The sequence below is a fragment of the Marinobacter daepoensis DSM 16072 genome (genome assembly GCF_000421165.1).
Lineage (GTDB): Bacteria > Pseudomonadota > Gammaproteobacteria > Pseudomonadales > Oleiphilaceae > Marinobacter > Marinobacter daepoensis.
In genome coordinates, this window is record NZ_ATWI01000010.1 from 1 (window position 1) to 57,671 (window position 57,671).

49 protein-coding genes, 1 tRNA gene and 1 pseudogene (1 of these 51 running past the window's edge) are annotated in these 57,671 nt (G+C 58.2%); 30 read left to right on the top strand and 21 right to left on the bottom strand.

From position 1 onward, the window contains the following. The 3 genes from K325_RS0109855 to K325_RS0109865 form a co-directional block, all read right to left on the bottom strand. On the bottom strand, positions 1-267 hold a 267-nt coding region (locus tag K325_RS0109855), incomplete at its 3' end, for a transposase (protein WP_169441781.1). A 13-nt stretch (positions 268-280) separates the two neighbouring features. After that, positions 281-1,495, bottom strand: a complete 1,215-nt coding sequence (locus K325_RS0109860) for a hypothetical protein (protein ID WP_029654098.1) — start codon at positions 1,493-1,495, stop codon at positions 281-283. Next, positions 1,479-3,647, bottom strand: a complete 2,169-nt coding sequence (locus tag K325_RS0109865; RefSeq protein ID WP_156836586.1) for a hypothetical protein — start codon at positions 3,645-3,647, stop codon at positions 1,479-1,481. The genes K325_RS0109860 and K325_RS0109865 overlap by 17 nt, the downstream gene beginning before the upstream one ends. A gap of 232 nt (positions 3,648-3,879) precedes the next feature. On the opposite strand from K325_RS0109865, the pseudogene hrpB reads away from it, so the two are divergent. Next, positions 3,880-5,979 (top strand): annotated as a pseudogene (hrpB, locus tag K325_RS0109870) (ATP-dependent helicase HrpB); the annotation flags it as partial. Here hrpB and K325_RS0109875 read toward each other — a convergent pair. Next, the gene (locus tag K325_RS0109875; RefSeq protein WP_029654101.1) at positions 5,973-6,344 is read right to left on the bottom strand and encodes a DUF6746 family protein; all 372 of its coding nucleotides are present in this window, start codon (positions 6,342-6,344) and stop codon (positions 5,973-5,975) included. The pseudogene hrpB and the gene K325_RS0109875 overlap by 7 nt on opposite strands. A gap of 251 nt (positions 6,345-6,595) precedes the next feature. Here K325_RS0109875 and K325_RS0109880 point away from each other — a divergent pair, with 251 nt between their 5' ends. Then, positions 6,596-7,771 carry a type III PLP-dependent enzyme gene (locus K325_RS0109880; RefSeq protein WP_029654102.1) on the top strand — a complete coding sequence of 392 codons (1,176 nt, stop codon included), beginning with the start codon at positions 6,596-6,598 and terminating at the stop codon, positions 7,769-7,771. 27 nt (positions 7,772-7,798) lie between these two features. On the opposite strand, the gene K325_RS0109885 is transcribed toward K325_RS0109880, so the two are convergent. The 4 genes from K325_RS0109885 to K325_RS0109900 form a co-directional block, all read right to left on the bottom strand. Next, the gene (locus tag K325_RS0109885) at positions 7,799-8,947 is read right to left on the bottom strand and encodes an MFS transporter (RefSeq protein ID WP_420835447.1); all 1,149 of its coding nucleotides are present in this window, start codon (positions 8,945-8,947) and stop codon (positions 7,799-7,801) included. Between the two features lie 65 nt (positions 8,948-9,012). Next, on the bottom strand, positions 9,013-9,408 hold the full coding sequence (locus tag K325_RS0109890; RefSeq protein WP_029654104.1) for an ectoine synthase: 396 nt from the start codon (positions 9,406-9,408) through the stop codon (positions 9,013-9,015). 50 nt (positions 9,409-9,458) lie between these two features. After that, a complete protein-coding gene (locus K325_RS0109895) occupies positions 9,459-10,889 on the bottom strand; it encodes a GTPase/DUF3482 domain-containing protein (RefSeq protein WP_029654105.1) in 1,431 nt (476 codons plus the stop codon). Further along, entirely contained in the window at positions 10,886-12,298 is a 1,413-nt protein-coding gene (locus tag K325_RS0109900; protein ID WP_029654106.1) for a DUF2868 domain-containing protein, read from the bottom strand. Before K325_RS0109900 ends, K325_RS0109895 begins: the two co-directional genes overlap by 4 nt. A gap of 104 nt (positions 12,299-12,402) precedes the next feature. On the opposite strand from K325_RS0109900, the gene K325_RS0109905 reads away from it, so the two are divergent. From K325_RS0109905 to K325_RS0109945, 9 genes are all read left to right on the top strand, one after another. Further along, positions 12,403-12,765, top strand: a complete 363-nt coding sequence (locus K325_RS0109905; RefSeq protein ID WP_029654107.1) for a DUF6164 family protein — start codon at positions 12,403-12,405, stop codon at positions 12,763-12,765. A gap of 299 nt (positions 12,766-13,064) precedes the next feature. After that, the gene (locus tag K325_RS0109910) at positions 13,065-15,167 is read left to right on the top strand and encodes a 3-hydroxybutyrate oligomer hydrolase family protein (RefSeq protein WP_029654108.1); all 2,103 of its coding nucleotides are present in this window, start codon (positions 13,065-13,067) and stop codon (positions 15,165-15,167) included. A gap of 108 nt (positions 15,168-15,275) precedes the next feature. Further along, on the top strand, positions 15,276-16,721 hold the full coding sequence (locus K325_RS0109915; RefSeq protein ID WP_420835448.1) for a sigma-54 interaction domain-containing protein: 1,446 nt from the start codon (positions 15,276-15,278) through the stop codon (positions 16,719-16,721). 321 nt (positions 16,722-17,042) lie between these two features. Next, entirely contained in the window at positions 17,043-18,128 is a 1,086-nt protein-coding gene (locus K325_RS0109920; RefSeq protein ID WP_029654110.1) for a TRAP transporter substrate-binding protein, read from the top strand. 78 nt (positions 18,129-18,206) lie between these two features. Next, positions 18,207-18,824, top strand: a complete 618-nt coding sequence (locus K325_RS0109925; protein ID WP_029654111.1) for a TRAP transporter small permease subunit — start codon at positions 18,207-18,209, stop codon at positions 18,822-18,824. A 17-nt stretch (positions 18,825-18,841) separates the two neighbouring features. Continuing rightward, positions 18,842-20,212, top strand: coding sequence for a TRAP transporter large permease (locus tag K325_RS0109930; RefSeq protein ID WP_029654112.1), 1,371 nt, complete (start codon positions 18,842-18,844; stop codon positions 20,210-20,212). A gap of 56 nt (positions 20,213-20,268) precedes the next feature. Next, the gene (locus tag K325_RS0109935) at positions 20,269-21,048 is read left to right on the top strand and encodes a 3-hydroxybutyrate dehydrogenase (RefSeq protein WP_029654113.1); all 780 of its coding nucleotides are present in this window, start codon (positions 20,269-20,271) and stop codon (positions 21,046-21,048) included. Between the two features lie 15 nt (positions 21,049-21,063). Further along, positions 21,064-23,052: an acetoacetate--CoA ligase gene (locus K325_RS0109940; RefSeq protein WP_029654114.1), complete on the top strand. Its 1,989-nt coding sequence runs from the start codon at positions 21,064-21,066 to the stop codon at positions 23,050-23,052. 366 nt (positions 23,053-23,418) lie between these two features. Further along, positions 23,419-25,662 carry an NADP-dependent isocitrate dehydrogenase gene (locus K325_RS0109945; protein WP_029654115.1) on the top strand — a complete coding sequence of 748 codons (2,244 nt, stop codon included), beginning with the start codon at positions 23,419-23,421 and terminating at the stop codon, positions 25,660-25,662. 75 nt (positions 25,663-25,737) lie between these two features. Here K325_RS0109945 and K325_RS0109950 read toward each other — a convergent pair whose 3' ends face one another. Beyond that, positions 25,738-26,934 carry a cation:proton antiporter gene (locus K325_RS0109950; protein ID WP_029654116.1) on the bottom strand — a complete coding sequence of 399 codons (1,197 nt, stop codon included), beginning with the start codon at positions 26,932-26,934 and terminating at the stop codon, positions 25,738-25,740. A gap of 4 nt (positions 26,935-26,938) precedes the next feature. Beyond that, positions 26,939-27,409, bottom strand: a complete 471-nt coding sequence (gene ybaK, locus K325_RS0109955; RefSeq protein ID WP_029654117.1) for a Cys-tRNA(Pro) deacylase — start codon at positions 27,407-27,409, stop codon at positions 26,939-26,941. Positions 27,410-27,578: 169 nt separating this feature from the next. On the opposite strand from ybaK, the gene K325_RS0109960 reads away from it, so the two are divergent. The 3 genes from K325_RS0109960 to K325_RS0109970 all read left to right on the top strand — a co-directional run bounded on the left by K325_RS0109960 (position 27,579) and on the right by K325_RS0109970 (position 30,559). After that, positions 27,579-28,802, top strand: coding sequence for a sensor domain-containing diguanylate cyclase (locus K325_RS0109960; RefSeq protein ID WP_029654118.1), 1,224 nt, complete (start codon positions 27,579-27,581; stop codon positions 28,800-28,802). A gap of 76 nt (positions 28,803-28,878) precedes the next feature. Continuing rightward, a complete protein-coding gene (locus K325_RS0109965) occupies positions 28,879-30,165 on the top strand; it encodes an EstA family serine hydrolase (RefSeq protein ID WP_029654119.1) in 1,287 nt (428 codons plus the stop codon). A 163-nt stretch (positions 30,166-30,328) separates the two neighbouring features. Beyond that, complete coding sequence (locus K325_RS0109970; protein ID WP_029654120.1) at positions 30,329-30,559, top strand: hypothetical protein; 231 nt, start codon at positions 30,329-30,331, stop codon at positions 30,557-30,559. A 4-nt stretch (positions 30,560-30,563) separates the two neighbouring features. Here K325_RS0109970 and K325_RS18255 read toward each other — a convergent pair whose 3' ends face one another. Next, a complete protein-coding gene (locus tag K325_RS18255) occupies positions 30,564-31,568 on the bottom strand; it encodes a hypothetical protein (RefSeq protein ID WP_051146618.1) in 1,005 nt (334 codons plus the stop codon). A 101-nt stretch (positions 31,569-31,669) separates the two neighbouring features. On the opposite strand from K325_RS18255, the gene K325_RS0109980 reads away from it, so the two are divergent. The 3 genes from K325_RS0109980 to K325_RS0109990 are packed head-to-tail and all read left to right on the top strand — an operon-like array spanning position 31,670 to position 36,202. Beyond that, positions 31,670-35,218: a response regulator gene (locus K325_RS0109980; protein ID WP_036193384.1), complete on the top strand. Its 3,549-nt coding sequence runs from the start codon at positions 31,670-31,672 to the stop codon at positions 35,216-35,218. Next, complete coding sequence (locus K325_RS0109985) at positions 35,208-35,762, top strand: hypothetical protein (protein ID WP_029654123.1); 555 nt, start codon at positions 35,208-35,210, stop codon at positions 35,760-35,762. Before K325_RS0109980 ends, K325_RS0109985 begins: the two co-directional genes overlap by 11 nt. Positions 35,763-35,788: 26 nt before the next feature. Further along, positions 35,789-36,202, top strand: a complete 414-nt coding sequence (locus K325_RS0109990; RefSeq protein ID WP_029654124.1) for a response regulator — start codon at positions 35,789-35,791, stop codon at positions 36,200-36,202. Between the two features lie 30 nt (positions 36,203-36,232). Here the strand turns inward: K325_RS0109990 and K325_RS0109995 are convergent, their stop codons facing one another. Beyond that, positions 36,233-36,505, bottom strand: coding sequence for a hypothetical protein (locus tag K325_RS0109995; RefSeq protein ID WP_029654125.1), 273 nt, complete (start codon positions 36,503-36,505; stop codon positions 36,233-36,235). A gap of 539 nt (positions 36,506-37,044) precedes the next feature. Here K325_RS0109995 and K325_RS0110000 point away from each other — a divergent pair. Next, positions 37,045-37,281: a hypothetical protein gene (locus K325_RS0110000; RefSeq protein ID WP_029654126.1), complete on the top strand. Its 237-nt coding sequence runs from the start codon at positions 37,045-37,047 to the stop codon at positions 37,279-37,281. Here the strand turns inward: K325_RS0110000 and K325_RS0110005 are convergent. After that, the gene (locus K325_RS0110005; protein WP_029654127.1) at positions 37,250-37,762 is read right to left on the bottom strand and encodes a 3'-5' exonuclease; all 513 of its coding nucleotides are present in this window, start codon (positions 37,760-37,762) and stop codon (positions 37,250-37,252) included. The genes K325_RS0110000 and K325_RS0110005 overlap by 32 nt on opposite strands. A 151-nt stretch (positions 37,763-37,913) precedes the next feature. Here K325_RS0110005 and queC point away from each other — a divergent pair, with 151 nt between their 5' ends. Both queC and queE read left to right on the top strand, forming a co-directional pair. Further along, complete coding sequence (gene queC, locus K325_RS0110010) at positions 37,914-38,579, top strand: 7-cyano-7-deazaguanine synthase QueC (protein ID WP_029654128.1); 666 nt, start codon at positions 37,914-37,916, stop codon at positions 38,577-38,579. Next, entirely contained in the window at positions 38,579-39,235 is a 657-nt protein-coding gene (gene queE / locus K325_RS0110015; protein WP_029654129.1) for a 7-carboxy-7-deazaguanine synthase, read from the top strand. Before queC ends, queE begins: the two co-directional genes overlap by 1 nt. A 1-nt stretch (position 39,236) precedes the next feature. Here the strand turns inward: queE and K325_RS0110020 are convergent, their stop codons facing one another. From K325_RS0110020 to K325_RS0110035, 4 genes are all read right to left on the bottom strand, one after another. Beyond that, positions 39,237-40,280 (bottom strand): AraC family transcriptional regulator, encoded by a 1,044-nt coding sequence (locus K325_RS0110020; RefSeq protein WP_029654130.1) that lies wholly within the window; start codon positions 40,278-40,280, stop codon positions 39,237-39,239. A 124-nt stretch (positions 40,281-40,404) separates the two neighbouring features. Further along, positions 40,405-41,301 carry an alpha/beta fold hydrolase gene (locus K325_RS0110025; protein WP_029654131.1) on the bottom strand — a complete coding sequence of 299 codons (897 nt, stop codon included), beginning with the start codon at positions 41,299-41,301 and terminating at the stop codon, positions 40,405-40,407. 91 nt (positions 41,302-41,392) lie between these two features. Then, positions 41,393-43,150 (bottom strand): ExeM/NucH family extracellular endonuclease, encoded by a 1,758-nt coding sequence (locus tag K325_RS0110030; protein WP_029654132.1) that lies wholly within the window; start codon positions 43,148-43,150, stop codon positions 41,393-41,395. Between the two features lie 9 nt (positions 43,151-43,159). Beyond that, positions 43,160-44,062: a BrxR family helix-turn-helix transcriptional regulator gene (locus tag K325_RS0110035; protein ID WP_029654133.1), complete on the bottom strand. Its 903-nt coding sequence runs from the start codon at positions 44,060-44,062 to the stop codon at positions 43,160-43,162. Between the two features lie 245 nt (positions 44,063-44,307). On the opposite strand from K325_RS0110035, the gene K325_RS0110040 reads away from it, so the two are divergent. From K325_RS0110040 to K325_RS0110075, 7 genes are all read left to right on the top strand, one after another. Beyond that, on the top strand, positions 44,308-45,591 hold the full coding sequence (locus K325_RS0110040) for an MFS transporter (protein WP_029654134.1): 1,284 nt from the start codon (positions 44,308-44,310) through the stop codon (positions 45,589-45,591). A 162-nt stretch (positions 45,592-45,753) separates the two neighbouring features. Further along, positions 45,754-46,179 (top strand): MarR family transcriptional regulator, encoded by a 426-nt coding sequence (locus K325_RS0110045; protein ID WP_029654135.1) that lies wholly within the window; start codon positions 45,754-45,756, stop codon positions 46,177-46,179. 3 nt (positions 46,180-46,182) lie between these two features. Continuing rightward, positions 46,183-47,574 (top strand): MDR family MFS transporter, encoded by a 1,392-nt coding sequence (locus K325_RS0110050; RefSeq protein WP_029654136.1) that lies wholly within the window; start codon positions 46,183-46,185, stop codon positions 47,572-47,574. Between the two features lie 222 nt (positions 47,575-47,796). Next, entirely contained in the window at positions 47,797-48,366 is a 570-nt protein-coding gene (locus K325_RS0110055) for a TMEM165/GDT1 family protein (protein ID WP_029654137.1), read from the top strand. A gap of 52 nt (positions 48,367-48,418) precedes the next feature. Next, positions 48,419-49,435, top strand: coding sequence for a L,D-transpeptidase family protein (locus K325_RS0110060; RefSeq protein ID WP_029654138.1), 1,017 nt, complete (start codon positions 48,419-48,421; stop codon positions 49,433-49,435). A gap of 278 nt (positions 49,436-49,713) precedes the next feature. Then, a complete protein-coding gene (locus K325_RS0110070) occupies positions 49,714-51,189 on the top strand; it encodes an NfeD family protein (protein ID WP_029654139.1) in 1,476 nt (491 codons plus the stop codon). 21 nt (positions 51,190-51,210) lie between these two features. Then, positions 51,211-52,002, top strand: coding sequence for a slipin family protein (locus K325_RS0110075; RefSeq protein ID WP_029654140.1), 792 nt, complete (start codon positions 51,211-51,213; stop codon positions 52,000-52,002). 66 nt (positions 52,003-52,068) lie between these two features. Here K325_RS0110075 and K325_RS0110080 read toward each other — a convergent pair whose 3' ends face one another. From K325_RS0110080 to K325_RS0110090, 3 genes are all read right to left on the bottom strand, one after another. Then, positions 52,069-52,350, bottom strand: a complete 282-nt coding sequence (locus K325_RS0110080; RefSeq protein ID WP_029654141.1) for an Lpp/OprI family alanine-zipper lipoprotein — start codon at positions 52,348-52,350, stop codon at positions 52,069-52,071. A gap of 210 nt (positions 52,351-52,560) precedes the next feature. Next, a complete protein-coding gene (locus K325_RS0110085) occupies positions 52,561-53,118 on the bottom strand; it encodes a L,D-transpeptidase family protein (RefSeq protein ID WP_029654142.1) in 558 nt (185 codons plus the stop codon). A gap of 118 nt (positions 53,119-53,236) precedes the next feature. Then, complete coding sequence (locus K325_RS0110090; protein ID WP_029654143.1) at positions 53,237-54,949, bottom strand: potassium/proton antiporter; 1,713 nt, start codon at positions 54,947-54,949, stop codon at positions 53,237-53,239. A 71-nt stretch (positions 54,950-55,020) separates the two neighbouring features. Here K325_RS0110090 and K325_RS0110095 point away from each other — a divergent pair. Continuing rightward, a tRNA-Gly gene (locus tag K325_RS0110095) sits at positions 55,021-55,094 on the top strand. 14 nt (positions 55,095-55,108) lie between these two features. Here K325_RS0110095 and K325_RS0110100 read toward each other — a convergent pair. Then, positions 55,109-56,419: an NAD(P)/FAD-dependent oxidoreductase gene (locus K325_RS0110100; RefSeq protein ID WP_029654144.1), complete on the bottom strand. Its 1,311-nt coding sequence runs from the start codon at positions 56,417-56,419 to the stop codon at positions 55,109-55,111. Positions 56,420-56,665: 246 nt separating this feature from the next. On the opposite strand from K325_RS0110100, the gene K325_RS0110105 reads away from it, so the two are divergent. After that, positions 56,666-57,292, top strand: coding sequence for a YbhB/YbcL family Raf kinase inhibitor-like protein (locus tag K325_RS0110105; protein WP_029654145.1), 627 nt, complete (start codon positions 56,666-56,668; stop codon positions 57,290-57,292). Between the two features lie 131 nt (positions 57,293-57,423). Continuing rightward, positions 57,424-57,671, top strand: partial view of a UDP-2,3-diacylglucosamine diphosphatase gene (locus K325_RS0110110; RefSeq protein WP_029654146.1) — the 5' portion only. It continues 604 nt past the right edge of the window; 248 of the gene's 852 nt are visible here — the first part of the coding sequence; the start codon lies at positions 57,424-57,426; its stop codon lies off the right edge, out of view.

Genomic DNA, 57,671 nt, shown 5'->3' on the forward strand with positions numbered 1-57,671 from the left:
GAACTGACGCATGGATTCGATCTCGTACAGCGCGTCTTCCATGGCAGGACCACTGAGGTTGTAGAACAACTGCATGCAGTGAACACGCAGCATGGCAGACAACGGATAGGGAGGGCGTCCGTTCTGACCCTTGGGGTAATATCGGGCCACCTTCTTCTCCAGCTGTTTCCAGGGAATCAGCTTGTCCATCCGTTCCAGAAAGATCTCGCGGCGGGTTTTGCGCTTCTTGGTCTGGTACTCGGCTTCGGAGAAAGTGATCTGATCCATGGTGGCAACGATCCTATGCGGTTGACGATGGCCGTATTATCGCTGATTTCGGAGACTTATTCAGAGTCTCCCTAGTTCCTATGGCCCCCTGAAATTCAGCCGGGGTGAGTGAACTAATCGTACAATCTCTGAGTTTGGCCGCGAGGACTACACGAAGATACCCATTAAGAATTTTCCGTCCATGCTCGAAGTGAAACTCAATGGCATTTTTAACTGAGCTGAACACCTCCTCTGAAGGTAGGGTTCGGTATCTACCGTGAGGTTCAGGGTTTGGGTGAGTGAATTGATGAGCAGCTACAAGACTTTCCACGGAGGGGGCTGGAAGGCCAATTTCGTGAAGAACGCCTAGTTTGTAAATCGATGCTCTATATAACGCGAGAGTACCCGAGGTTACTGCTTTCTTTGAGCCCGTCGTAACACTGACAGGATCGTATTCTCGAACATGCCTATCTGTAATTGAAGAGTAAGCAAGGCACGTCACGGCGGCGGGTTTAGTACTGTACCTCATTCGAATAGATCGCTTATATATCTGCTCTGAAATTGCAGCTGACTTTGGTGCCCGACCTAGTGCCCTGTTCTGAGCAATAAATCCATGAGCCTTCAAAGCGGCCCTCAAATTTGGCAAGGTTTCTGGATCTATGCCAAATGACTTCGCTTCTAGCTCATCTTCAGCCGTTACAATGGACATCCCAGGAGATAGTCTGAGAGCCTTATTCATGTCGATGGGGTCCGTCTTGTGCATGAGATCTTGCGCGAACTCTACGAGCTTAGCTGGCCAATCGAAAAGCGCTTCGAAGACATCATTAGATCTTAAAAGCTGGCTCAGGATGCCTTTAATGTCATCTTCTGAAAGACCTTCAAGTCCATACCTGTACAACTGGAATCGTTCATCATTGAGAAGAAGGTAATCGATTAAGTGCATGGTTCGGTTGAAGGCCGCATATTGCGACTTCAGGCCATTAGCAGCGCCGCTATTTTCATACGGATGCGTACTGGCAATGAGCCAATATTTAAAGCTATCGAGCAGAACGGCGTTTTCTGGATCGGTGAGCAAGCTGGCATCGGATAATTCGACTCTCCAATCCAGTTCCTTTTGGTTTTTGAAGTCAAAGGAGTATCTCCAAACATCAGCCTCGAAGTCGCCTGTGAGCCATTCAGCCTGCCGATATAGGCTAGAAGGGGCTTCGAAGTGATGCGCTAAGAACTCAAGCTCAAGCGGTAGATCCATAAATCAAACCTTCCATTTTTTTAGGGTTAGCGAGTTTCCTAGCAGCAGTAAGATGCTGTTTGAGAAGAGCATCAGATCCTTCTTGAATTTCCTTTTCAATCAGGCGAGATACATCTGACCAGTAACGCGCTAGACCCGATACACGATGCTTTCTTTTAGACTGATTTACCGCTTGATTTAGAGAAAGGAGAGCAGCAAGTATCCCTTTATCGATTGAAATGAGGACCTGATCATTCCGAGATTCTGAGTTGCTCGAATCAGCTACTCTCTCAGGATCGGATAGATGGCTAGGAATATCTTTTAGGGCATGGTTTTTTAGGAATTGATGGAGTTCTTCCATGCTTTCAAAACCCGTAGCCTGCATTAAATATGGGCTGTCTTTCAGGGCCTCACAAACAAAGGCCCTTTGGAAAATTCGAATCCATCGAGTTTGAAAGAATGCAAGGATGCTATCGGGCAGGTAGTGCCTTAAAAGATCCTTCTTGTAAGCGGCATGGCCGAGGGCTTCAGCCATTTTTTGAACACTTTGCGTTGCCAAATAGATCTGAACCCCTTTCGAAGCTCTGACCGTTGCAAGAGTAACCCGTGAAATCAGCTTTTCCACTTCACCACCTTCCATATCTGTGAAGCGTAAAAATCTACTCTTTATATCATCGATATACTCTTGGTTCGCATGGATGTAATCCGCTTTCCAATATGCTATTGCGCCAGCTCTGGGGTAAGACCAGCCTCGCCCGCTGGTAAGGAATAACTTTCGCCAGTTGTCGTCACCGTGAGCCTTGAGGTATCTTCGAAGAGGCTCTGTTATTTCAATGATTTGGCGAACCAAAGATGCAGAGCGAGGTGAAAGGAAAACCTTCATTTCTGATAGCTTCGACCTTCTTCTATCTTTGTAGCCGGTAAGGTGGTAACCAGAATCACCTTTAATAAAACCAGTTAGTTGCCCTTTCTCATTGAACAGATCTAATTCCTTGAGAAATGAATGGGTGATCTTAGGATTTTGGATCACCAATAGGATCATGAAGGGAAACAGCGACCAGGTTGTGGGAATGCCAAGTTCATGAGCCAAAGGAACTCGCTTAATTCGCTGGCCAATAGACCTCGAAAAAAAATCATCGTTCACTGTCCCAAAACCATAGTGCTCAAATGAAGCACAAAGGTTTTCAGCGCCAATCCCATCAATGCTTTTGGGCTGAAAAGCAAAGTTAAAAACTTGGCCAGACTTGGAGAGCAAAATCCTTCTAAGTTGGCGTCTTCTTAGATCTCGGGCACTGCTCATAGCCCAACGTTCTACTGTATCAAGATCCTTGTTGATCTTGCTAAAGAGCACTTCAATGGCTTGGTCGTCGGTGTAGTACAGCGGAACTTCCGTAAGTAGTTTGTCATGAACATCAACGCCATCCTCATTTTTTGAGATTCTAGTATTGGCTCCGAAGGTATCACGAGCACTCACCTTGGGAATTCCGGAACCAAAAGGTTCCGGCCAAATACCTGGTTGGAAGAAGATTTCGTCAACATTAGAAACCATTCGATTCCACGCCATTATCTTTGCGCTTAAGTTTAGTCCCTCGTTATTGGCCTCCAGAAAATAGGATCGCAGAAGCGCCCGAAAAAAACCTGATATCTTCAGTGGGTCGTCAAATGTGGAGGGCGGCCAGTCCTTAGGGTGCTTGGAAAGAAATCTCGCCATGTAGTTCGCTTCGAAATAATTGCACCGAGCCTGTTTGGAAAAGAAGGCACGCCAGCGATAGTAAAATGACACGGTAAATTCTTCGCCGTGGCTGTGGTACAGGTTGGCCAAATAGAGATAATTCTCTTTGTTTTTCCGAGACAGTATTGGCCAGCCCGACCAATAGAGAACCTTGTCCTGGTCCAGAGAGGTCTTATCGAGTTCATGCGAAACAACTGAGTTGAACTCTAGGTCATCAATCCACTCTGGGTGATCGCCTAATCGCTTCTCGAACAGACTTATCAGGGAGTGCTTAAAATCTTCAAAGTACGTTCTTTTACTGGTAGCCCCCAATTCCAGCAACGACTCTCCCATAAACACCGAAAAGAAACCCTCGATGATTGTCTGAAACCGGCCCGTCTCTATGTCGGTATGGCCTATATCGAAGCCGTTTAGGTCGGCATAGCAATCAAGCAGTTTCAAACACCTCTCGCTAATCCCTTCGATAGAAGTTCGACGTGAATACACTGAAACCCAAGCGTCCCGAAAGCTATCGACAAGGTCATTACCAAGCCTCTTGAAAGGATAATTTTCGAGGTAAATTGAGTTTCTGATGATTGTCATTGCTATCGAGAGGCCTTTTAAGCTGAGTAAGTGTCCTATAATCAAAAGTATAGTTCGTTTTTGATAAAAGTGCCAAAATAGGAAAATCACCAAACGCTCGTTGCAGGCGGATCTGGGGCTGGCCCTGGTGCGTGAGAGCCAGCAGGCATTGCGGGAAGACCTTCGGTTGCTTGTGATGTCGGCAACGCTGGATACCGAACCCCTCGCCCATGTACTGGGCGATGTGCCGGTATTGACCAGTGAAGGCCGGGCTTTCCCGGTGGCGGTGTTGTACCGGCCATTGCCCCGTCAGGGCCGCCTTGTGGATCAGGTGGTGGCGACCATACAGGAAGCACTGCGGGATCAGACGGGCTCGTTGCTGGTGTTTCTGCCCGGCGCCGGGGAAATCCGGAGAGTGGCTCAGCAGTTGACCGGCCAATTGCCCGGGAACACGGTACTGGCGCCGCTGTATGGCAACCTTAAGGCTGAAGAACAGGACCAGGCCATTGCTCCGGCGGCTCAGGGAACCCGAAAACTGGTGCTGGCGACCGCCATTGCCGAGACCAGCCTGACCATTGAAGGGGTGCGGGTGGTGATTGATGCCGGCCAGCAACGCAGGGCCGTGTTTGACCCCAACAGCGGCATGACACGGTTGGTGACTGGCAAGGTCTCCAAAGCCTCGGCCGAACAGCGTAAGGGCCGGGCCGGGCGGGTGGAGCCCGGGGTGTGCTACCGGCTCTGGAGCGAGTCTGAACAGTTCGGGCTGGCGGGCCACACGCCGCCCGAGATACAGGCTGCGGATCTTGCCCCTCTGGTACTGGAGCTGGCCCAGTGGGGGGCTCGCGCTCCGGAACAGGTCGCCTGGATCGATGCGCCTCCGAAGGCACATTGGCAGCAGGCGGTGGATTTGCTGCACTGGCTGGACCTTCTGGATGCTGAGGGAGCCATCACGGAACATGGCAAAGCGGCCCGGGAACTGGGCCTGCACCCTCGGCTGGCGCACATGGTGATCCGGGCGCGGGCGCTTGGGCTGGGGCCGTTGGCGGCCGATCTGGCCGCCATACTGGAAGAGCGGGATCTGCTTGGGCCGGGCGCGGGCGCCGATCTGCATGAGCGCGTCCTGGTGTTACGGGGTGGCCGCAGCCCCCGGGGGCTGGATACAGCCCGCCTCAAGGCGGTTCAGCAGGCGGCCAGACGCCTTTCCCGGGAGGGCACGGCCGGGGAGCTGCCGGTGGCCTCAGAGGTGGGGCGGGTTCTGGCCCTGGCCTATCCGGACCGTATTGCCCGCCGGCGGGCAGGTATCATGCCCCGATACCAGCTCAGTAATGGTAAAGGTGCGGTCTTGCGGGAAGACGACTGGCTGGCAAGAGAAGAATGGCTGGTGGCTGCAGATCTTGATGGCAAGGCCCGGGAATCCACAATTTATCTGGCTGCGCCGGCAGATCTGGCCACTCTGGAACTGGATCTGGCCGCCCACGTCAAAGAGAGCGAGGAGGCCCAGTGGGATGACCGGAGGGGCCTGGTGGTGGCACGCCATGTCCGCAAGCTGGGTGCCCTTGTACTGGCGGAAAAACCCTTGCCTCAGGTTGCGCCGGAGCTGGTGCTTCAGGGGTTGCTGGACGCGGCGCGCCGAAAGGGGCTGGACAGCCTGCCCTGGAGCGACCGCGCCCGTCAGTGGCGGGCGCGGGTGCAGTTGCTGTCGGCCCGATTTACGGGTGAATGGCCATCGGTTTCTGACGAAGCCCTGTTGTCGACGCTGGATCACTGGTTGGCACCGTTTATGACGGGTATGCAGCGCTGGTCTGATCTGGCCCGTCTGGATCTGGTCCCGGCCCTCACCAGCCTGCTGGATTATTCAAAGCAACAACAGCTGGATAAACTGGCCCCCCCGAAACTCACCATCCCGACGGGGCAGAGCGTCATGCTGGACTACACCGCCGACAATGGCCCGGTACTGGCTGCCAAGTTACAGGCGTTGTTTGGCTGGACCGAGACCCCGGCCATCGCGGGGGGGCGGGTGCCGGTGGTGATTCACCTGTTGTCACCTGCGCAGCGACCACTGGCGGTGACAGCAGATCTGGGCAGCTTCTGGAGGAACGTATATCCGGATGTGCGAAAGGATAACCGGGGCCGTTACCCGAAGCATCCCTGGCCGGAAGACCCGTTGACCGCCCAGGCTCAGCAAGGTGTGAAAAAACGCCCGGCTCACTGAAGCAGAACGCGGCTTTTTTCCAGATACACACTCCCCTGCCGTTTGACGGTGCCCGGATCGGCTCGCTCGGAGGCCTTGTGCACCTTTTCCAGGCGTTCGGCAATATCTTCCAGTTCGTCGTCCAGTTTCCCCAGTGCATTCTCCAGTGTGTAGGTCAGTTGGTGAACCTCATTCATGGCTTCCGGTGTGAGTTCGCCAGACAATGCGGTCTCCAGGCGCCGGTTATACGTCGAGAGATTGGCAACGGCCTGCTCAAGGGTTTGGGATGGTTCACCCTTAAAATGCTTGTAGTCGTCGTCGGCCTCGGCGGCCAGGGGGAGGGAGAACATCAGGGCTGCGACAGAGAGAATCAGAGACTGTTTCATCGGGTATCCTTAAATTGAATGTGTAATACGAATTATTATCAATTATATGTTGGTTGACCATGAGATGCGTCAATTCGGGCAGCGATTAGCGCTTGTCAGCCTGGCCGGCCCGGTGCATGGATTTCATGGGTATAACTGCGCATTTGCGGGGTTCAGAAAAAAGCCTGAATATCGCGCAATCAAACGGGCGCTGCAGCGAGGCTGCGGCGCCTTATCTATGGCCGTTTGCCCCACGGAGGGATGCGCCGCCCATGCTCCAGACCCCCAACGCCGATATTTCCGACTACTACACTGCTGATACGTTCAAGCGGATCAAGGACTTTGCCGATGGCAAGGAGACCCCGTTTGTGGTGATCGACACACAGACCATTGACCGTCAGTATCAGGAGCTGGTGGAAGGCTTTCCTTACGCCAAGGTCTACTACGCGGTGAAAGCCAATCCTGCGCCTCAGATTCTGACGCTGTTGCGGGACAGAGGTGCGAATTTTGACATCGCATCGGTGTATGAGCTGGACAAGGTGATGGCATTGGGTGTTACCGGTGACCGGATCAGTTACGGCAACACCATCAAAAAGGCCAAAGACATCCGCACCTTTTATGAAAAGGGGGTGCGCCTGTACGCCACCGATTCCGAGGCGGATCTGCGCAACATCGCCAAGGCCGCGCCGGGCTCGAAGGTGTACGTGCGTATCCTGACCGAAGGCACCTTGACCGCAGACTGGCCCCTGTCACGAAAATTCGGCTGCCAGACCGACATGGCGATGGACCTTCTGATCCTGGCGCGGGATCTGGGCCTGGTGCCCTACGGTGTGTCGTTTCACGTTGGTTCCCAGCAGCGGGAAATCGGTGCCTGGGATGCGGCGTTGAATAAGGTGAAGGTGATTTTCGAGCGCCTGAAGGAAGAAGACGGCATCGAACTGAAGATGATCAACATGGGGGGCGGTTTCCCGGCCAATTACATCACTCGCACGAACGAGCTGGGGGTGTACGCGGAGGAGATTGCCCGTTTTCTCCAGGAGGACTTTGGCGATGAACTGCCGGAGATCATCATCGAGCCGGGCCGGTCGCTGATTGCCAACGCCGGGGTGTTGGTGAGTGAGGTGGTGTTGATTTCCCGAAAATCCCGCACGGCCCTGCACCGCTGGGTGTTCACCGATGTCGGCAAATTTTCGGGGCTGATTGAAACGCTGGATGAGTCCATCAAGTTCCCGATCTGGACCGAGAAAACCGGTGAAGGTGAGGACTGTGTGATTGCCGGGCCAACCTGCGACAGCGCCGACATCATGTACGAGCATCACAAGTACCCGCTGCCGCTGAATCTCGCCATTGGTGATCGGATGTATTGGTTGTCGACAGGAGCCTATACCACGACCTATAGCGCCATCGAGTTCAACGGGTTTCCGCCGTTGAAAGACTATTACCTCTGACGGTCAGGCCGGTGTGGCGAACAGGGATCAGCCTTCGGGCTGATCCTTTTTTCGTTCCAGGTCCAGAGTAAAGGCCAGGGGGAGAACCAGCAGGCTGTAGGCGATCATGGTCATGATGGCGTGGCGGGTATCCCCCGTCCAGTCGGAGATGACGCCCCCCAGCATGGGAACGGAGAACGCCATGGCATAACCCACCAGAAAGGTGCCTGCAGACAGTCGGCCGGTTTCCGATGGGGCGACCAGCAAGGGTGGCAGGGCAACCAGCACAATCAGCAACATGCCGGCGACACAGCTCATGAACGTGGCGCTGGCAATGGACCACCAGCCATCAAGCATCAGAGTGCCCAGCGTCCCGGTAATACTCAGGCACGCGAGCGCGACGATGGCACTGCGCCGACCAATCCAGACGCGGGCCATTTTCAGCATGATCAGTGACGCTGCTACCTGAGCGACGTTGAACCAGAACAGGGCCTCCGAGAGCCGGTCGAACTGGCCTTGCTGCTCCAGAAGGTTACCCATATACGCGTTCAGACCGAAGAACATGGAGCCGGATAACCCCAGAAGCAGGCCAAGACGGAGCGTCAGTGGGTTTTTCCAGTCGGGTAACCAGGCGCCCTTGCGGGCAGGCGGTGCGTAATCCCGTTTGGGCAGATACAGGGCGGCGGCGACCAGCAACGCGGGTAAAGACCAGGCGATCAGGGTGGCGCGCCAGCTGTGATCAAACAGGGGCATGACCAGTGGCAGGGTAATGCCGGCACCTATGAACTCACCCATCAACAGGCCATTCATGTAAATGGCGGACCCCAGCGCGATGTGATGGGGTTGCAACCAGCGTGGTAGTAGCGCTGGAAGAGCGGGTTGCATCATGGCGACGCCCAGTCCCATAACGGCACTGGTGATCATCAGGGTCAGGGTATCGGGCACCAGGCCTCGGCCTGCAGAGCCGAGCACCATAATGACCATGGCCAGAGCCAGGGTGTTCCTGGGGCCGAGACGGGAGATGGCCAGCGAGCCAGGCATGGCGCCGATAGCGAGCATCAGAATAGGCAGAGTGGTCAGCGCCCCGGTCAGGGTCTGGGACAGCGCCAGATCCTCACTGATGAACGGCGCCAACGCCGGGGCCACCAGTACCGGAATACGCAGATAAACACCTGCCAGCCAAAGCAAGATCGCCACCGGCAGCAATCTTGCTGGCGGTGGCGATGTGGTGGCAGTGGGATGGATTGCCACGGTCACGGGAGTCAGTCTTCGCTGGTGTCTGGCAGGTAGGCGCCATCCTCGTCGTGAACTTCACGGCCGGTGACCGGCGGGTTGAACGCGCAGATCAGGCGCATGTCTTCGGTGCCGCCCCGGAGGGTGTGCTGGTCATGCTGGTCGAGTGCGTACAGGGTGCCATCGGTAATCTCGTGGGTTTCACCGGTGGCTTTGTCGGTAATGGTGCCGTTGCCAGCAACACAGTACACGGCTTCCAGGTGATGCTTGTACCAGAGATTGAGCTCGGCGCCGGCAGGAATGATGGTTTCGTGGAACGAGAAACCCATGCCGTCTTTCTTGAGCAGCATGCGGCGGCTGGTCCAGCCCGGTCCGTGAACTTCGCGTTCGGTACCAATGATGTCTTGCACTCGTACGATTTTCATTCGCATTCCTCATTTTGTGATGGAATAGCCCTACAGTATAAACATGGCGTTCATGCCCGGTTCAACCGCCAGTCGCTGTAAGCGGCCATTGAGTGCTCGATGGCCGCGATCAGGTCTTCCCGCTGGGCGTGATTCAGGGGCTTCTGTTTCCGGCAGCGGTCCAAGGCGCGCTGAATGGCCCGGCGGCTGGTTTTGTCCAGCGTCGCCAGCCAGTGATGATCTGCCGGTTCCAGTTCGAGCAGGTCCCGGCCGGCGTGGTTCCGATGACTGACATGCCACCAGTGGTCAACGGCCCGGCCGAGCACCACATAGCCGAACTGGGCATCCTGCACCGGGCCGAAGCGGGCGGTTTTCAGGCCGTCTTTCAGAGGGCCGATGCTGAGCGCTGGCAGCACCAGACGATCGCCGTAAAAGTAACTGCCTGCGGCGCCAATGATGCCACCCACCAGCGCGCCGGTTCCGAGGGAAGAGCCCAGTGTGACAGCATCAATGCCTGCGCCCCCCACGGCACCGGCCCCAAACCCGGCCGTGGCCAGGTATTTCCGGCTGACGGCCCAGTGTTTCCGGGTGTCTTCAGAGAACAGATCGTGATCACTGGCCCATTCCAGCTCCGCTTCCTGGCGCTGAATTTGCTGATGTTGGTAGAGGTGTTCAATACGGAGCCGGAGGGTTTGCTCCCGTTGCCTCTGGCGCTCATACCAGCGCTCCCTCAGAGTATCGGCCAGGCTCTCATCACTGAGGCTGGTTACCTGGTTGAGGGTCAGGGATCGCGTTTCCTGATGGGACATCAGCTCTTCAAGTGCATCGGCGATCAGTCGGGCGGCGTGATGCTGGTGTTGTCTGCGCTGCTCAGCCAGTAGCCGAGTGGCGTGTTCCAGCGGTTGCTCCCAATCTGGTTCGAGCTGCCCAAAGGCTTTGAGCAGGCTCAGATGTTGATCGAACGGGGCGCGAACGGCATCGAACTTGCGGACAACCTGAAAGAACTGGCCAAGTGCAGCTTGCCAGGTATCGCTATGGTCATCAGGACCGATGCTGTTGATCAGGGCCAGGCTGGGGCGGCCCGTCCAGCGCAGGATGGTCATCTCCGCCTCATGTTCGGGGCTGTATGGGACCGAGCCATCCACAACATAGATAATGCCAGCGCCGTCCAGAATGGGGGCAAGCAGCTCACATTCATCGACAAAGCGGCCATCCCCCTGATGCTGAGTGACGAATGCTCTGACGGTGTCCGGGTGGTCCGATGCCGACAGACTATGGGCCTGCAGCCACTGCAGTACCCTCCTTGGCCGCTGAAACCCCGGGGTGTCTACCAGGGTATACAGGGTGCGGCCGTCGACTTTCAGCGGGTAGGCCTGCCGGGTCCGGGTGGTTCCGGGTTCCAGCGCTATGGCGATGGCATCGTTCTGCGACAGCGTCGCTACCACGCTGGATTTGCCTTTGTTGGGGTGGCCGACCACGGCAAACATGGGGGCGGACGTCATAGTGCTCCTCCCTCACCCACACGTTGGGTGTCCGGCGCTTCCGGTATCCGGACGATGCGGGCAAAACCGGCCGGCAGTCTCTCTGCAAAACGGAGCCAGGGTTGCAACAGATGGGCGGCGGGTTGCTCGCTGGCGTTGGTGGCCAGAGGCAGGATCGCCACCTGCGTCGAGTCTGGCCACTGGGCTTTGGCCTGTTCAAGAAAATCGAACAGTTCGCCGGTCGGAGGCTCCCAGCTGCGGGTGACCAGAAGCACAACGGGGGAAGGCTCTTCGGTCAGTGCTTTGCCAATGCTTTGCAGTACCCTTTCATCATCGGCCAGGGTAGCCCGGCCCCCGGCCCGGAACCGGAGCGTCTGGGGCCCGGATAACAGGGTCGGCAACTCTGGCTCGCCAGCGCCTGCCCATTGGATGAGCTGGCGGCTGTCCGGCAGGGTCTCAGGGTGAGAGCGGGTCCGCGTGTCGGGTAAATCGTGTGCGTCGTTGTGCTGATTGCCGGTGTCGAGTGTCGGGGTCTCCATGCGGTAGTGCAGGGTTTGCATGCCTGGGTGGCGTGTCAGCAGTTGTCGGGCTTTGTGGTGAAGGGCCCAATGGCTGAAGGCCAGGAGCAGCAGCCTTGGCAGAAACACCCAGGTTATCCACAACATGACGATGAATGGCCACCAGTGCCCCCATTGGGCGGGGTCGATGCCTGAGGCGCCCGGAGCTGCCCGGAAGAACCGGGTGGCCTCGATCAGCTCCAGAGAGGGAGCCGCGGCGGGCCACAGGCTTTGCCAAGGGGTTGCAAGCGCGCTTACGACCGCGTGATAGCGAGCGGCGGCGGTGTCCAGTGTGGTGCTCCAGCCGAAAGCAAGATCCTGAACCACCAGCATCACCAGTAGCGTCATGAGCCCGGTCAGAGCAAAGGTGGAGCCGCCCAGGTGAGCGGCTTTGGCCATCATCAGGGGATGCAGTGGTGCGATTGCGGGGCTGCCTGGCTGAAGGTTTAGTCGACGGAGCAGCCATCGCCAGGGTTGCCAACCGGCCAGGGACTGGGTTGTGGTGGCCAGGGCCAGCAGATTTTGCAGGGCGACAAACGCCAGAAAAAGGGTCACGTTGATGCGGGACGCGCCTTCAAAGAACAACAGCCCGGACATGGTAAATACGCCAAACAGGGCCCCGGTCAGAGCAAAGCCGCTGTTAATCCGCCGCCATTGCCGGAGTGTGCGGGTAGCGGCATCGTTGCGGGTGCCTGGGCCGCTGAGACGATCCATGTGGGCAAGCCAGGTGGCGGCATCAGGTTGGTCGCCACGGGCCTGGCAATCCAGTGCGAAGCGCCGGTCCCGGCGGTGAAGGAAAGCGGGGCTTTGGTCCCTGTCCCGCTGGATTCGTTCATCAAAATCCAGCAACAGACGAAGGGGGTGTTGGCTCATGCAGAATCCTGTGCATTGGGTCAGTGAAGGGAGTGTTCAGGGGCTCCCCTGCTTTCCTGCTAGGATATAGCCATTACTGTGAACGAGGCCAGCCGGAAAGCGTTATGCCCCACCATCTGATGAATCTGCGCCATGTACCTGACGACGAGGCTGACGACATCCGTGCCCTGTTCGATGAGCACGAGGTGCGTTATTACGAAACGCCGCCCAGCCGCTGGGGCATCAGCATGGGCGGCTTCTGGGTTAACGACGACGAGGAAGCCCGGCGGGCGCGGGCGCTGCTTGATGCCTATCAGCAACAGCGTTTCGAAACCCAGCGCCAGGCCTATGAGCAGGGGCTTGCCCGGGGGGACATTGGTGGTGTTGGCTCCATGTTTCGTCGTTATCCGTTGCGGACTCTGGCGGCTTGCCTGGCCATTGTGGTGATCATTGGCATAAGCCTGTTGCCGTTCATTCGTCTTGGCTGAGCTTCGGTGTTTTCTTCCCGACGTGGCGGTTCCGGTACCCCTGTGGTCAGCAGTTGTCTGGTTTTCCGAACGGCGTCCGGTGAACCGGACGGTGTGCTTCCCGGATGCGCCCCGCAATCGCTGGCAGCTCATGGCCTTTCCTCAGGGTGTCCGGAATTCCGGATTCACCAGTGCCCTGTCGGCCGTGAGTACTGGTTTTATTAGCTAATTCAATCGTTTGGTTTGTTGGCACAGGATCCGCTAGGACTCTGGTGCCCCATCTCTGGGGTGAACTTAACAACAACAAACAAGGATTGATCATGAAACCAGCACTGCTCAGCACCCTGATGGGTGTCACGTCGGTTGCCCTCACCGCCTGCAACGCCGATGAGGTATTCAATACCCGGCCAGACTTTGTGATCGGCAATATCCAACATCAGGATTATGACGGTCAGTCGGATGATCTTCTGACCGCAGGTCTTGGCGCGGCCGGCCTGGCCAGCGCCACGGCGCCGGCCTTCACAGACCCGCTGGCCCCGACGGCAGCGGAGTTGCGCCGACTGGCGATTTACAATAACTATCGGGCTCTGGTGGATACGTCACCCGGTGGTGGGTACGGTCACCTGTTTGGACCGGCGGTGGGGAACCCCGGTGACCGAATTCCGGGCCGGGAATTCATCGCCCGTATGGTCGTGCCGGGCACCACGGTACCGGTAACCGTGATGGCTCAGGTCCCGGATGCGTTTGATCCGGAGTTTCCATGCATGGTGACGGCACCGTCCTCCGGATCTCGCGGCATCTACGGAGCCATCGGCACTGCGGGTGAGTGGGGGCTGAAGAAAGGTTGCACGGTGGTCTACACCGATAAAGGTACGGGCACCGGTGCCCACAACCTCGCGACCAATACCGGCCAGACGGTGACGGGTACGTTGACGGGGTTGGCCGATGAGGCCCTGTTTCTGGCAGATCTGGCCCCGGATCAGCGAGAGCGTTTCAACAGTCAGTGGCCAGACCGCTTTGCGTGGAAACATGCTCACTCCAGGCAAAACCCAGAATCGGACTGGGGCCAGCAGGTGTTGCAGTCCATTGAGTTCGGATTCTATGTGCTGAATACGCTTTATGGCCGAGAACTGGGCAATGGCAATACTCTTCGTACCATCACGCCGCGCAACACGCTGGTGATTGCCTCGAGTGTCTCCAACGGGGGCGGCGCGTCGGTGAGGGCCGCCGAACAGGATGACCGGGGCCTGATTGATGGTGTGGCGGTGTCGGAACCGAACGTTAATCCGGCTGTGGACCGGGGGTTCACCATTCGTCAGGGCGATGGTCCGGTCATTGCCGATCACAGCCGGAGCCTGCTGGATTACACCACTGCGCTGGCGGTGTATCAGGGTTGCGCTAACCAGACATCGCTGAACCGGGACAGTGCCCCCCTGAATGCGGTGTTCAACCCCCCGGAAACCGGCCTTAACATCTGTCACTCCCTGTTCAACAAAGGCCTGGTCTCGGGTGCCACGCCGGATGATTGGGCCACCGATGCTCAGCGCATTCTCAATAACGTGTACGGTGTGCAGCCGGAGCAGAATCTGTTGGCCCCCCTGCACTTTGGCCTGGCTGTAGCTCAAAGTATTTCCATGACCTACGCCAACGCTTATGCCCGGGCGGGGGTTGAGGATCGTGTGTGTGGACTGAGCCTGGCGGCAACAGACAGTGCCGGCGCGGTTGTGCCCCTGGCACCAGCCGCAGAAGCCGCGCTCTTTGCGGTCAGTAATGGCATTCCGCCGACGGCGGGTGTGAATCTGGTTTACGATAACGCCGAGGGGCAGCCGACGAACCTCGCCATCAGTGCGTCGCCCAGTTCTAGCCAGGTGGATTATGGCCTGGATGCCTTGTTGTGCCTGAAAAGCCTGGCCGACGGTGAGGATGTGGTAACCGGAACCGCTCTGACGGGCGCTCAGGCCGAGCTGTCGGATGCCATGGCCGGTGGCGTCGCTGCCATCCGGGCCTCAGGCAACCTGCAGCGGAAACCGGCGGTGTTTGTGACCGGGCGGGCGGATGCCGTACTTCCCATCAATCACACCTCCCGCCCCTACGTTGGTCTCAACCAGCGAGTGGAAGGCAGGCACAGTCAGTTACGATACTACGAGATCCTGAACGCCCATCATCTGGATGTGCTTAACGGCCTTCCGGGCGTAGGGGATCGTTATGTGCCTCTGCATTACTACTATTTCCAGGCGTTGGACCTGATCTGGGCTCATTTGACGGAAAAGCAACCGTTGCCGCCGAGCCAGGTGGTGCGTCCCATTCCCCGGGCCAGCCTGGCGACTCCCCTGAGCGAGGCGCATCTGCCCGCGATACAACCGGCGCCAGCGGAGACAGACCGGATTATCTTTACCGGCTCTCAGCTTCGCATCCCCGACTGAACCGCCGGGCCGCTGGCTTGATGCTGGCCGAGCGGGATTGCCCCCGGTCCGGGGGCTTCCTATACTCTGGTGACGGCGTCCGGAAATCCGGACGCCCAAGGACACATCATGAAACCATCCCCACCCGTGAGCGCGCGGACTATGAGCGAGTTGTTTGCCAACAAGAACAAAAGCGGTCTGACCCGTGACCTGATTGAAGCCCTTTTCCCCATGTTTGAGGAAGCCAGTGCGGGCGCCATTGCCGTTGACCGGGATGCCATGATCACCTGGATCAACAGCAGTTACTCTCAGTTGCTCGGGCTGGTAGATCCTTCCCATGCCATTGGCAAGCCGGTGCGCAAGGTGATTCCCCAGACCCGGATGCCGGAGGTTGTGGAAACCGGTAAGCCCCTGTTGCTGGACATCATGGAGCACAACCGGCAGCAGCTGGTAGTTACCCGCCTGCCCTACTATGACGAACAGGGTGGCATTGTGGGGGCAGTGGCGTTTGTGCTGTATGACGATCTGCAGCCGCTGACGCCTCTGGTGGCTAAATACCGGCGCCTGCACAGGGACCTCGCCGCTGCCCGTAAGGCTCTGGCCAAGAAAGCCCGGGGCACGCGATACAGTCTGGGCGATTTTGTCGGAGGAAGCCCCGCAGCACTGGAAGTCAAACGTCGGGCGCGCCTGGCTGCCGGGCGTGACATGCCGGTTTTGCTGCTTGGGGAGACCGGCACCGGTAAGGAAGTTCTGGCCCAGGCCATCCATGCGGTCTCGCCGCGTGCCAACCACCCCTTTGTCGGCGTCAATGTGGCGGCGGTGCCAGAAAACCTGCTGGAAGCCGAGTTTTTCGGTGTGGCTCCGGGGGCATACACCGGCGCTGACCGCCGCACCCGAGAAGGCAAGTTCCAGCTGGCCAACGGTGGCACACTTTTCCTGGATGAGGTGGGGGATATGCCCTTGCCGCTGCAGGCTAAATTATTGCGGGCTTTGCAGGAAGGCGAGATTGAACCGCTGGGATCGAACAAGGTGGCCATGGTGGATGTCCGGGTGATTGCGGCGACCAGCCGCAATCTGGAAGCCATGATTGCCGAGGGAAGCTTTCGCTCCGATCTTTATTACCGCCTGAACGTGCTGGAGATCAATATTCCGCCCCTGCGAGACCGATTGGCAGATCTGGGGGTGCTGTGTGAGGCCCTGCTGGGAGAAATCTGTGAGGGTCAGGAGTTGCGTGGCGACATTACCGATGCTGGCGTGGCGGCGTTGGGCAGTTATGACTGGCCGGGCAACATCCGTGAGTTGCGGAACGTCCTGGAGCGGGCGCTCACCATGAGCGAAGAAGGCGAGCTGCTTGATGCGGATGCCATTTTCAAGGTGCTGCCTCGGGGTGGCCAGCGGCTGATGTCGCCCTCACCAGCCAGGCCGGTACGTCCTCTGGCCCGGATTGTGGCGGAGGCTGAGGCCCAGGCCATTGAGGAAGCCCTGGTGACCTGTCGGGGCAATCGCACTAAAGCGGCACGACTGCTGGGGATTTCCCGTTCGGTACTCTACGAAAAACTGGCCAGACTGTCCTGAATCCCGGTCAGGTGTCCTGTTGTCCGTACAGTTACCTACGACCATTGTCTTTAAGTGTCTTGAAATCCGGACGGCGGTCTTTTTCTGGTGGAGGGTTTTTTTCGTATTTCATTGAAATGTAAGGTTTTATTTTCTATGGCATGGTGTCTGCTTTAAGCCCGGGTGCAGGACGTCAGAACAATGTATGAAAACAAGGCTGGCGTAAGCCCGTTGGACCCAAACCTGTGCAGCTTTGGTTTCCTGCGTTGTCTGATCAGATTCAGGCGTGGCCTGCCGGCAACGAACCGGAGGCTTTACGACAACAACAAAAAGGATCACTTCATGTCGATCAAGCATAAGCTTTCAAAACTGACCTATGGATTTACCGCCGCTGCCATGATCACCGGTGGCCTGGCAAGTGCGGACGCCGTGGCCGCCGAGAAAGTACGCTGGCAGGTTCCTTTGGCCTTTCCTTCCCACCTGGTGGGCCTGACCACCCCGGTCAAGCATCTGACAGAAAATCTCAAGGCGATCTCCGGTGGGGATATCCAGTTGCGTTACTACGAGCCGGGTGAGCTGGTGCCTCCGTTTGAAATCATGGACGCAGTGGGAAGTGGCAAGTACCCGGCGGGCTACACCTGGGTAGGCTACGACCAGGGCACGATTCCGTCCCTGCCCCTGTACTCCGGTGCGCCGTTTAATCTGGAGCCGCCCGCCTACCTTGCCTGGTATTACGAGGGCGATGGCCGTGAGCTGCTTGAGGAAATCTACGCTGAGCGCAACATTCACCCGATGCTGTGTTCCATCATCGGCCCGGAGGGAGCCGGCTGGTTTGCACAGCCCATTAAGGGCATGGATGACTTTGACGGCCTGAAAATCCGGTTTGCCGGTATTGGCGGCAAGGTACTGGAGAAACTGGGCGCGTCTGTCACCATGGTGCCCGGCGGTGAGATCTATCAGGCTCTTGAGCGCAAAACCATTGATGCCACGGAGTTCTCTCAGCCGGCGATCGACAAGATGCTGGGCCTGGACCAGATCATCAAGAACTACATCATGCCAGGCTGGCACCAGACCCTGACCACGTCACACCTCCTGGTGAACAAGGACACCTGGGAAAAACTCAAACCCGAAACCCGTGCTTTGATCGAGATGGGTTGTGAATCCGCCACCCTCAAAGGTTTTGCCCAGAGTGAATGGGCTCAGCCGACGGCATTGCGTGACTACGAGAAGGAAGGGGTGACCGCGCAGACTCTGCCCGAGCCGGTTCTGCGGGAGCTGCAAAAGGTGACCAACGAGGTTCTGGATGAAATCGCTGCCGAGGACGACATGTTCAAGCGCGTCCTGACCAGTCAGCGGGAATTCATGGAACATCATTCCATCTGGCACTCCAAGGGCTACCTGCCCAGAGACTTCTACCAGTACGACTGATCAGCGGATGATGATCGTGGCAGGCGGCGTTGTTTGGCTGCCTGCCTTCTCCTGGCATCCGGACTATTCGAGGTTGTTGTGACTGATACCAATGTATCCGGGGATGAGCAGTCCCCGGCCCCCGACGAGGCGTTGTTGCCCACCAATGCGCTGGCCTGGCGGCTGGACCGGCTGGTGGTGGCCGTCGGCCGCCTGGGTTCATGGCTGTGGATCGGCGTGCTGGTGGTGGTGCTGATCAATGTATTTTCCCGTTATGTGCTGTCCCAGGGGTCCATTGCCCTGGAAGAATTGTCGTGGCATCTGTTCGGCACGGCCACCATGCTGACGCTGGGGTACGCCGTTGTGCGTGACGATCATGTGCGGGTGGATGTGCTGAAAGAAAAGTTTTCGCCCCGTGTCCAGGCCAGCATTGAACTGATGGGGATTGCCCTGCTGGCGTTGCCGGTCATTTACCTGATGGTTGAGGTGCTGGTGCCCTATGCCTGGAAAGCCTGGATCTACCAGGAGCGGTCCCAGGCCCCCAGTGGTTTGCCGTACCGGTTTATCTTCAAGAGCATGCTGCCCCTGGGGCTGATTTTCGTCATGATTGCGCTGTTCTCAAGGCTTCTGCGCTGCGCCACCTTTCTGTTCGGGTTTCCCCGGGCGGTGGTTCCTCCCAACGATGATCGCCGGTCTGCCGGCCATCCCAATCCCTGATCAATGAGGCAGACGTCATGGGTGTAGAAGCGATTCTTGTTATCGCCATGTTCGCCAGCTTCATGGTGCTCCTGTTACTGGGGTTCCCGGTTGCCTGGTCACTGGCAGGGATTGGCCTGGTGTTCGCCATTGTCGGGCACGTTATGGTGGAATATTTTGACTCCTCCCTGTGGTTTACCTGGCAGGGGACCATGGGGGTACTTGATGCCAGAATCTATGGCATTGTCGCCAACGAATTGATGGTGGCGCTGCCCATGTTTATTTTCATGGGCATTATGCTGGACCGCTCCGGTATCGCTGAAAAACTGATGCACAGCCTGGTTCGGGTGCTTGGCCCTCTGCGTGGCGGGTATGCGATCACGGTGGTCATTGTGGGTGTGCTGCTGGCTGCTTCCACCGGTATTGTGGGTGCCTCGGTGGTGTTGCTGGGCATGTTGTCTCTGGGGCCGATGATGCAAGCCCAGTACAACAAATCCCTGGCGGTGGGCACGGCGTGTTCGGTCGGAACCCTGGGCATTCTGGTGCCGCCAAGCATCATGCTGGTGTTGATGGCGGACCGGCTGGGAACGTCAGACGCGTCGGTTGGCAAGTTGTTCATGGGGGCGCTGATCCCGGGCATCATGCTGGGGGTTCTGTACATCCTGTACATTCTCATCGCCTCGTTCCTGAAAAAAGACCTGGCCCCGGCCCCGAAAGATCGAACACCACTTGATGCGCGGGCCTGGCTGGACGTTCTCAAGGCGGTGTTGCCACCAATGGCCCTGATTATTGCGGTCCTTGGGTCAATCTTTTTCGGGGTGGCCACCACCACCGAAGCGTCGGCGGTTGGTGCCGGTGGGGCCATGCTGATGGCCTTTGTCAGCAAGCGGCTGGATATGGCGACGCTGAAAGAGTCGCTGTATCAGACCAGCCGGACATCGGCCTTTATCTTTGGCATCTTCATTGGTGCGACGGTGTTTGCTTCGGTCCTGCGTGGGCTGGGGGGCGATGAGGTAATCGAAAGTGCGATCACCGGCTTGCCGTTTGGCACGACGGGCGTGCTCCTGACGGTGTTGTTTATCACCTTCCTTCTGGGGTTCTTTCTGGATTGGGTGGAAATCACGCTGATTATCCTGCCTCTGGTGGCGCCGGTGCTGTTCAAGATGGGGGTAGAGCCGGTCTGGTTCGCCATCATGTTTGCCATCTGCCTCCAGACGTCTTTCCTGACGCCGCCGGTTGGGTTTTCTCTGTTTTATATAAAGGGTGTCTGCCCTCCGGGCATTACCACTCGGCACATCTATCTGGGGGTCTTGCCGTTCATTGCGCTTCAGTTGCTGGCGCTGGCACTGGTGTTCTGGTTCGAACCCCTGGCCACCTGGCTGCCGAACGAAGTTTACGGAGGGTCCTGACCAGGCCCTTCGTTCGATTCCCGTAACACGTTTCAATCTGCAAGGAGAGTGAGACCATGCGTCTTCGCAATCAAGTTGCTCTGATTACCGGCGCTGGCCGGGGCATTGGCCGGGCCATTGCCGAACATTTCGCGCGTGAAGGCGCGCGGGTGGCGGTGGCCGACCTGACGCTGGAAAGTGCCGCTGATACCGTGGCCGCCATTGAAAAGGCAGGAGGAACCGCCATCGCCCTGGCCATGGATGTCACCGATGAGCAAGCGGTCGAACAAGGCGTAGAGGCCATTGTTGAGCAGTGGGGGCAACTGGACGTTGCCCTGGCCAACGCGGGTATCCAGCACATAGACCCCGTGCACAAACTGACGTTCGCCGACTGGCGTAAGGTGATGAACGTGCACCTGGACGGGGCGTTTCTGGTTACACGCGCCGCGCTGCGACAGATGTACACCCAGGGCGCGGGTACCATGCTCTATATGGGCTCGGTACACTCGGTGGAAGCCTCTCCGCTCAAGGCGCCCTACGTGGCAGCCAAACATGGCATGCTCGGGTTGTGTCGGGCGGTGGCAAAAGAAGGGGCAGAGCATGGTGTGCGCAGCAACATCATCTGTCCCGGCTTTGTGCGCACGCCGCTGGTAGATCGGCAGATTCCGGAACAGGCCAAAGAGCTGGGCATTTCTGAAGAAGAAGTCATTCGTAACGTCATGCTCAAGAATACGGTAGACGGTGAATTCACCACCCTTGAGGATGTATCGGAGCTGGCGGTACACCTGGCTGCGTTCCCCTCTGCCGCCCTGACCGGCCAGTCGATCGTGGTCAGTCACGGCTGGCACATGCAGTAATTGATGGAGAGACGGATGAGCAATACAGAACAATCACCGGTGGTCTGGACTCCGGACGAGGATACCCTCACTCATTCCCGCATGGGCCGGTTCAAGGCCTGGCTGGAGCAGCAGGGCTTTGGCCCGTTTGCTGACTATCACGCTCTGCACCAATGGTCCGTGACCGAACTGGAGACCTTCTGGCAAAAGGTCTGGGACTACTGCGGCCTGGTTTGTGAAACGCCAGCCAAGCGGGTGCTGGGCAATCGGGAGATGCCCGGTGCCGACTGGTTCCCGGGCATGACCCTGAACTTCGCCGCTAACCTGTTGCAGCCGGCAGACGGCGATCAGGCGAATCGCGAGGCGGTGGTGGCCTATTGTGAAACCCGCCCGGTGTTGCGCAAGACCTATGCCGAGCTGAAAGCCGATACTGGCGCTCTGGAAGCCTTCCTGCGCAGCCGGGGCATTGCCAAAGGTGACCGTGTTGCTGGCGTGGTGACCAATGGTTACGAGGCCATGGTTGGGATGCTGGCGGCGACCAGTCTGGGGGCTATATGGAGCTCGGCTTCCCCGGATTTCGGTATTGGCGCCATCAATGACCGTTTCGGCCAGATCGAGCCGACTGCCCTGATTGTCGTTAATGGCTATGGCTACGGCGGCAAGGTCTTTTCCCGTCAGAATGATTTCGCCGACCTGATTGCCGGCCTGCCTTCCCTGAAAGTGGTGGTTAGCATCGCGCAACTGCCGGAGGAAGCCCCGATTCCGGGTGAACTGGTAACCACCTGGGATGACGCTATTGCCTTCGGCTGTGGTCAGGCCCCCTCGTATACGCCGGTGGCTCCTGATCATCCGGTTTACATTCTGTATTCCTCCGGAACCACCGGCAAACCCAAGTGCATCGTGCATGGCACCGCCGGGTTGCTGGTCAACCATGCCAAGGAGCTGATACTGCATGGGGATATCGGCCCGGGGGACCGGTTCCTGTACTTCACCACCTGTGGCTGGATGATGTGGAACTGGCAGGCGTCGGCGTTGATGACCGGCGCGGCCGTGATTACCGTGGACGGTTCCCCGGGTTACCCGGACCTGAATGCCCTCTGGCAAACCGTGGCGGAAGAGCGAGTCACCCATTACGGCACCAGTGCCCGTTTTATTGCCGGTTGTCGCAAAGCCGGCCTGAAACCGGCCCGAACTCTGGACCAGAGCCACTTGCGGGTGGTGTTTTCCACCGGTTCCCCGCTGCTGCCGGAAGATTATGACTGGATGTACACCGACGGCGCCCCCCATACACTGCTGGGTTCCATTGCCGGTGGCACCGATATCTGTGGCTGCTTTGTGGGAGCCACCCCGCTGCTGCCGGTACGCCGGGGGGAGATCCAGTGTCGTCTGCTGGGCGTGGATGCAGTGGCCTACGGCGATGACGGACAGCCGGTGAGCGAAGGCCGGGGCGAGCTGGTGTGCCGCCAGCCGTTACCGTCCATGCCGGTGAGTTTCTGGCAGGATGCCGGTAACGAACGGTACCGGGAAGCCTATTTCAACACCTTCCCCGGTGTCTGGGCCCATGGCGACTTTATCGAATTCACCGAACACGGTGGCGCCATCATCTATGGCCGCTCCGACGCGACGCTCAATCCCGGCGGTGTCCGTATTGGAACCGCAGAAATCTACCGGCAGGTGGAGACCATTGCCGATGTCAAAGACAGCCTGGTGGTTGGCCGCCAGATTGACGGTGATGTGGAAGTGGTGCTGTTGGTGGTTCCCGCCGAAGGCCTCTGCGTCACTGACGAGCTGGCGAAGACTCTGAGGACCCGGATTCGTGAAGGGGCCAGCCCGAGACACGTGCCCCGGCATATCGTTGAGGTACCAGATATCCCCTACACCCGCAGCGGCAAGAAAGTGGAGCTGGCCGTCGCGCGGCTGATCAACGGCTCCCGGAAGGCCGACAACCGGGATGCTCTGGGTAACCCGGAAGCGCTGGACAGTATCCGGGAGTGTCTGAAGCTGGCAGCGTTGTTGCCTGAGTAAGCCGGGTCTGCACCGCGTCAAGGTGTGTGTGGCTGGGATCGCGGGGGCGGTCTCAGCTTTGGTTTTCAGTCATTTTGTCGACAAAATATGGGCTGGCGCGCCAGAAATGAGGGGCGCGGCCCGGCTAGCGTTCCTGACAAATGTTAGAAAGTTTCGTAAATTCCGGCCATTTCATCGTCCTGTCATCGAAGATCAGGCATTTTAAGTCCGTTCTTATACTAAGATCGTAACCAAAGTTTTGTAAAAAATGCTATCTTAGTAGGTCTGTCAAAAGTTCCGAATCAGTCACTGGCCAGCCCGGACGTTCACAAGACGCCCGACCGCGCCATGACCGTCCTGAACCCACCCATTAGCCTGAGGACGAAAATGACATCATCCAAAGCCAAGATTGTCTACACATTGACCGACGAGGCTCCCGCCCTCGCTACCCGGTCACTGCTTCCTATCCTGGAAACCTTCGCCAAGCCGGCTGGCATTGATTTTGACACCAGCGATATCTCCCTCGCGGCGCGCATTCTGGCAGGGTTCCCGGACTACCTTGAGGAAGATCAGCGGGTTCCGGACGCCCTGGCGGAGTTGGGTGAGTACACCAAGGATCCGGACGCCAACATCATCAAGCTGCCGAACATTTCAGCCTCGATCCCACAGCTGCGCGCGGCGATCAAGGAGCTGAACGCACAGGGCTACAAGGTGCCGGAGTACAAGGAGCACCCTGAGAACGACGAAGAGAAAGAAATCCACGCCCGCTACAGCAAGGTACTGGGCAGTGCCGTCAACCCGGTGCTGCGTGAAGGCAACTCCGACCGTCGTGCCCCGGCCGCGGTCAAAGCGTTTGCCCGCAAGTACCCGCATTCCATGGGTGAGTGGAGCCCGGCTTCCCGGACACACGTCGCCCACATGCGCGGTGGCGACTTCTACTCCAGCGAACAGTCCGTGACGCTGGACAAGGCGACCAATGCGCGCATTGTGTTTGAGAACAAACAGGGTGAGCAGACGGTACTCAAGCCTGAGCTGCCGCTGCTTGAAGGTGAAGTGCTGGACGGCATGTTCATGAGCAAGAAGGCTCTGGTGAAGTTCTTCGAGGACGCCATTGCCGATTGTGAGAACACCGGGGTGATGTTCTCCCTGCACGTGAAAGCCACCATGATGAAGATCTCCCACCCGATCGTGTTTGGTCACGCGGTGAAGGTTTTCTACAAAGAGCTGTTCGACAAGTACGGCGATCTGTTCACGGAGATCGGCGTTAACCCGAACAACGGTCTGTCCTCGGTGATCGAGAAGATCAAGCAGCTGCCCGAGTCCAAGCAGGAGCAGATTCAGGAAGACCTGCACGCGTGCTACGAGCATCGTCCTGAGATTGCCATGGTGGATTCCGTCAAGGGCATCACCAACCTGCACGTTCCCAGTGACGTGATCGTTGATGCGTCAATGCCGGCGATGATCCGCAACTCTGGCAAGATGTGGGCCCGCGACGGCAAGCTGAAAGACACCAAAGCGGTGATGCCTGAATCCACCTACGCCACCATCTACCAGGAAGTGATCAACTTCTGTAAGACCCACGGTGCGTTTGATCCGACCACCATGGGCACGGTGCCCAACGTTGGGCTGATGGCTCAGAAAGCCGAGGAGTACGGCTCCCACGACAAGACCTTCGAGATGAAGGAAGACGGTGTTGTCCGTGTGATTGCGGAAGACGGTACCGTGCTGACCGAGCACAATGTTGAGGAAGGTGATATCTGGCGTGCCTGCCAGACCAAAGACCTGCCCATTCGTGACTGGGTCAAGCTGGCGGTGAACCGCTCCCGTTCCAGCGGAATGCCGGCGGTATTCTGGCTGGATGATGAGCGTGCCCACGATGCTCAGCTGATCAAGAAGGTCAACACTTACCTGGCGGACCTGGACACTGAGGGTCTGGATATTCGCATCATGTCTCCGGTGCGTGCTATCCGCTGGACCATGGAGCGTCTGATCCGTGGCCTGGATACTATTTCGGTGACCGGTAACGTGCTGCGTGACTACCTCACCGACCTGTTCCCGATTCTGGAACTGGGCACCAGTGCCAAGATGCTCTCCATCGTGCCGTTGCTGAATGGTGGTGGTCTGTATGAGACCGGTGCCGGTGGATCAGCTCCAAAGCATGTTCAGCAGCTGATTCAGGAGAACCATCTGCGTTGGGATTCCCTGGGTGAGTTCCTGGCGACGGCGGTGTCTCTGGACGAGCTGGGTGAAAAACAGGATAACCCGCGGGCTCGCCTGTTGGGTCAGACTCTGGACAAGGCCACCGAGCGCCTGCTCGAAAACAACCAGTCGCCCTCACGCGTGACCGGTGAGCTGGATAACCGTGGTTCTCACTTCCATCTGGCTCGTTACTGGGCGGAAGCACTGGCTAGCCAGAGCGAAGATCAGGAGCTCAAAGAGTTCTTCACCAAGCTGTCTGCGCAGCTGGAAGAGAACAAGGACAAGATCCTGGAAGAAATGACCGTGGTCCAGGGCCATCCGGCAGATATCGGTGGTTACTACCACGCGCCCATGGAAAAGGTGTGTGAGATCATGCAGCCGAGCGCTACCCTCAACACGATCCTGGCTGATGCTCGGGAATCCGTGAAGTAAGGCCGTCAGGCAGCCGGGCCCCAGGCCCGGCCTGAATCCTGAAAACCCGGTGAGCGTCAGGCTGACCGGGTTTTTTTATTCCTCAGGCTCTGGTGCGAAACCCCGTCCGGTTTCACCGGCTTTACGGAGTTGTATCAGGGTCAACGGCGGGCCGATCAGCTCGAACACGACAGTGGCACCGATCACCAGTGGCAGGATATAACTCAACTCCGGTAGCCTTTCGGTAGCCACCAGTGCGAGCCCCAGCGCCACACCCGCCTGAGGCATCAGGCAGGCACCAACGCGATGCCGGGTTGTTGGTGGAGAACCGGCCAAAACCGCGCCGAGATAGCCGCCGACCAGTCGACCTGTCAGACGGGCCAGCACATAGACGACGCCCAGTGCACCGAGTGCGGGAAGGGATAGCCAGTCGAGCTGATAACCCGCCATGAAAAAGAACAGAGCCAGAAACGGCTCAGAGATCCCTTCGATAGAGCGAAACGGCCGAATATGGTGTCTGGCCCGGTTGGCGACGACAATGCCCAGGCTCATACAGGCAAGCAGATAGGAAAGCCCCAGCCAACTCGCCAGCCCCGCTGCAACAAAAACGAAGCCAGCGGATTCCAGCAACATGGGTTCGCCCGGTCGCAGGCGACCGGTCAGCCAGGCCATGGGAAAGCCGAGCAGGACGCCCAGAAGCACCGATCCCACAACCTCGCCCACGCCGTGTAACAGCGCTGAAGACCCGCTCAGTGCTTCGCCATTACCCAACAGCAAACCAGCCACCACCAGCAGAATGCTGAACAGGATGGCCCCCCAGGCGTCATCAATCGCTACCACCTGAAAGACCAGCCGGGTCAGAGGCCCGTTGGCGCCAGCTTCTCGCATAACATCCAGAGTAGCGGCCGGAGCCGTGGCTGTTGCAATGCCGCCCAGCAATAACGCGGCGGGCAGGTTACCCGTTACCCACCAGACCGCCAGAATCACGACCACAGCGGTCAGCAGGGTGACGGCGAGGCTCACAATCAGAGCCTCCTTGCCCTGCTTCAGATCCCGGGCGGACATCCGCTCGCCCAGCAGAAAGCCGACCATTGCCAGCGTTAGCTGGGTAACCAGACTGAAGCTCTGGTCGGCGTTGTCCGGAAGCAGGTCCAGAAGGTCTGGGCCTGCCAGAGCCCCGAGCAGCAACAAGAGCGTGACCCGTGGCACATGCACCTTCTGTCCCACCGCATGAGCGCCCAGAGCCAGCAGCAGGGTCGTGCCGATCAGGAGCAGGTCTGCGCCGTGGTTCACTCGGTTATTCCTGTTGTAAGGCGACGAATCGGGCCTGAGTGAGTCGTGCCAGGTCTTCGGGCGACAGTTCAATTTCCAGGCCCCGTTTACCGGCGCTGACAAACACGGTGTCGAAGGTTTGGGCGGACTGATCAATAAACGTTTTCAATCGCTTCTTCTGACCCAGTGGGCTGACTCCGCCCAGGACGTATCCGGTGGTTCGCTGAACCAGCAGTTTGTCTGCCATGGCGGCTTTCTTGGCGCCGGCGGCCCGAGCGATCTGCTTCAGGCCAAGCATCGCGGTGACGGGCACTATTCCCACCGCCAGTGTCTTGCCATCAAGGCTTACCACCAGGGTCTTGAACACTTGGGCGGGGTCTGCGCCGGTTTTCTCGGCGGCTTCTTCACCATAGCTTTCGGCAGCCGGGTCATGTTCATATTCATGAACGGTGAAATCTACCCGTGCCTTCTGGGCGGTGATGATCGCGGGCGTCATAAGGGTTCCTTGAACTCAGGTCTGACATACCGGCGATTAAAGCACGAGCGGGCAGTGACTTCATCCCTCCGGGAGGACAGGCCACCTTAAACTGAAAATCCTTCTCGACTCGTGATCGGTAACTGACTATTTTTTGTTTAGGGTCACGAAGTACCAACAGGAAATTGCCATGGGGTCCGATCGCTCGGAGATCACGCAACCAATTCAGCCAAACGACAGTGGAAGACCGCTACGCAGAGCGTTGTGGGTCACGCTGGTGTATCTGGGGGTGGGGCTGGCCTGGATCACCTTCTCCGATCAGGTCGTCGAACGCTGGTTTCCCGACCCTCGGCAGCTGTCGCTGGTTCAAACCTGGAAAGGCTTTCTGTTTGTGGCTGTGACGGGTGTGGTGTTGTTTCTGGTGATGTGGCGCCAGTTAAACAACGACCGCAACTCTCTGTCGTTTCAGGAGGACCAGCGCCGGGCCTTGCGTCGCCGGGAACGACAGCTCTCCGTACTGATGAATAATCTGCCGGGGATGGCGTACCGGTGCCTGCCCGATGAGGACTGGACCATGCTGTTCGTATCTGCGGGGTGTTCGGATCTCACGGGCTATCGGCCGGATGAGCTGGTTCACAACCGGATCACGAGTTATGCCGCACTGATCGACGCAGGCGATACGGGCACGGTTGCCCGGGAGGTGGCGTCCGCCACGAAACAGGGCCGGCCGTTTTCCGTCGAGTATGCGCTGACACGCCGGGATGGCAGCAAAATCTGGGTCTGGGAGCGTGGCTGCGGAGTATGGGACGACGATGGTTCCTGTGTACTTGAAGGCATCATTCTGGATATTTCGGACCGCAAGAAGCTGGAATGCGAACTGGAGGCCATGGCAACCCGGGATTCTCTGACGGGCGTGCTCAACCGCCGGGAATGTTCCCGGGTTCTGGATGAAGAGCTGGCGAGGGCGAGCCGGTACCAGCGACCACTGGCTCTGTTGTGGATCGATTTTGATCACTTTAAGGAGATTAATGACACCTGGGGGCATGCTGCTGGCGATTTGGCTCTGTGTTCGATCAGCCGCTTGCTTGAGGAAAGCGTGCGAAGCGTGGACGCCCTGGGCCGGTTTGGGGGTGAGGAGTTCGTGATTATTCTGCCGGAAATGGACGTGCGGGAAGCCGGTGAAACCGCTGAACGCCTTCGTCAGCGCGTCAGCGATCACGCTGTGGTCCTGGAGTCCGGTCAGACGATCCATCTGACCATCAGCACTGGAGTAGCGGTGTTTCCGGATCATGGCGAGACGCTGGATGCCCTGTGTGCGGCTGCGGATAAAGCGATGTATTGGGCCAAAAAGCGGGGCAGGAACTGTGTGGTCATGGCACAGCCTGGGTCCCGGGTACATAATGGTTCGGGATAGTCGCCTTTTCCGGCCGTTGATAACGGCTGAAAACCGGTGGCCTGTAAATCAATAACAAGACTGACAAGGCGTTATCATGCATCGATTTGCCCGCCGTGCCCTGCACACCTGTGAGGTTCCCCGTGACTTGTCTTCCGTCACCTTCCGGGACGCTGACGGGGAGCATCCGGACCGGGTAAACCTGGATGCAGAAGTGCCTGACACGGTCTGGCGCAGCGTTGAATCCCTGTATCGCACCGGGGTTCACCCGGGAATTCAGCTGTCTCTGCGCTACCGTGGCGAACAGGTTCTGCACCGGGCCCTGGGCCATGCCCGGGGCAACGGTCCTGAGGGCCCGCCCTCCCTGTCAAAAATTCCAATGACGACAGACACCCCGGTGTGTTTCTTCTCGGCCTCCAAAGCAGTGACGGCGCTGCTCATGCATATGCTCTCGGAACAGGGCCTGGTCAACCTTATGGACCCTGTGTCTTACTATTGCCCCGAGTTTGCCCGCCATGGCAAGCGGACAATCACCGTGCATCAGATTCTGTCTCATCGTGGGGGAATTCCGGCGATTCCCCGGGAGACGCCCATTGAGGTGCTATGGAACCGGGACGAAATCTGGCGTTTGCTGTGCGAAGCACGGCCGGTAGAGGTTGATGGTGCGAAGCTTGCCTACCACGCGATTACCGGTGGGTATGTGCTGCAGCGGGTGCTGGAAAAAGTGACGGGTGATTCCATTGAGAACTATCTGGACCGCTACCTGCGCCGGCCGATGGGCATGAAGTGGTTTACCTATGGGATTACCCCGGAGCATCTGCATGAACTGGCAGGAAACTACGCCACGGGCCCGCGTCCGAAGTTCCCGGTGTCCTGGGTGGTAAATCGTGCGCTCGGCGGCGACATCCGAACCGTGGAACAAGTCACGAACGATCCTCGTTTTCAGGAAGCGGTCATTCCGGCCGGGAACCTGTGTGGTACCGCTGAGGAGATGGGGCGGTTCTTCCAGATGATGCTCAACGGCGGCGTCTGGAATGGCAAGCGTATTTGCAGTGAGCTCACCATTCGTCGCGCCATTCAGCAGTTCGGTTCGCTTCAGCTTGACCGAACCATGCTGGTGCCCATGCGTTTCAGCGCAGGGATGATGCTGGGGGGAAACCCCGTTGGCTTGTGGGGGCCGCAAAGCCGGTATGCGTTCGGTCACATCGGACTGATTAACAAGCTGTGCTGGGCCGACCCGGCCCGGGATATTTCGGTGAGCCTGCTGACCACCGGTTTGCCGATCATTGGCCATCATTTACCGGCTCTGGGCCGCTTCGTCTACACTGTTTGCAAGCAGTTTCCGCTTTTGCCGGAAAATCAGCGCAGGTTGGTGCCCGCCTGATCGATCTATGAAAAAGCTCAGGCGTTGTGCCCCAAGGCCTGTGGGCCGGTTCTGCCAAAAAAAGTGAAAGCTTGTTCATTCCAATTGCACTTTGTCTGACAGTTCGGCACACTTGGCAATAGTCAATAAGGATGTTTTCCACACTCATTGGACGAGGTTAATTATGGAAAAGCCCGAGAGTCTCCCGCCGGAGCAGCGGCGCGTCAGACTGGACCAGCACGACAGTGTGCGCACCCATGTCCAGCAGCAGGTCTACGACGAAGTAAAACGCCTGGAGCGTCGGATAGAAACCCTGCGCCTGACCAAAGCCCCCCATGCCGCGATCATGATTTCCACCTACGAACGGATGATCTGCCGAAAGAAGGGCTTTCTGCAGAACTGGGATCTCTCCTGAGCGATCAGGGCCTCAAGCCGGTTTGTACGGTGGCAAATTCAAGATCTGCTTCTGCTTTTTCGGAACAGTAGCCCTCGGAGCCTGGCGCTTCATCCAGCGAGGTGAACAGTTGTGCTTCAGGCGTGGCGTAATCCAGCACGATCTTCACGCAGTCGACCGTCTTGCCGGCGAAGGAGAACTCCGGGCCACCGGTGGTGTTGTCGGCGGTACCGGCCTGAGTGCCATCAATGATCAGAGTGTCTGAATTCAGACCTTCGTAGGTTCTGACAAAGGACAGTTCACGTTCGCCCTCAATGACCAGTGTTCCCTCGGTCCGGAGTCGTGCGTCGTCGTTGTAGCCGGAGGACGAAAAACGGACCGGATTGAACTGGGTGGCCAGGGTGGCACTTGGCCGGGTAGAGCCTGCAGGAAAGGAACCGGCAGGCGTCCAGGTCAGTATTCGGGTCACCCGGTTCGAAGAATCCGGGGTGTAGACCCACTTCACGATGGGGTACTGCCACTGGTAGTCTTGTGCCGGCTTTCCTTCCATCCAGGCGGTCTGGTCCGTAAACCGCACCTGCACCTGATTGGTCCGGTTGTTGTACTCACCGGCTTTGCCCTGATCGATCCGGCGCTCGATATACTGGCGCCCTTCCTGAAAGTTCCTGACGTCGCCCTCGCCGATCACCCTGCGCATCAGATCCAGAGCATTCCTGACCGAACTCAGCGCTGGTGGCGTTTCATCGGTGTAAGTCAGCCCGGCAAACTGGGTCAGTTGAGCCCGGAGACTGTCAGCCACGGTTCTGGCTTCTCCGGCATTCGGTGCGTATGGGTCCGGCTCTACCCCCTGGATGACATCCGCAAACAGGGTATTGCCGGTCTGCTCGGAGAGGTCAAAGCTGGAAAAGGTCAGATCAACATTGGTGGCCGGGTTGAAGGCTGACGAGGAGCCTCCTCCGCTTTCGATCCGGCACCCGGACAGTGTCAGTATCGTCAGCGAAACGGCAACGAAAAAGCAGGAATGTCTCATTTCAGGCGGCCCCGGCGTGCGAAAAAGAGTATGAACGGCTAAAGTGACGAGTGCTGACAATAAACGATAAAGCACGCAACTGCCCGCGCGGAGATCACATTTTGCAGCAACGGTTTGCCGACATCCCGGTGCGAACGGTGGTTCTGCTCCTGATTCTGGCCGCTCTGGCTCTGCCTGCCTTTGCGCAGGCCCAGAGCGCCTGCCGGGATGGTCAGATCATGCTGGGTCATAACACACAGAGTATCCCGGACCTGGGGGAATGCCTCTGGTATCTTGAAGACCCGGACCAATCCCTGACAATTGAGGACGTTCGCTCCGCTACCGAAGGTACCCTCACCCGGCACAAAAAGGGGGTGTTGAACTTTGGTTACACCGAATCTGCCTACTGGACCCGCTTTGAACTGAGTACCCATCGTCTTGCGTCACGCACGGACTGGATTCTGGAGCTTGCGTTACCTCTGGTTGACGACGTTCGCCTTTACCTGGTTCAGGATGGCCAGGTGGTTGAGCAGCGCCAGACCGGCTATCTGAACCGTTGGGAAGAGCGGGACCTGTCGGTGCCAAACCCGACCTTTCGCCTGAGATTGCCACCGGATTCGGTAACCTCGGTCTATCTGAGGATCACCAACACCAACACCTTCCGTTTGCCAATCACGCTCTGGCATCCGGACAGCTATATCGAAAAGGTCTCCATTGATGAAGCTGTTCGTGGGTTGCTGCTGGGTGCCATTCTGGCCATTCTTGCTTACAACCTGTTCGTGGCTGTTTCCGTCAGGGAGCGAAGCAACATCTATTACGTGCTGTACCTGGTGTGTGCGGCGGTGTTTATCGGCACAGAACAGGTTCACGGCGTCCAGCTTCTGGATAGCCGCCCTCCCTTGCTGAACAAGGAGTACCTGCATTTTCAGATCATCCTGACGTGGTTCTTCGGTCTGTTGATGGCCCGTTCACTGTTGGAAACCCGCCAACGCTCCCCGGATCTGGATCAGACCCTGAGGCTATGTCTGTACTCTGTGGTGGCCACGTTCGGATTGTCCTTTTTTATGCCTTACTCGGTGGCCATGGAATGGATTGTGGTCGGGTCGATCCTGCTGAGCGTGATCCTGATTGTGGTCAGTTACCTGTCCTGGCGATACTACAACCCGGCAGCACGCTCGTATTTCTTTGCCTGGACGCTGGCGTTGCTGGGGTTCGGTATCTATGCCTTTACGGTCATGGGCTATCTGCCGCTGAATACGTTTACCAGCTACGCCCCCCAGTTTGGCCTGACGGCCCAGATCATACTGTTTTCCTTTGCTCTGGCTGACCGTATCAAGCAAGTACAGGGGGAGGCTCTGGCCTGGAACCAGCGGGCCCTGGCGAACCTGAAGCGCTATCAGTCGTTGTTTGATAACGCCATTGAAGGTGTTTTCCAGATGTCGCCAGCGCGGCGTTTTGTGACCGCTAACCCGGCCATGGCCGAGATGCTGGGCTATGGCAGTAGCCGGGAGCTGCTCGCCAGTAACCCGGATGTTCTGGAAACCTGTATTGCCGATGACCGCCTGCGACGGCTGGTTGTTGAACAGCTTGAGGCAAGGGGAACCGTCAAGGGTATTGAAGCCCGTTACCTGACTCGTCAGGGGCAGGAGCGCTGGGCCAACATCTCACTGCATACCGTTTATGATGCCGAGGGGCTGGCGACGCACCTGGAAGGCACTTGCATCGATGCCACTGAAAGTCACCGGCGCTTGCAGATTGAGCGGGAGCGGGAGCAGGAGCGTCTGGAAAAAGAGTTGGCCCGTAACTCCGCGCAGGCCAAAAGCCAGTTTCTGGCGAACATGAGCCATGAAATACGGACGCCGCTGGCGGCTATCATCGGCTATGGCGAGACCCTGCTGGACCCCGACCTGAATGACGCCGAAAAACGCAGCAGTGCCGAAACCGTGGTGCGAAGCGGGCGCCATCTGCTGGAGCTGGTGAACGACATCCTTGATCACTCGAAAATCGATGCCAACAAGCTCGATGTGGATGTGGTGCCGGTCAACCTGCCGGAGTTGTTGGCGGAAGTTCGGGCGTTCTTTGCCCCCAGAGCAAGGGAAAAAGGTCTGGATTTCAGTGTTATATGCGACTTTCCGTTACCGGAAAAGATCCGGACCGATCCAACACGCTATCGACAAATTATCATTAATTTGTGTGGGAATGCCCTTAAATTCACGGAAAATGGGTCGATTTCCCTGATTGTCCGCTGTGACCGTGAGCAGGAGAAACTGTATGCCCGGGTGGTCGATACCGGGATTGGTATGAAGTCCGAGCAACTGGACCGGTTGTTCGACCCGTTTGCCCAGGGTAGCACCGCGATCTCCCGACAGTACGGGGGCTCTGGTCTGGGATTAAGCATATCCCGGCGCCTGGCTGAGCTGCTGGGCGGCGACATCCGGGTGTCCAGTACCTATGGCGAGGGCAGCGAATTCGAGGTGTGCATCAGCACGGGCCATCTGGAAAGGGTTCACTTCCTCCGAGACGCCTCAGAATTCAGCCAGCGCCGGCGGGATATTGCCATGGTAGCGGCCCCCAGGCTGACAGGGCGAATCCTTTGCGCCGAGGACAACGATGTTAATCGTCGTCTGGTGTCATTGCTGGTGGGGCGCACGGGCGCAGAGCTGGTGCACGTTAGTAACGGTGCTGAAGCGCTGGAGCGTGCCAGCCGTGAGCATTTTGATCTGATCCTGATGGATATCCAGATGCCGGTCATGAACGGCCGGGATGCGACCGTGGCATTGCGGGAAGCTGGAGTGAACACTCCGGTGATTGCGCTGACCGCCAATGTGATGGCCGAGGATCTTGCTGAATACCGGCTCGCTGGCTGCAACGATCATCTGGCAAAACCCATTGATAAGCAAAGATTTTATGATGCACTTGCCCGCTATCTGGCGGTGGCCGTGGAAGACGCGGAGGGGGGCAGCCACCGGTACAGTGGCAAGGTTCTGGTTGCTGAAGACAACGACGACAATCGCGGACTGGTGGAGCGGATGCTTCGTCGTACCGGGGCAGAGCCGGTGCTGGTCACCAACGGAGAAGAGGCCGTACGGCGGGCACTGTCTGAGACGATCAAGCTGGTGTTGATGGACCGGCACATGCCGGGCATGGATGGTGTTGCCGCTACCCGGTTGTTGCGCCAGGCCGGATTTCGGCGACCGATCATTGCGTTTACGGCCGGGGACCAGGCTGAGAATGAAGCGCTCCTCGATGCCGGTTGCGACGGGGTTCTCAACAAGCCCATAGACCATGCGCATCTGCAGGCGCTTCTGGATCGATATCTGCCAGTGGAACAGAGCTTCCCGGTGGTCGACGATGACGACATCGAACCATTGGTGGTCCGCTTTCTTGATGGGCTGGAAGCGCGAAAGGGTGGCATGGAGGCCGCTCTGGCTCAGGGCGATTTACCCTTGTTGCACCGGGAACTCCACCAGATCAAGGGGACGGCCGGTGCCATGGGCTTCCCACAGATGACAGAACAGGCGGGGGCTGTGGAGCAGTGCTTGCGCACAAGTCCCGGGGACCGGTTGTTGGTGCAGCGGGAGCTGAGCCTTCTGGCCGAGATGATCGACCGGGCTCTTACCGGTCACGAACGGTCTACAGTTATAAAAAAGGAACCGACCAATGAGCAATAATAACCAGCGACAGGAACAGTACTCGCTGAGCATGATGTATGGCACTTATGCCGACATTCTGTTTGTGCTGTTTCCCTTCCTTGTGATTGCCATGCAGAGACTCTGGGACGGCAACCTCTATCAGTCGCTGATGCGACCGGATCTCAGTGTTGCTGCGGCCATTCTGGCGGGCCTGGCGATTGGCAAGTTTGTCTTGGGGCTGGTCACGAACCAGGATCTTGGGCGTTATAAGGAGCGCATTGTGTTCTTTATTGCCCTTACCTTGTTTGTGGTTCTGGGGCCGGCGATTATTCTGATCCTGAGTATGACCGGGAATGCGGATATCCCAGGGTTCGTTGCCTTCGTTCAACCTGTTTTGCTGATCGTGGCCATTTCTCTCTATACAACGGCGGTCAGCATTGCCAACATTCTTAACCGGGCCTCCCAGCCTTCCGCTGTCCGAGCCCCGGGGAAGCTGGCCGGGCAGGAGTCTGCCCTCTCCGAGGCTCATCCGGAGCCCCCCCCTCTCGATTTGCCGCGCAGAACCGGTAACGATGCGTACTGAACCAAGGCACAGAACAGGAGACAGTCATGAGTGATCTCAGAGTATTGGTGGTTGAAGACGAGCCGGTTATGCGTGAACGGCTGGTTAACATGCTGCATAAAGCCGGTGCTACCAGTGTTTCGGAGTGTTCCGATGCGGCATCGGCCCGGGCGGCCTTCGAAGCGAGTGAGTTCCACATTATTTTGCTGGATCTTGGGCTACCGGATGGTAACGGGCATGAACTGATGACCCGGTTCAAGGAGGTTCGTGAGAGTCAGCACATTGTGCTGGTAACCGCAGACGATTCCATTGAAAGCATTCAGAAAGCAATCAGTGCGGGAGCGAACGGGTATGTGGTGAAGCCTTATTCGCAGGAGAAGATTTACGACGTTGTGAACAACTATGCCATGGTTCATGGCGGTGATCTGCTGACGATGGGGGGGCTGAACCGGCCTCATTGACCGGCTCAGCGATCGTTGTCAGAGGTGAAATTACGCCACCTGACGCGCTATCCAGGAGTTGTAGCGGGTGGCCAGGGCCCTGACATAGCGTGCTTCTGCACCGTCAAGGGTGCTCAGCACTCCCTTGAATATCCAGCCCCGCTCATACAGACCCAGCACCCGCTGCTCGTCATCCAGGTTGACGCGCTGATTGAGTTTCTTGCAGATTGCATCCAGCAGCGGCAGCTTTTCCGGGCGTTTGATCGGCGCCTGACGGTTTGTCATCGGCTGATTCGCTGCGCGAGATATCGGATGTCTTCTCATGATGTTCTCCTTGTCGTTTTGCGGCTGCAAAAAACAGAAAACCCCGGAGCCTCAGGCAACCGGGGTCTGGCGGAGAAGCTGCCCCGGTTACCTCAACGGCTCCCGGGACTGACCGAAAGCCGTTAGTTGTCTTTCACCATGACGCGCACGGCCTGCCCCATCGGGCAGTCGGCGGTTACATGAACGGTGCGCGGTAAAATCATTCTGGTCAAATCAGCTCTGTAGGTTCGGTACAGTCATCAGTGTATCGGCAATTGGGTGGTTTGCAATAGCCCCGCTTGTTCGGCAAACCCGTACAGACGGGGTGGCTGTGATCACCCATACTTTGTCCTGTCACGTGTTTTTACGTTGTGCAATCCGCGGTACCTGTTCTTCAGGTATCGGATGGATCTCTCCTTTCTACGCAGCCAGCTTGGCTGCGTTTTTTTTGCCATCTCGGAAAGTTCGTAGCCACTACTTCGTACAGCCTTTCAGCTTTGTTCCGGTGATAATTTAGAGACTGAGTTGATCCTGTTATCAAGAGGTTGAAACCGAAGAAAATGCCCGAAGACCCCGGACCTGCCCGCAACAAGTTTCGTTCTGATTTTATCGTAGAGATTATCCTGCTCGTAGTCGTTGCTGTTTATCTGGTGATGGCACAGGGGCAAGCGGTGGGTGAGAACCTGTCCTTTACCGTCGCTGGAGCGGCACTGATGGCCTTGGCGACATACTGGACGCTTCACACGATCCGTGATGGCCTGGAAGTTATTGCACTGCGGCTGCGCCCCGGCAAATAACCCGCTCCCAGGTTTTGTGAAGGATGAGTGCGTCGTTGGCTGCCCGGTGCACGGGCAGCCCCAGCTCGGCAATGACTTGCTGGCGAATGGCTGACCACTGGCGGACCTGGCTGGAGTCCAGCAGCGTTGAAATGGATTCGAGCTGAAAGCCCGGGGGAGCGCCCGCAGCCCGAAACAGACGATGTAGCCAGAAACTGTCAAACGTCCAGGCGTCGCAGAATACCTGGCCCGGTAACAGCTCGTTCAGTTGTCGGGCAACCTCCTGAACCGCCATGCCTTCCCGCTCCAGTCGTGCCCGCGAAATCCCGTGGATGGCTTCCGCGCTTTCCGACCAGTCCTGCCAGAGTACGTGTGGGCGAATCAGCCAGCTGTGAAGCTTACCGTCGGGCATGCACAGGCCTACCTCAATCGGGTAACTGGCAATCAGGTCAAGGCTGGACGCCTCGAAATCGATAAAAGCCGGGCTGCTGTTTTCGCTCATTGAATCGTTGCTGGTGCTTTGTCGTTTTCGTTCGAGTGTACCCCTGATCGTGCCGGGACGCGAACCCAACCCGGCCCGTCGCTGTTACAATATGGCCACGCTTTATAAAAAGCCGATGACACAAGCCTCTGAAACTGGTGCTGAGCCCCTCATGACTGACACAGTTGTTGTTATCTATTCCGGTGGTATGGATTCGTTCACATTACTGCATCGTGCGCGTGCGCAGGGACTGAATGTCCACGCCCTGTCGTTCAATTATGGCCAGCGCCATGTGCGGGAGCTGGAGGTCGCTGCGGAGGTATGCCGGGCGGAAGGTATTCCCCATAAGGTGATCGACATCCGTGCCATGAGCGACGTTATGTCCGGGTCCGCGCTGACTTCCGATATAGAGGTGCCGGAAGGCCACTATGAGGAAGACAATATGAAAGCGACCGTCGTGCCGAACCGCAATATGATTCTGTTGTCACTGGCCACTGGTTATGCGGTTACGGTGGGGGCCGGAGCCGTCTGGTATGGCGCCCACGGCGGGGATCATGCCATTTATCCCGACTGCCGGCCGGAATTCGTCGAGAAAATGGACGCTGTGTGCCGGGTGGCCAATTACGAATCGGTGGGTATTGAAGCGCCGTTTATGACCCTGGACAAGGGGGAAATCCTGTCGGAAGGACTCAGGCTGGGGCTGGATTACAGCCAGACCTGGACCTGCTATAACGGTCGTGAGCAGGCCTGTGGCCGTTGCGGATCTTGTGTCGAGCGGTTGGAAGCTTTTGCCGCCAATGGCATAAGCGATCCCCTCGCCTATGAGAGCAACGTCTGATGTACCGGGTCAAAGAGGCTTTTTATACGTTGCAGGGCGAAGGTGCCCAGGCGGGCAGGGCTGCGGTGTTCTGCCGGTTCAGCAAGTGTAACCTTTGGACCGGGCGTGAAAAAGACCGGGCCGACGCGGTGTGCAACTTCTGTGATACCGATTTTGTTGGTACCGATGGCCAGAATGGCGGGCGCTTTGAAACGCCCGAAGCCCTGTCGGCCCATATCCGGGCTTTGTGGCCTGATGCTCCCGGGCGCCCTTATGTGGTCTGTACCGGGGGTGAGCCCCTGTTGCAGCTTGATGAGCCACTGATTGCGGCATTTCACGATGCGGGGTTTGAAGTCGGGGTTGAAACCAATGGCACTTTGCCCGCGCCAGACGGAATCGATTGGCTTTGCGTCAGCCCCAAAGCGGATGCAGAGGTGGTGATTGGCAGGTGCGATGAACTCAAGCTGGTGTATCCGCAACCATTGGCCCTGCCCGAGCGATTCCTTCACATCCAGGCGAAACATTACTTCCTGTCGCCGATGGCTTCACCGAGCATACCGGATCAGGGCGACGACGCCGTCAAGCGGAGTAATACCCGCAAAGCGACGGATTATTGTCTGGCGCACCCTCAATGGCGCCTGACCCTGCAGATGCACAAGATTCTGGGCATCGACTGAATCAGGCGGTTTCTGCAGTGCTCAATTCTCTGGTCCGGAAATGGCTCGGGCTCAGGCCGGTCCACCGCTTGAAGGCCCGTGTGAAGTTGGCCGCATCGGCATAGCCCAGTGTGTCTGCAATCTGGCTCAGGTTCATGGCGGTGCTGGCGAGCAGTTCCCTGGCTCGCTCCAGGCGCACCTTATCCACCAGTGCCTGAAAATTGGCCCCCTCCTCCTGCAGGCGTCGCTTGAGCGTGCGTTCAGAAACAAACAGTGTGCTGGCAACGCGGGCGAGTTTTGGCGGGAAAGGGTGGCTGGTTTCGATGACCCGCCGCACCCGGCTGGCAAAGCCGGTATCCTCTTTCAGTTGTCTGAGTGCGGTTTCGCATTGCTCCCGGGATGTCATGGCCAGTTGGTCGTTGCTGAAACGCACGGGCAGCGTTAACTGGCTGGCAGGAATGACCAGAGCATCCTCGGTGGCACCAAACTCTACGGGAACGTTGATCAATCGACGGAACCGATGAAAATGGTTTGGCTCAGGGCTTTGTCGCAGAACCCGGATCCCGGGCACGGTGGTACCCGTCAGTTGAGCGCCCATGGACACGCAACCAAACAACACCGCGTCCAGAACGAACCCTTGCAGAGGGCCCAGTTCAATGCCACAGCTGACGCTGTACCAGACGCTGTTTCCGGCCGAACGTTTCTGTACGTGAAGGTGCGGGGCGCGCAAGGTTAGATATCGGGTCATCAGCTCCAGTGCTTCCGCCAGCGTCCGGCTGCTCATGACAGCGGTACCAAGAGCGCCATGCAGAGGAAGCTTGAGCTCCCGCGCCAGCAGGATGCCAAGCCCTGGTTCCCCGCTTTCAATGATGGCCCGGGTCACAAATTCGCTGGCCTGGGCCTGGCTGACCCGCCGGTCTGTGGAGTTCAGTCGGGTGGGGTCCAACCCCACTCTCAGGATCAGATCCCGTTCATCGACGCCCAGGGTGTGAAGCAGCTCGGCCAGGGTATGCAGATAGATGGCTGGCATACCCAGATCCTGTGAGGTGGAAACGGAGGCGCGCATGATGTTCCTCGTCAGCGTGTGTTTTTATTATGCAAAGGAGCGTTATTGATTGGATTATGGCCCTTTGCGGGCGTAAGCCCCATGACTTCGCTGACGGGTCAATGGGCCAGAGAGGCCAATTCCATTACCCGGATTGGCGGCGCACAAAATCCTTCAGCACTCGGACCGACTGGCCCGGGCGCTCCAGCATGGGCAGATGTCCGACGCCCGGGAAGACATGAATCTCAGCATCGGGGGTGGCGGTGTGAAACCAGTTTATGCAGCGGGTGGGAGTGATCACGTCACGGTCGCCCCACTGCACCTGCAGCGGGGGCGTGTTCCGGCCGAGGAAGCGGGCAGGGGCCAAAGCATCGGCCAGCATGTCATTGAAAATATGACGAAGCGAAGGCTGGCGTTTCAGCAGATCGGGCCCGAGCAATCCTGCCATGGCCAGGCCGGTGACCGTAGGCCGGCCATTTCCAACGCTGTTGAACATGCGATAGATGCCAGCCCAGTCGTCGGGAATCAGGATGGCGTCACGGTCAGACTCAAACGGAGCATCGAGGTCCACATCCGGATGTTCCGGTATGCCGGCACTGTTGAGCAAGGTAACGGAGCGCGGAGGCTGAGCCAGTTTGTAAGCCAGGATGGCAGCGATGGCCCCGCCCATTGAGCTGCCCGCAAGGTGCAGATTGTGCCCGGGATACGCTGATAACCATTCGCTGAGTCTCTCGGCCTGGTGTTCGTACCGGTAACTGGCGTCAGCCCGGTACTGACTCTCGCCCAACCCTGGCAGGTCCGGCACCAGGAGATGCCAGTCAGACGGCAGTTTCTGCATCCACAGAGCCCAGTTCTCTTTCATGGAGGCAAAGCCGTGAATGAGCACCAGAGTGGGCCGCCCGGGCCCCGGTGTGCCACGTTCCAGAAAAACCATGCGATGGTTGTCCAGCCGGGTTTCCCGGCGTCTGGCGCGGAGCAGCCAGCGCTGGCCGGTGCGGGCCAGAGGCCACAGATTGGGGACGGGAATGGATGCCACGCTCATACCTCGCTCGTTGTGAGTGCGGAGTCAGTGTAACCGGGCGTGTTCTGGGTGCTATTGCCAGGCTGCCAGAGTTGGCAGGCGGTGGGGCAACTCAGGGCTGGCGCGTGAACGAGAGATCCGTCAGAACGGGATTGTGGTCGGATGAGCGCCAGGGACCGCTCTGGTCAGGCGCCTGTCGGTAACCCAGAGCCGGGGGTTCATCGACGTTTGTGTTCCAGGTTTGTGCCTGCAGGACGCTGGGTAGCAGAGCCGGGCTGGCCAGAGCGTAGTCCAGTGTTCCCTTCTGACCTTGGTATCGATAGGTGTAATGGTCACAGTGTTCCGGCCGGCAGGGGTGAAACCGGTGAACCAGATTCGAGAAGCCGGCCTTTCGGAGGTGCTCAAGCGGGGCTTCGCGGGGATAGCTGTTGAGATCCCCGGTGATCAGAACTGGCGTTTCCGTGAGCCCTCCTGTGAGCTGGTCCAGCCAGTGTGTGAGGGCCTTGGCGCTTCGGGTTCGGTGCCGGTTGTAGCAGCCTTGTCCATCGCCCTGGTCACGTTCGTTTTCCGAGGCGTTTCGACAGGACTTGGATTTGAAGTGAGGCACGACGACCCAGAACTCCTGATCGCCCTCCGGAATTTTAAATGCCTGGGCCAGTGGTGGTCGTGGGCGTCCGGCCGGGGTTTCCGGTCCGGGCCTGTGGGGAATGCCGGCGGGAGATACCCGGTCGGACTGGTAAAGCAGAGAGGTCCTGATGGCATCGCTGCCATCCTGGCCCGGCGTCCGGATGACCATCCACCCTGCCCCCAGTGCCTGTGCCAGGCCAATGCTGGCACTGGAGGGTCCGTAGCCGTCGTTCTCCAGTTCGGTCACGGCCAGAATGTCGGCCCTGGCTTCCCGGATGGTCCTGACCAGTCGTTCCCGCTGTGCCTCGAAGGCGGCGAAGGACCGGGCTCCCCTGGGCGTGGGGAAGCCCGTCTGGTCGCCGTTGCCATTGAAATAGTTTTGCAGATTCAGGGTCATGACTCTCAGGCTGGAGGGTGGTTTAATGGGGGGCGCGGGTCTGGTTTTGCCAGATTCAAAATGAGGTGTCCGGGTTGGCTGAATCCGCCATTGGCCAAAACGGTAGTCCAGGACCCCTTCCAGCCCGGAGACGGTGTCGCCGGCACGCAAGGCGTGTTGCCCCAGCCAGGGGACGGGCTCCGGGTTTCGTATACCCAGGCCATCATCCAACAGCACGCGGTGGTGATGATTGTGTTGCGCCAGAGCCCGGGCCTCCCGGCCGGGTGGCAGGTATTCTGTGGCGATAATCTGATCATGGGCGGCCAGCACCAGCTCACCATATCTGGCCAGGTTATAGCTGTCTGTGAGGGTCAGGGGACCGGTGAAGCGCACGCGCATGTTTTCCAGGCTTTCCGGCGGTTGAGTCCAGGGCAGGGACACGGCAATGGAGGCGGGAAGACCGGTGTGTTCGCAGGCCGTGAGGGCCTTCACCTTCGTCAGTTCGGTCAGCCCGTGAAATTCTGTCACCTGCCCGGTGACTCGCATTCTCTGGCCTGGTTTGCCGCCAGGCTTCCGGGTATAGACGAACAGAGCTTCCGAAGTGCCCGGGTTGTTGTCGGTTTCGTGATCGGCCTGTTGAAGATAGAAGCCGCCGAACCCGCCGGCCTGCCGGCTGTCCCGGGTCAGGATGCCTTCTACCGTCACGCGCTTGCCGGCTAACGGTGATTGGTCGCCAGCCCCCTGAATCCCATGGATAGCTGTGGCGGAATTTCCGCAGGCGGTATCTGCGGCTGCCCCCAAAGGAGCCGCCGCAAACAGGAGTTGAGCAAGGAAAGCGGTGGAAAGCGCGCGTTGTGGTTTGATCACAGAACCTGTCTAGCAGAGACCGGCCACCGCCTTGAGCGCACGTTCCCGCTTGCTGCCAAATCCAAGCTGATCAGGATTGGCCAGTTCAAGCTGCTGGACCAGAGGGTCCGGATGGCTGTTTTCATAGGTGATGCCGAGGCGGGCCAGTACATACGGTGCGAGCGCGGCCCGGGTTTCGATGCTGAGCAGGCCGTTGGTCATGCCGTAGTCCCTGGCAATAATCTGCTGCTGGGCCTCGGTCAGTCGATGGTCCGGACTAATATCCAGAACCACTTTCCGTTGCCAGTCGCTGTCCTGATGGGCTGTGTGTTTGGCTTTCTGGCGCAGGGCTTCGGTCCGGCCGTGGAAGCGACTGAGGGCAAAGTCCCGGAACTCACGGTTGGCATTGCACCAGGCGCGGACATGCCAGCCGCTGCCGGAGCAAACCAGAGCATGAGGCTCAAGGACGCTCTCGGCGGCCTCCGGACGGCTGAGGGAAACGTAGCTTGCAGTCAGTTGGCGGTGGTAGCGCGTGGCGGTCACCACGGCACGCATCACCTCGGGGTCGATATGACGAACCGCTTCAGGAATGACAGCATTACCTGGCAGGCCCAGCTCCAGATCGGAGAAGGTTTCGCTCAGGTTCTGTTGGCGAGCGAGCAGGTCCTGATATTCAGAAACGTTGCCACGGGTGACCACAGGCCGGAATTCGGGCGCCGGAACATAGCCCTTCAGGTGTCGGTCATAAACCAGGTTGCCCGGAGCCAGTTCACGCAGATAGGTATTGATGTCCTTGGAGGCCTGCTGTCGACCGATGCCAAAACTGTGGCAGATATGGTTGGTGGTCAGCCGACCCTCCCATAGGGCAATGATCTCGATGAGTCGATAGCGAAGCAGTAAATCCCAGCGAATGGGCCAGTCCGTTTTCTTCATAACCAGGCGCTCACGGTCCAGTAGATTGCATGGCAAATATGTTACCCGCTCCTGCCAACCGGGTCTGTTACGACCCATTAATGTAAAACATTGTTAAATGGTGTGTTGGAGCGGGTTCTGGGTCTCGGCAACTCCCTAGTAGCACGGTGAGGCAGTGGTTGATTAAATGCCCACCAGCAGAAATCCATAATGTTGCTATCTTTTATTTTTGTTACTCACTGTAACTCTGACAGGCGGAGCCCTACATGACCCGGATGGTTGTGTCTTTATCAGCGCTGATTCTCAGCATCGTGCTTCTGGTCAGCGGCAATGCGTTCCTGATGACGCTGTTGGGTATCCGCCTGAGCATTGAGGAAGTGGCTGCCGATGTCATTGGCTGGGTAATGGTCTGTTACTCCATCGGCTTTGTGCTCGGAACGCTCTATGTCCACGAGATTATTGGCCGGGTCGGTCACATTCGCGCCTTTGCCGTGTTTGCAGCTATGGCCGCCGTAACGGCCCTGATGTACCCGATGGCGATCTCGATGGTGTTCTGGGCGGTGCTCAGGGTGTTGTCCGGGTTCAGCATTGCGGGCGTTCTGGTGGTTATCGAAAGCTGGTTTTCCAGCCGGGCCTCCAATGCCAACCGGGGCGCTCTGTTTGCCGTCTATCAGGTGGTTTTCTATCTGTCGGCGGCGTCTGGACAGTTAATTGTCAATGTGGGAGATCCGGCGAATTTCATGCCGTTTTCCCTGGCCGCCATGCTGCTGACGCTGGCCCTGATACCCTTGTCTCTGACCCGGATGGAAGCGCCCGTCATCGAGCAGGCCAGCCGGATGTCGTTCTTCAAGCTGGCCCGGGAGTCTTTCTCCGGGGTTGCCGGTGCGTTGATCTGTGGTGCACTGATCGGGGGCTTTTACGCGCTGGGCCCGGTTTACGCGACCCTGGTCGGGCTCGATGTGGCCCGCACCTCTACCTTCATGGCCAGTGCTATCATTGCCGCTATGCTTCTGGCGTTGCCCCTTGGGCGATTGTGCGATCGTTTTGACCGGCGCCGGGTGATGTTTTGGGTGGCGATCTCGGCAGCGGCCTCTGCGGGCGGTGTGGCTGTGCTTGGCGCTGCCGACCTGGCGTTGCTGACGTTGATGGTTGGGCTGTTTACCGGTTTGTCGGCGACCATTTATCCGATTGCGGTGGCGATCACCAACGACCGCATGGACAGCAACCGGATCGTCTCGGCCAGTGCAACGTTGTTGTTGAGCTACGGGATTGGCAGCGTAATCGGGCCAGTGATCATGTCGAAGCTGATCAGTCTGATGGGGCCTGAAGGGCTGTTTTACGGAAATGCAGGTTTTCTCCTCGTGCTGGCGGCGATTACCAGCTACCGCATCAGCCATACCGATGATGTCCCGGTGGCCGAACAGGAGCATTTTGTTCCGGCCATGCCTGAGACCTCGCCGGTACTGACCGAGATGGACCCTCGTAATACGGAGTTCCATGAGTCTCCGGAAGTGGAGGAAATGCGGGAAGAGCTGCGTCAGACGGGTTGACGCAGCTTTCGGTTTTCCCCAATTATGTTTCCACCTCCGTATCTGTTTTTATTTCAATGGTTAGCTTACTATTGGTGAATTTCCAATAATGTAAGTTTTTTGTCGGTTTTGGGATAATGTGTGTCTGTCTCATGCCGGGGCACTCATCAGGAGTATTGAACCATGAGAGATCAGTTCCCATTTGCGGTTGCCCGGGTAACCCGCCGTTGGCGCAAAATGCTGGACGAACGCCTGAAGGATCTGGGGGTGACCCAGGCTCGTTGGAGCACTATGGTGTACCTGCAGCAAGGTGGTGAGGGCCTGACCCAGCGGGAGCTGGCCAGCCTGATGGCGATTGAAAACCCGACCCTGGTCCGCTTGCTGGACAGCCTGGAGCAACAGGGATTGATTGAGCGGCGTCCCTGCCCTAATGACCGCCGCGCCCGTAGGCTGCATCTGACCAAGGCTGGCGTTGAGTTTATGGATGAGTTGTCTGAGCGGGCCGCGGCGCTCCGCGAGGAAATGCTCGAGGGTGTTTCCGATAAGGAGATCGAATCTTCCCTGAAAGTTTTCCACAAGATTATGGAAAACGCTGAAAAACAGAAGTGATCTTTGACTGACCAGTCCGTAGAGGGTCTTCGGGCCCGATATGGCGACCGCTGGCGCTGGCTGGCGGTGGTTACCGTTGTACTTGGTACCATGGCGACAGTGCTCAGTGCCACGGTCGTCAACGTAGCACTGCACGATATCATGGTGGAGTTTGGTATCGGCCAGGGACAGGTTCACTGGCTGGCCACCGGTTTCATCGCCGCCATGACCACCACCATGCTGGCCTCTGCCTGGTTACTGGACCGCTTTGGCGTCCGGATTACCCTGAGTGCCGCCATGGCCATGTTCACTCTGATATCCCTCTTTGGTGGTTTTGCGCCGACCCCTGAAACGCTGATTGCTGCCCGCATCGGCCAAGGTGCTATGGCCGGGCTGATGCAGCCCATGGGCATGTATCTGGTGTTTCGTATTTTCCCGGCTGACCAGCGCGGCCAGGCCATGGGTATCTATGGCATGGGCGTTATTCTGGCCCCGGCCCTGGGCCCGGTGTTGGGTGGTTTCCTGGTGGATCAGTTTCACTGGCGCTGGGTGATGTTTGCCCCTGCTCCTGTGACTCTGCTGGGGGTGTGGATGGCCTTGCGGTTCCTGCCGACCCCCAGGGCCCGTCCCGTGCACTATCCGTTTGATCTGGCCGGTATGATTCTGCTCGGCAGCGCCATTGCTCTCACACTGGAAACACTGAACCGGATGCAGAACTGGTCGGGAGAGACTGCGCGTGTTGCCATACAGGTGGCAGTGGTGATCGGGTTGGTTGTCGGTTTTGTGATTCGGGAGCGGCGGGTAAAGCACCCTCTTATTCGGCTGGCGTTGCTGCGTCAGCCGGTGTTTCTCTATGCCACCATTGGTGCGATGGCGCTGGGTCTGGCGCTGTTCGGGTCAACCTACCTGATTCCTCTGTTTGTGCAGACGGCGCTGGGTTTCTCTGCAACCGAAGCGGGCTTGCTCATGTTACCGGCGGGGATTGTGTTGGGCATGGTGTTTCCAGTTGCGGGTCGCCTGGCTGACCGCAAGAGTGCACGGGGGCTGGTACTGTTCGGCATGGTGATGTTTGCGGGCTCAGCCGTTTTGTTTGCGACCACCGGGGCGCTGGTTGGGTTCTTCTGGCTGGCGCTCTGGGCGGTGCTGGGGCGAATCGGAATCGGGTTTATGCTTCCAGCCCTGTCGACCGGCGCGCTCAACCCCCTGCCGCCGGAACAACTGGGCGCGGGCTCCAGCACGGTCAACTTTGCGCGCCAACTCGGCGGTGCGTTGGGGGTCAATGTTGTGGCCCTGACCATTGAGTTTGGGGAGCACCAACAAGGGTTGCCCACCTTTTCGGCATTCGCGTCTGCCTGGTGGTTGATGGCTGTGTTTGTGGCGTTGGCGGCGGTGCCGGTCTGGAAAATGCGGGCCTGAGTTGCGGTTGCCCGTAAGATTCATTACGATGGCGCCACCTTCGGGGGAGTAGCCTCTGTGCCGGTGATCCGGCGCGGACGGTGGTCAACATACTTGCAGCTCAATCTGCATGGCTACCGTGTTCCTGAGCAGGAATTGGCAAGACCTGAGGCAGATCACCTCCAATGGGCGGAAGGTGGGCTGTCTCATGTCTGATAAATCTCCGCCCTGAGGTTCTGCTGTATGGATGCTTTTCTCGCCTCTGCGCTGGCTGTCGCGATTGCTGAGATTGGTGACAAGACTCAATTGCTGTCATTGTTCCTGATCGCCCGGTATGCCAAACGCACCCCTATTATTCTCGGTATTTTCGTTGCGACTGTTCTTAATCATGCCTTGTCTGCCTGGCTGGGTGCCTGGGTCGCGCGCTGGATACCGGAAGCCTGGTTGCCCTGGATTCTGGCCATCAGCTTTGTGGCCATCGCTTTGTGGCTTCTGATTCCTGATAAAGACGACTCGGAAGACTCGAAGTTCCTGGGAATGGGGGCTTTCATGGCCACCACCATCATGTTCTTTCTTGCGGAAATCGGAGATAAAACTCAGATTGCCACGGTTGTGCTGGCGGCAAGGTATACCGAAACGTTCTGGGTTATTATCGGAACAACGGTGGGTATGCTGTTGGCCAACGTGCCGGTTATCATGGCGGGGCGCTGGTTGATGGAGCGTCTGCCACTGGCGATGGCGCGCGTGAGTGCGAGCATTCTGTTTCTAGTCCTGGCGATGGTCACGGTCTGGGCAACAATAATGAACTCCTGAGGCCGCCGCTGGTCAGTGAACGTAGGTTATGTTTAAACGGAAACCAAGTGTTATGCAGTGGAAAAACTGGTTATTTCTTGTCCTGAGCATGAGTTTGCTGTCGCCCTATACGGCGGCGTCAGAACAGGCATCTGACCGTGCTCCCCGGGTTCCGACTTTTATACCCGAAGGTGATCTGGCTGGCGAACTTCAGGTGCTCAGCACCGTTTATGAAGACACATTCGCCGCTATCGGCAATGATCTTGCCCTGGGTTATCTGGAGCTGGTAAAGGCCAACCCGGGGATTGATCCCTGGCTTCCGGGGGATGGCACCATGATCACACTGCCCCGTATGTACGTGCTGCCAGACGTTGAGCGCGAGGGGATTGTGATTAACCTTGCGGAGTATCGCCTGTATTACTTTACGCCGGAGGGGGGCGTTCAGGTATACCCTGTCGGCGTCGGTACGGAGGAGAACCCGTCGCCACTCACCAACGCCGAGGTGACCATGCCGCTGGAGTCCCCGGCATGGTATCCGCCGGCGAGTATCCGGGCCGAGTACGAGGCCTCCGGGGAATACCTGCCGAAAATGATTCCGCCTGGCCCCGGTAATCCTCTGGGCACTCACGCGCTGATGCTGAGTGAGAAAGGCTACCTGATTCACGGTACCAACAAGCAGTTTGGGGTTGGTATGGCGGTGAGCCACGGCTGTTTTCGCATGTACAACGAAGACATCTCCCGCTTTGTCTACCAGATCAAGAAAGGGACGCCGGTTCAGGTGATCCGTGATCCAGTGAAAATCGGCATGTCTGGCGGCGAAGTATGGCTCGAAATCCACCGTCCGAATGAAGACTATTCTGCCAGTGACCGTGAACGGCTCTGGCAGCAGACTCTGGAGAAAGTTGAGCAGTTTCGGAAGCAGCATCCGGAGGTTGACCTGAGGCGCCGGTCTATCGAACTGGCTGTGGACCAGGCTGATGGCATTCCTTCGATGATTGGTGAGAAACTGACCCGCATGGCATCAGACGACGCAGTGGAGTCACCGAAATCCGAGACGCAGGGGGCACCAGAACAGACGCTGTATTTTTGATCATCCTGACAAAGGATCGTGGCGATGAGCAGGAGTGTTCTGATGACCGGGGCCGCCTGATCGCTGTATCTCCGTACGGAGATACATGAAAAGGTCAGGAAGGCGCCGTTTATTGTCGATGCACAGACCGGATGTCGTGCTATGGTGAAGGCAATCGAAGCGGGAAATGCCGGGCATTTTGTACCCGCCTGGCCCCGGGCCCTGATTGGCTTTGTCTTACGACGATTACCGGAGGCCGTGCTGGCCAAACTGTTCTGATCACTCTGGTGGAGGGCGAAATGCGTATGCGCCAGTTCAGAGCAAAGCAGTATACCCGCAGGACAGTGCTCTGGTCACTGGTGTTCCTGGCAGGGGTTCTTTGGGCTTTGTCCGGCCCGTCCCGGCCGGTTCAGGCGCAACCGGAGCAAACCGGCACCGCGTTGGTGCTCTCGGTACAAGGCGCGATTGGCCCCGCCACCATGGATTACCTGATCCGCGGCATCCGGCGCGGAGAGCAGGAAAACGCGGGCTTGGTCGTTATTGAACTGGATACTCCCGGTGGCCTGATGGATTCGATGCGGGAGATCATCAAGACCATTCTCGCTTCAGACGTGCCGGTGGCCACCTACGTTTCTCCCCAGGGCGCCCGGGCTGCCAGCGCGGGCACTTACATCCTCTACGCCAGTCACATCGCCGCCATGGCTCCAGCCACCAATCTGGGCTCTGCGACCCCCGTTCAGATGGGCGGGCTGCCCGGCTCAGGGGAGCCGGAGCCAGAGACGGCGCCGGAAGAATTGACCTCTGACGAGGAGGCGCGTGGGAATACCGAGCACCCGGAAAAACGACGTGGCAACACGGCCATGGAGCGCAAGGTGTTGGAAGATGCTGTGAGCTATATCCGGGGTCTGGCGGAACGCCACGGGCGCAATGCCGATTGGGCGGAGCAAGCCGTGCGGGAGGCGGTCAATCTGGGAGCAACCGACGCGCTGGAGCGGAACGTGGTGGATGTTGTGGCACCAGACCTGCAAGCTTTGTTGACGGCGATTGATGGTCGCACTGTGCGGATGGCGTCCGGTGAGCGGGTTCTTGAAACAGCCGGGCTGGAACTGATCCGGGCGGAACCGGACTGGCGAACCGGGCTGTTATCGGTCATCACCGACCCCAATGTCGCCTATTTCCTGATGATCATCGGGTTCTACGGGATTCTTTTTGAACTGGCTAATCCGGGGGCTGTCGTACCCGGAGTCATTGGCGCCATCTGTCTGATCCTGGCGCTGTTTGCGTTTCAGATTCTGTCTGTGAACTACGCCGGCCTGGCCCTGATTCTGCTGGGGCTTGCGTTCATTGTCGGAGAAGCGTTTGTGCCCAGTTTTGGCGTACTCGGGATCGGCGGCATCGTGGCATTTGTGGCGGGGTCCGTCATTTTGATGGATGGCAGCCACCAGGACATATCCCTGCCGTCCATCGGCGGGACGGCCGTGGTCGCTGGTGGATTCATTTTATGGACGGTCACCCGCTTTATCGGGCTTCGCCGGCGGGCACCGGTGTCAGGGAGCGAACTGCTGGTTCATGAAGCAGGTATTGCGCTGGATGACTTTGAGACTACCTACGAAGGTTACCGTGGCCATGTGCGGGTCAGCGGAGAGCGCTGGAACGCCCATAGCCAGGCCGACATCAAGGCCGGAACCCAGGTAAGGGTGAATGGTATGCACGGACTGACCCTGCTGGTGGTCCCCGAGACGGGCGACACACCCAATGGTCATGGCTCATCATAAACGGCAAACCAAGGAGGCCGTATGAATCTCGGCGACATCATTCCCTACATTGCACCGACGGTTGTGCTGCTGCTGATCCTGGGATCAGCCATCAAGATTCTTCCGGAGTACGAGCGCGGCGTGGTGTTCTTTCTGGGCCGCTTTCAGGGGGTAAAGGGCCCGGGCCTGATTATCGTAATACCGGGCATTCAACAGATTGTGCGTGTTGATCTTCGGGTGATCACACTGGACGTGCCCAGTCAGGATGTCATCTCCAAGGACAACGTGACGGTTCGGGTGAATGCGGTGCTTTACTTTCGGGTTGTCGACCCGGAGAAAGCCATTATCCGGGTGGAAGATTACGGCGCAGCGACGAGTCAGTTGGCTCAGACGACGTTGCGTTCGGTGCTGGGTAAGCACGACCTGGACGAGATGCTGTCAGAACGGGACAAGCTCAACGCGGATATTCAGGAGATTATCGATGCCCAGACGGAGGAATGGGGTATCAAGGTGGCGAACGTGGAAATCAAACATGTGGACCTGAACGAGTCGATGATTCGGGCTATTGCCCGTCAGGCAGAGGCTGAGCGAGAGCGTCGGGCCAAGGTGATTCACGCAGAGGGCGAGTTGCAGGCGTCCAGGAAGCTGGTGGAAGCCGCAGAGGTAATGTCGGTCAACTCTGGTGCAATGCAGTTGCGTTATCTGCAGACGCTGGCCGATATGAGCAACAATAATTCTTCGACGATCGTGTTTCCTTTGCCGATGGATCTGCTTAAGACATTCATGCAGAACCCTCCGTCGAAAGGCGATGCTCCGGAGACGCCCGAGGCTTAACCGGTCGGTTTTCCCTCAGGCACAAAAAAGGCCGGTTGAACCGGCCTTTTTTGCTAGCTGACAGCTTTACTTCTTGCTGGCACGCTCGAGCATACGCTTGGCACGCTCGTTTGCTTCGTCAGCAGATTTCTGAGCAGCACGGGCAGCGGCCAGAGCTTCTTCAGCAGTCTGCTGGGCAGTGCGGGCATTGCTTGCTGCACTGTTAGCAGTGTTCAGAGCGTTGTTTGCAGTCTGCTCAGCGGAGCTGGCAGTTGCATTCGCTTCGTCCAGAGCAGCCTGGTCAGTAGTGGCACAGCCAGCAGTCAGAGCAGTGGCCAGAGCAATCCCGGCGATCGTCAGTTTACGCATTGTAAATCCCCTTATTGGTCGTTTTATTTCCGTGATCCGGAAGCCGTTCTGACGGCCTCCTTCTACTAGGCCCGATAGGCGGTGACTACCGGAGTCGTTAAACAGTGTAAAACACTCAGAGACAAAATGTTAACTAACGATACGTAAATTTTCTTAGCTTATGACAGCAACTTAATCCAGTTTTCATGGAGTTGTCATCAATTGGGCGTGTCAGGGCTCAATCCGGATGGGGGTGCCATTCTGGACCAGCTGCCAGATTTCATCCATGGCTTCGTTGGTGACGGCGATGCAGCCATCGGTCCAGTCCAGCCCGGTATAGGCAAAAGCCATGTCGCCGGCGTTGTTCGGAAGGCCGTGAATCATGATGCTGCCACCGGGATTCAGGCCCCAGGCCTCGGCAAGTTCCCTATCGCGTGGGCTGGGGTAGGAAATGTGGATAGATTTGTAGAAGTCGCTGCTGGCATTGCGCCAGTCCAGGACATAGTCACCTTCGGGGGTGCGTTCGTCCCCCTCATACAGTTTGTGGCCGACCGGGTTGTCACCCAGTGAAATGCGGTAGTGGCGAACGGTATGCTCGCCACTGAGCAAATACAGGCGACGTTCGCCCTTGTTTACCAGGACCTGGGTGATCTCCAGCAACTCGTCCTTCACTCCGGGTTCGGTGGGTTCCGGCAACAGCCGGGTTTCTGCCCGTGCCAGCAGTTCGGACGCCGGTGCTGAGATGGCGATCAGGGACAGTGTGATGGTCAGCAGAACTCGAACAATCATGTGACTCGCGCAAATGCCTGAATGGTTAAACTTTGTTCATGCCGTTTATACCATAGCCTGCTGTGAGGGTGATAAGGGGTTGTGTTACAGATCTTGGCTTTTTTTGACGGCTTCAGGATCAGGCCAGCTTTTTCAGGCCAACTTTGGTGACCCGGTCGGCGTCGGTCGCCCGGGCTACCAGAGTGACCCGGCCAAGTACCACTTTGTCGCCAACCACCGGATGGCCTTTGGTGCGCTTGGCGAAACACTCGGCCAGGGACAGGTCGGGAGACAGCCCGTCAAACTCGATGTCATACACCTGCTCTACATCCCCCAGCAGGGCATCGCCGTTCAGAACAAAGTCCCCGAAAAAGGCCCGTTCTGCCAGGTGTTGAGGCGTCTGTCGACCGCTCAATGCCTTACCGAGGTCCGGGAGCAGGGCCGGCGTGGCAAACATGGCAATGACATCGCCCGAAGCCACTTTCAGTTCCCGGCGGGGCTGCAGGCACTTTCGATCCCGGAAGACACCGGCAATGGCGGTGTTGTCGGGGAACCGGAGGTGGCCAAGGGGCCTGGGGTTCTCCCAGACTTGACCGCGCAGGGGAAACAGCATCAGTTCGTGATCTCCTGCAGCGGGGACATCCAGTGGCAGCCGCCGGTAAGGGCCTTCACCCGCCGGGACTTCGAGCTTCAGAAGACGGGCCAGCGGTGCCATGGTGGTGCCCTGAACCAGCAGAGAAACCAGGACGATAAAGAAGGCCGCATGGAAGACGAGTTGGGCATCCTGAAGGCCGGCAATCACCGGGAACAGGGCCAGGACGATCGGCACTGCCCCTCGCAGGCCAACCCAGCTGATAAAACCGAGTTCCCGCCGGTTGAAGCCAAAGGGCCAGAGTGTCAGCAGAACCGTGATCGGCCGGATGACAAAAATCAGCGCCAGCGCCAGAACCAGCCCCGCGCCGGCCAGAGGGATCAGTTCCGATGGGCTGACCAGCAAGCCCAGGATCAGGAACAGGCAAAGCTGGGCAAGCCAGGCCAGGCCATCGTGTACCTGAAGGATCATGGGCATCATCCGCACCTGCCGGTTACCGATTACCACCCCGGTGAGGTAAATGGCCAGAAAGCCGCTGCCACCAATAGCGTTGGTGGCGGAGAACACGGCGATGCCGGCTGCTGCAACCAGCAGCGGGTAGAGGGAGGGTGTCAGTTGAATCCGGTTGACCAGCTGAACCACGGCAAAGCCGCCGGCAAGCCCGGCCAGTGTGCCAAGGCCGAATTGTTGTAGCAGCATTAGCAGGCCTTGGGTCAGCGCGCCCTCCTCATAGCTGCCAATCAGCGTGACCAGCAGCAGGGTCAGGAAAATGGCCATCGGATCGTTGCTGCCGGATTCGATTTCCAGTGTCGCACTGACCCGTTCGTTCAGGTGCAGTCCCCGACCCTGAAGCAGCGAGAAAACGGCGGCAGCGTCGGTGGAAGAAATGATTGCCCCGATCAGCAGTGCCATAAGCCAGTGCAGATCGAACACCCACCAGGCCACAACGGCCGCGCCGCCTGCGGTCAGAGCGACACCCAGGGTAGCCAGCATCAGGGCAGGTCGAAGGCCAACCCGGAAGGTCTCTACGCGGGTGCGCATGCCCCCATCGAGCAGGATCACCCCCAACGCGAGGTTGGCGATCAGGAAAGCGAGCTCAAAATTATCGAACTCAATGCCGCCCGGTCCGTCTTCGCCCATCATCATGCCCACCACCAGAAAGACCAGCAGGACCGGCATACCGACCCGGCTGGACAAGGGGCTAAGAATGATGCTGATGACCAGCATCAGGGCGCCAATCAAAGTGAGAGTGGGATCCATCAGGCTCCAGACCAAAGGGGCTTGCCCGAACGCACGTCCGGGCTTATATTGCTGTAGCAATCATTATGCAGGCGGGCGTAGCTCAATGGTAGAGCAGAGGCTTCCCAAGCCTACGACGTGGGTTCGATTCCCATCGCCCGCTCCAGTCTGCGCCGCGCGTCAGTGCAGCTTCAGGCGCGGGTGCATGGCCCGGCTGATCTTATCCATTAACCAGATCACCCCGGTCCGAAGGAACCCGTGGAGTGCTACCTGGTGCATCCGGTACAGAGATACGTAAAACAGCCTGGCCACCTTCCCTTCAATATACATGCTGCGGCCTGACAGGTTGCCCATCAGGTTACCCACGGTGGTGTATTTGCTGAAATTGATCAGTGAGCCATGGTCGTTGTACACAAACGGCACGGCCTCCTTGCCCTCCAGCCGATGACAGAGTGTTTTGAACAGGGTGTCGGCCTGCTGGTGGGCGGCCTGTGCCCTGGGGGGCACCGGTCGGTCCGAGTCGGGTTGCGGGCAGGCCGCGCAGTCGCCAAAGGCAAAGATGTCCGGATCCTTGGTGGTTCTCAGGGTCTGCTCGACAATTAACTGATTTCCGCGATTGGTTTCCAGGCCATCCAGCTCTGCCAGGAAAGGGGGCGCTTTGATGCCAGCGGCCCAGATGGTCATCTCTGACGGCAGTTCGGTGCCGTCTTTCATGATCAGCCTGTCATTCCGGACTTCGCTGACCGGTTGGCCGGTCAGTACCTGGACTTTCTGTCGTTCCAGTTCCCGGGTGGCGGCGGAGGATAACCGGCCGGGCAGCGCGGGCAGAATACGGTCCGCGGCTTCGATGACACTGATGGATACGTCGGAAGATTTGAGGTGATTCATGCCATAGATTGGCAGTTCCCGGGAGGCCAGCCGCAGCTCGGCAGCCAGTTCCACGCCGGTGGCACCCGCCCCGATGATGCTGATGTTCAGAGTGTGAGGCTGGCCTTGAAGGGCTTCGTGATTCTTGCGCAGAAAGGCATTGAGCATCAGATTGTGAAAGCGCCTCGCCTGTTTCAGGCTGTCCAGAAACAGGCAGTGTTCCTGGGCGCCAGGGGTGCCAAAATCATTGGCCGTGCTGCCAACGGCAATCACCAGGGTGTCGTATTGCAGGCGCCGCTCCGGCACGACTTCCTGTCCGTCTTCATCCCGGAAGGGCGCGATAATGATGTGTTTGTTGGCTCGATCCAGGCCACTCATGCGCCCGAGCTGAAACTCATAGTGGTGTTTGCGGGCATGGGCACGGTAGTTGATTTCGTTGGCGTTGGCATCCAGAGAGCCCGATGCAACCTCGTGCAGCAGAGGTTTCCAGACGTGGGTGAGACCGGCGTCGACGAGGGATATCCGGGCCTTTTGCTTCCGGCCCAGTTTGTCACCCAGGCTCGTGACCAGTTCAAGACCGCCGGCACCTCCGCCGACAACGACAATATGATGAAGTGTTTCCATGATGTTCAGACCTTTAAGTGATGAGAGCCAAACGCTCTCTGCGAAAACGCTTGGCTGTCGTCACTGGTCTGGTAGGGGCAGATCAGGGTTCTGATACGCGAGCGTATACTAACGCTGATACCAGGGCGAAACAATTGAACCCAAGTGCCGAATGGGTGCGTCGTTGGTACTTTCAGGCTGGACACCGAGCGGTTGCCACTGCTAAAACCTTCCCATCCACAGGACGAACAGATAGGAGAGATAATCGTGAAACTGCAGGTTCGAGGTGTTCAGGAAGGTCAGCCGATTCCTGAGAAGTTTGCGTTCGGTGTCTTCAGTGAGCAGGACCATATGAGTTTTGGCCCCAACCGGAACCCGGAAATGGTCTGGGAAGAAGCTCCGGAAGGTACCAAAAGTTTTGTGGTGATGATGTTTGACCCGGATGTCCCGAGCGTTGCCGACGATGTGAATCAGGAAGGCAAGACAGTTGCGGCGGACCTGCCGCGAGTGGATTTCTTTCACTGGTTACTGATCGACATCCCTGCCAGCCTCAGCCGTATTCCGGAAGGCGAAGACAGCGACGGCGTCAGTCCGAAGGGCAAGGCCTGGGGGGCGGGGCCCATCGGCGTGCGTGGAATCAACAATTACACCCAGTTTCTTGCAGGCAATCCTGACATGGCGGGAACCTACGCCGGTTACGATGGCCCTTGCCCACCCTGGAACGATGAGATCATTCACCGCTACCATTTTGAGGTGCATGCCCTTGATGTGGCGTCGCTGGGGCTGGAAGGTGAATTCGATGGCAATGCCGTACGTGAAGCCATGGCGGGCCATGTCCTGGCCAGTGCCCGAGTGACCGGCACCTACACGCTCAACCCTGCGCTTCGTTCCTGACCCTTCTCCGCCAGGGCCTGTTCCGGCCCTGGCTTCATCAAACTGTCTTGCGGCTGTCACCGGGCTGTCACTGCGTTTTGTCAGGTTAACGACAGGATCCTGAAAGCGGGCCTGACACCACCGGAGGCACCATGCGACAGTATCGCAGTGTATTCATTTCCGATGTCCATCTTGGCACGGCTGATTGCCAGGCCGAGTACCTGCTGGACTTTCTGAACAATGTTCAGTGCGAAACCCTCTATCTTGTTGGCGATATCGTAGATCTGATTGCCATGCAGCGGCGGGCTCACTTCCCCGACAGTCACCGTCAGGTGGTCAATAAGCTGCTTGAGCTGGCTGGTGCCGGTACCCGGGTGGTATACATTCCGGGCAATCATGA

Coding starts and splice junctions, on each gene's coding strand:
- K325_RS0110085 (WP_029654142.1), bottom strand. CDS start 53,118: ATGATTGTTCGAGTTCTGCTGACCATCACACTGTCCCTGATCGCCATC.
- K325_RS0109995 (WP_029654125.1), bottom strand. CDS start 36,505: ATGAGAAGACATCCGATATCTCGCGCAGCGAATCAGCCGATGACAAAC.
- K325_RS0109935 (WP_029654113.1), top strand. CDS start 20,269: ATGCGTCTTCGCAATCAAGTTGCTCTGATTACCGGCGCTGGCCGGGGC.
- K325_RS0109930 (WP_029654112.1), top strand. CDS start 18,842: ATGGGTGTAGAAGCGATTCTTGTTATCGCCATGTTCGCCAGCTTCATG.
- K325_RS0110090 (WP_029654143.1), bottom strand. CDS start 54,949: ATGGATCCCACTCTCACTTTGATTGGCGCCCTGATGCTGGTCATCAGC.
- K325_RS0110035 (WP_029654133.1), bottom strand. CDS start 44,062: ATGAAGAAAACGGACTGGCCCATTCGCTGGGATTTACTGCTTCGCTAT.
- queE (WP_029654129.1), top strand. CDS start 38,579: ATGTACCGGGTCAAAGAGGCTTTTTATACGTTGCAGGGCGAAGGTGCC.
- K325_RS0110000 (WP_029654126.1), top strand. CDS start 37,045: ATGCCCGAAGACCCCGGACCTGCCCGCAACAAGTTTCGTTCTGATTTT.
- K325_RS0110080 (WP_029654141.1), bottom strand. CDS start 52,350: ATGCGTAAACTGACGATCGCCGGGATTGCTCTGGCCACTGCTCTGACT.
- queC (WP_029654128.1), top strand. CDS start 37,914: ATGACTGACACAGTTGTTGTTATCTATTCCGGTGGTATGGATTCGTTC.
- K325_RS0109940 (WP_029654114.1), top strand. CDS start 21,064: ATGAGCAATACAGAACAATCACCGGTGGTCTGGACTCCGGACGAGGAT.
- K325_RS0109890 (WP_029654104.1), bottom strand. CDS start 9,408: ATGAAAATCGTACGAGTGCAAGACATCATTGGTACCGAACGCGAAGTT.
- K325_RS0110075 (WP_029654140.1), top strand. CDS start 51,211: ATGAATCTCGGCGACATCATTCCCTACATTGCACCGACGGTTGTGCTG.
- K325_RS0109905 (WP_029654107.1), top strand. CDS start 12,403: ATGCCCCACCATCTGATGAATCTGCGCCATGTACCTGACGACGAGGCT.
- K325_RS0109900 (WP_029654106.1), bottom strand. CDS start 12,298: ATGAGCCAACACCCCCTTCGTCTGTTGCTGGATTTTGATGAACGAATC.
- K325_RS0110060 (WP_029654138.1), top strand. CDS start 48,419: ATGCAGTGGAAAAACTGGTTATTTCTTGTCCTGAGCATGAGTTTGCTG.
- K325_RS0109880 (WP_029654102.1), top strand. CDS start 6,596: ATGCTCCAGACCCCCAACGCCGATATTTCCGACTACTACACTGCTGAT.
- K325_RS0110005 (WP_029654127.1), bottom strand. CDS start 37,762: ATGAGCGAAAACAGCAGCCCGGCTTTTATCGATTTCGAGGCGTCCAGC.
- K325_RS0110040 (WP_029654134.1), top strand. CDS start 44,308: ATGACCCGGATGGTTGTGTCTTTATCAGCGCTGATTCTCAGCATCGTG.
- K325_RS0109945 (WP_029654115.1), top strand. CDS start 23,419: ATGACATCATCCAAAGCCAAGATTGTCTACACATTGACCGACGAGGCT.
- K325_RS0109860 (WP_029654098.1), bottom strand. CDS start 1,495: ATGGATCTACCGCTTGAGCTTGAGTTCTTAGCGCATCACTTCGAAGCC.
- K325_RS0109875 (WP_029654101.1), bottom strand. CDS start 6,344: ATGAAACAGTCTCTGATTCTCTCTGTCGCAGCCCTGATGTTCTCCCTC.
- K325_RS0110070 (WP_029654139.1), top strand. CDS start 49,714: ATGCGTATGCGCCAGTTCAGAGCAAAGCAGTATACCCGCAGGACAGTG.
- K325_RS0110020 (WP_029654130.1), bottom strand. CDS start 40,280: ATGCGCGCCTCCGTTTCCACCTCACAGGATCTGGGTATGCCAGCCATC.
- K325_RS0109915 (WP_420835448.1), top strand. CDS start 15,276: ATGAAACCATCCCCACCCGTGAGCGCGCGGACTATGAGCGAGTTGTTT.
- K325_RS0109910 (WP_029654108.1), top strand. CDS start 13,065: ATGAAACCAGCACTGCTCAGCACCCTGATGGGTGTCACGTCGGTTGCC.
- K325_RS0110100 (WP_029654144.1), bottom strand. CDS start 56,419: ATGGAAACACTTCATCATATTGTCGTTGTCGGCGGAGGTGCCGGCGGT.
- K325_RS0109895 (WP_029654105.1), bottom strand. CDS start 10,889: ATGACGTCCGCCCCCATGTTTGCCGTGGTCGGCCACCCCAACAAAGGC.
- K325_RS0110045 (WP_029654135.1), top strand. CDS start 45,754: ATGAGAGATCAGTTCCCATTTGCGGTTGCCCGGGTAACCCGCCGTTGG.
- K325_RS0110055 (WP_029654137.1), top strand. CDS start 47,797: ATGGATGCTTTTCTCGCCTCTGCGCTGGCTGTCGCGATTGCTGAGATT.
- ybaK (WP_029654117.1), bottom strand. CDS start 27,409: ATGACGCCCGCGATCATCACCGCCCAGAAGGCACGGGTAGATTTCACC.
- K325_RS0109990 (WP_029654124.1), top strand. CDS start 35,789: ATGAGTGATCTCAGAGTATTGGTGGTTGAAGACGAGCCGGTTATGCGT.
- K325_RS0110025 (WP_029654131.1), bottom strand. CDS start 41,301: ATGAGCGTGGCATCCATTCCCGTCCCCAATCTGTGGCCTCTGGCCCGC.
- K325_RS0109920 (WP_029654110.1), top strand. CDS start 17,043: ATGTCGATCAAGCATAAGCTTTCAAAACTGACCTATGGATTTACCGCC.
- K325_RS0109970 (WP_029654120.1), top strand. CDS start 30,329: ATGGAAAAGCCCGAGAGTCTCCCGCCGGAGCAGCGGCGCGTCAGACTG.
- K325_RS18255 (WP_051146618.1), bottom strand. CDS start 31,568: ATGAGACATTCCTGCTTTTTCGTTGCCGTTTCGCTGACGATACTGACA.
- K325_RS0109965 (WP_029654119.1), top strand. CDS start 28,879: ATGCATCGATTTGCCCGCCGTGCCCTGCACACCTGTGAGGTTCCCCGT.
- K325_RS0109960 (WP_029654118.1), top strand. CDS start 27,579: ATGGGGTCCGATCGCTCGGAGATCACGCAACCAATTCAGCCAAACGAC.
- K325_RS0109985 (WP_029654123.1), top strand. CDS start 35,208: ATGAGCAATAATAACCAGCGACAGGAACAGTACTCGCTGAGCATGATG.